55 protein-coding genes, 1 pseudogene and 2 riboswitches (1 of these 58 running past the window's edge) are annotated in these 57,671 nt (G+C 39.3%); of the genes and pseudogenes, 20 read left to right on the top strand and 36 right to left on the bottom strand.

Annotation, left to right across the window (positions count from 1 at the left end; genetic code table 11):
* The 5 genes from KI363_RS02720 to KI363_RS02700 all read right to left on the bottom strand — a co-directional run.
* Positions 1-343: the start of a MurR/RpiR family transcriptional regulator gene (locus KI363_RS02720; RefSeq protein WP_246516725.1), read on the bottom strand. Its footprint begins 518 nt before the window's first position; the window shows 343 of its 861 coding nt (coding positions 1-343); it begins with the start codon at positions 341-343; its stop codon lies off the left edge, out of view.
* 27 nt (positions 344-370) lie between these two features.
* Entirely contained in the window at positions 371-1,063 is a 693-nt protein-coding gene (locus KI363_RS02715; RefSeq protein WP_212965424.1) for an N-acetylmannosamine-6-phosphate 2-epimerase, read from the bottom strand.
* 145 nt (positions 1,064-1,208) lie between these two features.
* On the bottom strand, positions 1,209-2,795 hold the full coding sequence (locus KI363_RS02710; RefSeq protein WP_212965423.1) for an extracellular solute-binding protein: 1,587 nt from the start codon (positions 2,793-2,795) through the stop codon (positions 1,209-1,211).
* Between the two features lie 81 nt (positions 2,796-2,876).
* Positions 2,877-3,755 (bottom strand): carbohydrate ABC transporter permease, encoded by an 879-nt coding sequence (locus KI363_RS02705; protein ID WP_158321984.1) that lies wholly within the window; start codon positions 3,753-3,755, stop codon positions 2,877-2,879.
* Between the two features lie 20 nt (positions 3,756-3,775).
* Positions 3,776-4,681: an ABC transporter permease gene (locus tag KI363_RS02700; RefSeq protein WP_158322049.1), complete on the bottom strand. Its 906-nt coding sequence runs from the start codon at positions 4,679-4,681 to the stop codon at positions 3,776-3,778.
* A 430-nt stretch (positions 4,682-5,111) separates the two neighbouring features.
* Here KI363_RS02700 and KI363_RS02695 point away from each other — a divergent pair, with 430 nt between their 5' ends.
* The gene (locus KI363_RS02695; RefSeq protein ID WP_158321983.1) at positions 5,112-6,215 is read left to right on the top strand and encodes an SGNH/GDSL hydrolase family protein; all 1,104 of its coding nucleotides are present in this window, start codon (positions 5,112-5,114) and stop codon (positions 6,213-6,215) included.
* 319 nt (positions 6,216-6,534) lie between these two features.
* Here KI363_RS02695 and KI363_RS02690 read toward each other — a convergent pair whose 3' ends face one another.
* The 4 genes from KI363_RS02690 to KI363_RS02675 all read right to left on the bottom strand — a co-directional run bounded on the left by KI363_RS02690 (position 6,535) and on the right by KI363_RS02675 (position 10,245).
* Entirely contained in the window at positions 6,535-7,170 is a 636-nt protein-coding gene (locus KI363_RS02690) for an ABC transporter permease (protein ID WP_158321982.1), read from the bottom strand.
* The gene (locus KI363_RS02685) at positions 7,170-8,297 is read right to left on the bottom strand and encodes an ABC transporter ATP-binding protein (RefSeq protein ID WP_212965422.1); all 1,128 of its coding nucleotides are present in this window, start codon (positions 8,295-8,297) and stop codon (positions 7,170-7,172) included. Before KI363_RS02685 ends, KI363_RS02690 begins: the two co-directional genes overlap by 1 nt.
* A gap of 55 nt (positions 8,298-8,352) precedes the next feature.
* Positions 8,353-9,261, bottom strand: a complete 909-nt coding sequence (locus tag KI363_RS02680) for an ABC transporter substrate-binding protein (protein WP_212965421.1) — start codon at positions 9,259-9,261, stop codon at positions 8,353-8,355.
* 75 nt (positions 9,262-9,336) lie between these two features.
* The gene (locus KI363_RS02675; RefSeq protein ID WP_212965419.1) at positions 9,337-10,245 is read right to left on the bottom strand and encodes a glycine betaine ABC transporter substrate-binding protein; all 909 of its coding nucleotides are present in this window, start codon (positions 10,243-10,245) and stop codon (positions 9,337-9,339) included.
* 726 nt (positions 10,246-10,971) lie between these two features.
* Here KI363_RS02675 and KI363_RS02670 point away from each other — a divergent pair.
* The 5 genes from KI363_RS02670 to KI363_RS02650 all read left to right on the top strand — a co-directional run bounded on the left by KI363_RS02670 (position 10,972) and on the right by KI363_RS02650 (position 15,385).
* Complete coding sequence (locus KI363_RS02670; protein ID WP_212965417.1) at positions 10,972-11,898, top strand: aldo/keto reductase; 927 nt, start codon at positions 10,972-10,974, stop codon at positions 11,896-11,898.
* Between the two features lie 283 nt (positions 11,899-12,181).
* Positions 12,182-12,880 carry a Crp/Fnr family transcriptional regulator gene (locus KI363_RS02665; RefSeq protein WP_212965415.1) on the top strand — a complete coding sequence of 233 codons (699 nt, stop codon included), beginning with the start codon at positions 12,182-12,184 and terminating at the stop codon, positions 12,878-12,880.
* Between the two features lie 195 nt (positions 12,881-13,075).
* A complete protein-coding gene (locus tag KI363_RS02660; RefSeq protein ID WP_158321976.1) occupies positions 13,076-13,198 on the top strand; it encodes a cytochrome C oxidase subunit II in 123 nt (40 codons plus the stop codon).
* Positions 13,199-13,262: 64 nt separating this feature from the next.
* Positions 13,263-13,736 (top strand): cytochrome c oxidase subunit II, encoded by a 474-nt coding sequence (locus KI363_RS02655; protein ID WP_212965413.1) that lies wholly within the window; start codon positions 13,263-13,265, stop codon positions 13,734-13,736.
* Positions 13,733-15,385: a b(o/a)3-type cytochrome-c oxidase subunit 1 gene (locus KI363_RS02650; protein ID WP_212965411.1), complete on the top strand. Its 1,653-nt coding sequence runs from the start codon at positions 13,733-13,735 to the stop codon at positions 15,383-15,385. Before KI363_RS02655 ends, KI363_RS02650 begins: the two co-directional genes overlap by 4 nt.
* A 169-nt stretch (positions 15,386-15,554) precedes the next feature.
* Here KI363_RS02650 and KI363_RS02645 read toward each other — a convergent pair whose 3' ends face one another.
* Complete coding sequence (locus tag KI363_RS02645) at positions 15,555-16,208, bottom strand: restriction endonuclease (RefSeq protein ID WP_212965409.1); 654 nt, start codon at positions 16,206-16,208, stop codon at positions 15,555-15,557.
* 185 nt (positions 16,209-16,393) lie between these two features.
* On the opposite strand from KI363_RS02645, the gene KI363_RS02640 reads away from it, so the two are divergent.
* The 5 genes from KI363_RS02640 to KI363_RS02620 all read left to right on the top strand — a co-directional run bounded on the left by KI363_RS02640 (position 16,394) and on the right by KI363_RS02620 (position 21,748).
* The gene (locus KI363_RS02640; protein WP_212965407.1) at positions 16,394-17,233 is read left to right on the top strand and encodes an alpha/beta fold hydrolase; all 840 of its coding nucleotides are present in this window, start codon (positions 16,394-16,396) and stop codon (positions 17,231-17,233) included.
* 257 nt (positions 17,234-17,490) lie between these two features.
* Positions 17,491-18,462 (top strand): LacI family DNA-binding transcriptional regulator, encoded by a 972-nt coding sequence (locus tag KI363_RS02635; protein ID WP_306345145.1) that lies wholly within the window; start codon positions 17,491-17,493, stop codon positions 18,460-18,462.
* Positions 18,463-18,667: 205 nt separating this feature from the next.
* A complete protein-coding gene (locus KI363_RS02630) occupies positions 18,668-19,921 on the top strand; it encodes a sugar ABC transporter substrate-binding protein (protein ID WP_246516723.1) in 1,254 nt (417 codons plus the stop codon).
* Between the two features lie 115 nt (positions 19,922-20,036).
* The gene (locus KI363_RS02625; RefSeq protein ID WP_212965405.1) at positions 20,037-20,912 is read left to right on the top strand and encodes a carbohydrate ABC transporter permease; all 876 of its coding nucleotides are present in this window, start codon (positions 20,037-20,039) and stop codon (positions 20,910-20,912) included.
* Positions 20,912-21,748: a carbohydrate ABC transporter permease gene (locus tag KI363_RS02620; RefSeq protein ID WP_158323491.1), complete on the top strand. Its 837-nt coding sequence runs from the start codon at positions 20,912-20,914 to the stop codon at positions 21,746-21,748. The genes KI363_RS02625 and KI363_RS02620 overlap by 1 nt, the downstream gene beginning before the upstream one ends.
* Before the next feature lie 233 nt (positions 21,749-21,981).
* On the opposite strand, the gene KI363_RS02615 is transcribed toward KI363_RS02620, so the two are convergent.
* From KI363_RS02615 to KI363_RS02605, 3 genes are all read right to left on the bottom strand, one after another.
* Positions 21,982-22,800 (bottom strand): histidinol-phosphatase, encoded by an 819-nt coding sequence (locus KI363_RS02615; RefSeq protein ID WP_158323492.1) that lies wholly within the window; start codon positions 22,798-22,800, stop codon positions 21,982-21,984.
* 75 nt (positions 22,801-22,875) lie between these two features.
* Complete coding sequence (gene ade / locus KI363_RS02610) at positions 22,876-24,666, bottom strand: adenine deaminase (RefSeq protein WP_212965403.1); 1,791 nt, start codon at positions 24,664-24,666, stop codon at positions 22,876-22,878.
* Positions 24,667-24,808: 142 nt separating this feature from the next.
* Positions 24,809-26,110, bottom strand: a complete 1,302-nt coding sequence (locus KI363_RS02605; RefSeq protein WP_158323494.1) for an NCS2 family permease — start codon at positions 26,108-26,110, stop codon at positions 24,809-24,811.
* Between the two features lie 138 nt (positions 26,111-26,248).
* A riboswitch (purine riboswitch) is annotated at positions 26,249-26,350 on the bottom strand.
* A 182-nt stretch (positions 26,351-26,532) separates the two neighbouring features.
* Between KI363_RS02605 and KI363_RS02600 the strand changes: the two genes are divergently transcribed.
* Positions 26,533-27,768 (top strand): MFS transporter, encoded by a 1,236-nt coding sequence (locus KI363_RS02600; protein WP_373306710.1) that lies wholly within the window; start codon positions 26,533-26,535, stop codon positions 27,766-27,768.
* An 84-nt stretch (positions 27,769-27,852) separates the two neighbouring features.
* Here KI363_RS02600 and KI363_RS02595 read toward each other — a convergent pair whose 3' ends face one another.
* The 7 genes from KI363_RS02595 to KI363_RS02565 form a co-directional block, all read right to left on the bottom strand.
* Positions 27,853-28,629, bottom strand: a complete 777-nt coding sequence (locus KI363_RS02595; protein ID WP_212965399.1) for an ABC transporter permease — start codon at positions 28,627-28,629, stop codon at positions 27,853-27,855.
* Positions 28,626-29,513 carry an ABC transporter ATP-binding protein gene (locus KI363_RS02590; RefSeq protein ID WP_212965397.1) on the bottom strand — a complete coding sequence of 296 codons (888 nt, stop codon included), beginning with the start codon at positions 29,511-29,513 and terminating at the stop codon, positions 28,626-28,628. Before KI363_RS02590 ends, KI363_RS02595 begins: the two co-directional genes overlap by 4 nt.
* A 12-nt stretch (positions 29,514-29,525) precedes the next feature.
* Complete coding sequence (locus KI363_RS02585; RefSeq protein WP_158323498.1) at positions 29,526-29,714, bottom strand: PLD nuclease N-terminal domain-containing protein; 189 nt, start codon at positions 29,712-29,714, stop codon at positions 29,526-29,528.
* Between the two features lies 1 nt (position 29,715).
* Positions 29,716-29,922, bottom strand: coding sequence for a transcriptional regulator (locus KI363_RS02580; RefSeq protein WP_158323499.1), 207 nt, complete (start codon positions 29,920-29,922; stop codon positions 29,716-29,718).
* The gene (locus tag KI363_RS02575; protein ID WP_158323500.1) at positions 29,912-30,247 is read right to left on the bottom strand and encodes a YxlC family protein; all 336 of its coding nucleotides are present in this window, start codon (positions 30,245-30,247) and stop codon (positions 29,912-29,914) included. The genes KI363_RS02580 and KI363_RS02575 overlap by 11 nt, the downstream gene beginning before the upstream one ends.
* On the bottom strand, positions 30,248-30,778 hold the full coding sequence (sigY, locus tag KI363_RS02570; RefSeq protein ID WP_158323501.1) for an RNA polymerase sigma factor SigY: 531 nt from the start codon (positions 30,776-30,778) through the stop codon (positions 30,248-30,250).
* Positions 30,779-30,995: 217 nt separating this feature from the next.
* The gene (locus KI363_RS02565; protein ID WP_158323502.1) at positions 30,996-31,202 is read right to left on the bottom strand and encodes a hypothetical protein; all 207 of its coding nucleotides are present in this window, start codon (positions 31,200-31,202) and stop codon (positions 30,996-30,998) included.
* A 126-nt stretch (positions 31,203-31,328) separates the two neighbouring features.
* On the opposite strand from KI363_RS02565, the gene KI363_RS02560 reads away from it, so the two are divergent.
* Complete coding sequence (locus KI363_RS02560; RefSeq protein WP_212965493.1) at positions 31,329-32,126, top strand: carbon-nitrogen family hydrolase; 798 nt, start codon at positions 31,329-31,331, stop codon at positions 32,124-32,126.
* A 29-nt stretch (positions 32,127-32,155) separates the two neighbouring features.
* Here KI363_RS02560 and KI363_RS02555 read toward each other — a convergent pair whose 3' ends face one another.
* The 4 genes from KI363_RS02555 to KI363_RS02540 all read right to left on the bottom strand — a co-directional run bounded on the left by KI363_RS02555 (position 32,156) and on the right by KI363_RS02540 (position 36,947).
* Positions 32,156-32,641: a hypothetical protein gene (locus KI363_RS02555; protein ID WP_158323503.1), complete on the bottom strand. Its 486-nt coding sequence runs from the start codon at positions 32,639-32,641 to the stop codon at positions 32,156-32,158.
* A complete protein-coding gene (locus KI363_RS02550; protein ID WP_212965389.1) occupies positions 32,641-33,429 on the bottom strand; it encodes a DUF3100 domain-containing protein in 789 nt (262 codons plus the stop codon). The genes KI363_RS02555 and KI363_RS02550 overlap by 1 nt, the downstream gene beginning before the upstream one ends.
* A gap of 15 nt (positions 33,430-33,444) precedes the next feature.
* Positions 33,445-34,698 carry a M20/M25/M40 family metallo-hydrolase gene (locus tag KI363_RS02545; RefSeq protein ID WP_212965386.1) on the bottom strand — a complete coding sequence of 418 codons (1,254 nt, stop codon included), beginning with the start codon at positions 34,696-34,698 and terminating at the stop codon, positions 33,445-33,447.
* A gap of 152 nt (positions 34,699-34,850) precedes the next feature.
* Entirely contained in the window at positions 34,851-36,947 is a 2,097-nt protein-coding gene (locus KI363_RS02540) for a metallophosphoesterase (protein ID WP_212965377.1), read from the bottom strand.
* A gap of 221 nt (positions 36,948-37,168) precedes the next feature.
* Between KI363_RS02540 and KI363_RS02535 the strand changes: the two genes are divergently transcribed.
* Positions 37,169-37,633: a YndM family protein gene (locus KI363_RS02535; protein WP_158323507.1), complete on the top strand. Its 465-nt coding sequence runs from the start codon at positions 37,169-37,171 to the stop codon at positions 37,631-37,633.
* Between the two features lie 164 nt (positions 37,634-37,797).
* On the opposite strand, the gene hprK is transcribed toward KI363_RS02535, so the two are convergent.
* The 7 genes and pseudogenes from hprK to KI363_RS02500 form a co-directional block, all read right to left on the bottom strand.
* Positions 37,798-38,709, bottom strand: coding sequence for an HPr(Ser) kinase/phosphatase (gene hprK / locus KI363_RS02530; protein ID WP_158323508.1), 912 nt, complete (start codon positions 38,707-38,709; stop codon positions 37,798-37,800).
* Positions 38,710-38,990: 281 nt separating this feature from the next.
* Positions 38,991-40,142: a GNAT family N-acetyltransferase gene (locus KI363_RS02525; protein WP_212965375.1), complete on the bottom strand. Its 1,152-nt coding sequence runs from the start codon at positions 40,140-40,142 to the stop codon at positions 38,991-38,993.
* Positions 40,143-40,194: 52 nt separating this feature from the next.
* A complete protein-coding gene (locus KI363_RS02520) occupies positions 40,195-40,905 on the bottom strand; it encodes a sulfite exporter TauE/SafE family protein (RefSeq protein WP_158323510.1) in 711 nt (236 codons plus the stop codon).
* A gap of 145 nt (positions 40,906-41,050) precedes the next feature.
* Positions 41,051-41,653, bottom strand: coding sequence for a class I SAM-dependent methyltransferase (locus KI363_RS02515; RefSeq protein WP_158323511.1), 603 nt, complete (start codon positions 41,651-41,653; stop codon positions 41,051-41,053).
* A gap of 15 nt (positions 41,654-41,668) precedes the next feature.
* A complete protein-coding gene (locus tag KI363_RS02510) occupies positions 41,669-42,832 on the bottom strand; it encodes a DUF6688 domain-containing protein (protein WP_158323512.1) in 1,164 nt (387 codons plus the stop codon).
* 271 nt (positions 42,833-43,103) lie between these two features.
* Positions 43,104-44,072 (bottom strand): annotated as a pseudogene (gene mgtE / locus KI363_RS02505) (magnesium transporter); the annotation flags it as partial.
* A gap of 272 nt (positions 44,073-44,344) precedes the next feature.
* Positions 44,345-44,510: riboswitch (M-box (ykoK) riboswitch) on the bottom strand.
* Positions 44,511-44,612: 102 nt separating this feature from the next.
* Positions 44,613-45,587, bottom strand: coding sequence for a D-alanyl-D-alanine carboxypeptidase family protein (locus KI363_RS02500; RefSeq protein WP_158323514.1), 975 nt, complete (start codon positions 45,585-45,587; stop codon positions 44,613-44,615).
* A 386-nt stretch (positions 45,588-45,973) separates the two neighbouring features.
* Here KI363_RS02500 and KI363_RS02495 point away from each other — a divergent pair, with 386 nt between their 5' ends.
* From KI363_RS02495 to KI363_RS02475, 5 genes are all read left to right on the top strand, one after another.
* Complete coding sequence (locus KI363_RS02495; RefSeq protein ID WP_158323515.1) at positions 45,974-47,506, top strand: glycoside hydrolase family 10-like protein; 1,533 nt, start codon at positions 45,974-45,976, stop codon at positions 47,504-47,506.
* 149 nt (positions 47,507-47,655) lie between these two features.
* A complete protein-coding gene (locus tag KI363_RS02490) occupies positions 47,656-48,084 on the top strand; it encodes a GNAT family N-acetyltransferase (RefSeq protein WP_212965371.1) in 429 nt (142 codons plus the stop codon).
* A 148-nt stretch (positions 48,085-48,232) separates the two neighbouring features.
* Positions 48,233-48,928 (top strand): response regulator transcription factor, encoded by a 696-nt coding sequence (locus KI363_RS02485; RefSeq protein ID WP_158323517.1) that lies wholly within the window; start codon positions 48,233-48,235, stop codon positions 48,926-48,928.
* Positions 48,921-50,027 (top strand): sensor histidine kinase, encoded by a 1,107-nt coding sequence (locus tag KI363_RS02480; protein ID WP_212965369.1) that lies wholly within the window; start codon positions 48,921-48,923, stop codon positions 50,025-50,027. Before KI363_RS02485 ends, KI363_RS02480 begins: the two co-directional genes overlap by 8 nt.
* A gap of 169 nt (positions 50,028-50,196) precedes the next feature.
* Complete coding sequence (locus KI363_RS02475; RefSeq protein WP_158323518.1) at positions 50,197-51,048, top strand: M15 family metallopeptidase; 852 nt, start codon at positions 50,197-50,199, stop codon at positions 51,046-51,048.
* Between the two features lie 223 nt (positions 51,049-51,271).
* Here the strand turns inward: KI363_RS02475 and KI363_RS02470 are convergent, their stop codons facing one another.
* The 3 genes from KI363_RS02470 to KI363_RS02460 all read right to left on the bottom strand — a co-directional run bounded on the left by KI363_RS02470 (position 51,272) and on the right by KI363_RS02460 (position 54,116).
* Positions 51,272-52,033, bottom strand: coding sequence for an SDR family oxidoreductase (locus KI363_RS02470; RefSeq protein WP_158323519.1), 762 nt, complete (start codon positions 52,031-52,033; stop codon positions 51,272-51,274).
* A 78-nt stretch (positions 52,034-52,111) separates the two neighbouring features.
* Positions 52,112-52,747, bottom strand: a complete 636-nt coding sequence (folE, locus tag KI363_RS02465; RefSeq protein ID WP_158323520.1) for a GTP cyclohydrolase I FolE — start codon at positions 52,745-52,747, stop codon at positions 52,112-52,114.
* Between the two features lie 160 nt (positions 52,748-52,907).
* A complete protein-coding gene (locus KI363_RS02460; RefSeq protein ID WP_246516722.1) occupies positions 52,908-54,116 on the bottom strand; it encodes an MFS transporter in 1,209 nt (402 codons plus the stop codon).
* Between the two features lie 427 nt (positions 54,117-54,543).
* Between KI363_RS02460 and KI363_RS02455 the strand changes: the two genes are divergently transcribed.
* Positions 54,544-56,529 (top strand): methyl-accepting chemotaxis protein, encoded by a 1,986-nt coding sequence (locus tag KI363_RS02455; protein ID WP_158323521.1) that lies wholly within the window; start codon positions 54,544-54,546, stop codon positions 56,527-56,529.
* Between the two features lie 184 nt (positions 56,530-56,713).
* Here the strand turns inward: KI363_RS02455 and KI363_RS02450 are convergent, their stop codons facing one another.
* Positions 56,714-57,283, bottom strand: a complete 570-nt coding sequence (locus KI363_RS02450) for a hypothetical protein (protein ID WP_158323522.1) — start codon at positions 57,281-57,283, stop codon at positions 56,714-56,716.
* A 159-nt stretch (positions 57,284-57,442) separates the two neighbouring features.
* On the bottom strand, positions 57,443-57,671 hold a 229-nt coding region (locus tag KI363_RS02445), incomplete at its 5' end, for a hypothetical protein (RefSeq protein ID WP_212965367.1).

Here is a 57,671-nt window from a genome sequence, read left to right as displayed (position 1 = left end):
TTTGGATGGTTGTCATATTTTCAGCGGTTATCTTTTGAGCCAATGTCTCTAAACTATCCGATTCTGTAATTTCGCCAAATTCCTGGCTATTGGTATCCACCTTATTCTGGGCAACTGCGAGTTTAAAATCTTGATAACCTCTATATCCCAATTTTCTACAAAAGCGAATGACTGTTGTCTCTCCAACATCGGCATACTCGGCTAAATCGGATACAGACCAGTACACCGATTCATTCATGTGGGTCTTTAGCACATCTGCTACTTTCTGTTCTGATTTTGTTAAAGAATTGTAGATACTTGTAATCATGACTTCTGGGTGAATAGATTGGGGTGTTTTATTCAAGGTAATCTCTCTTTCTATATGTTTTGTTTATGTCTGTTTAATCGCTTGGGCAAAGTCTGCAGTAATGAGCTGTGGCCTTGTAATAGCGGATCCAACCACAACGGCATATGCACCTAGTCGAAGAGCTCTTGCTGCTTCCTCAGGAGTCTTAATATTTCCTTCCGCTATAATCGGAGTACCCTTTAATTCAATCGCAAGTGATTCAAGCAACGGAAAATCAGGAATTTCCCGATCTTTTGTATAATCCGTATAACTAGATAACGTAGTAGATATCAAATCGACCCCACACTCACTAGCATAAATCCCTTCTTCAAAGGTGGAGATATCCCCCATGATCAGACAGTCGCTTTTCTTTCTAATATACTGAATTAATTCTTTCAGCTCAATATGATCAGGGCGCGTTTGTTGGGTTGCATCTAATGCAATGATATTTGCCCCAACATCTATTAAGGCCTGAACTTCCTTATAAGTAGGCGTAATATAAACAGGGGAATCGGAATAATGCTGTTTAATCAAGCCAATGATAGGCAATTGTGTCGCCTGTTTGATCGCTTGAATATCGGGTACTGTATTGGCCCTAATCGCTACCGCTCCACCCATTTTGGCGGCAATCGCCATTCTCGCCATAAACTCTGAACCATATAAAGGCTCTCCGGGAAGAGCTTGACATGAAACGATGAGCTTTCCCTTAATCTTCTGTAGTAGTTCTATTCTATTCATAAATATTTCCCTCCCGGAACTCTCTGCCTTAGTAATGAAAGAAGCTGTAAAGTTTATTCCTCTACAGCTTATAATTATACAGTACTCTTATTGAATCTTAAGGATTTTTCCATGAAGTTACTTAGCAAATAGATGAGAATTCATCTTATTCCCAAATTCCTTCTCGGCTGTTCTCCTTGATTGCTTCGTTATACTCGTCAATTACTTCTTGACCGCCTTTACTCAAATACTCCTCTACCATTTTGTTCCAATCGGAAATGGGCATATCTCCGCCAATCATTTTTGATTGAGCATTGGTTAAGATTTGCGAAAGATCTGCTCCCTTATTCATATCTGTCTCGGAAATAAGGCCTGCTGTCGGATCAGCGTAATGTTGAATCCCTTCATGCATTTCAGAATACTTCTTAACCAGATCAATTAGCTGAGGCGTTTTATAAGAATTCCAATCTTCTGCTGCTGCAGGTGTTTCCGGCCATCCACGTGCATCAATCAAATAGGACTTCGGTTGATTATTCTTGTCAATTGTCTTTGCTTTGCCATCCTCCATCTCATACCCTTTTCCCTCGAGACCATTTAACCAATCGAAATCTTCATTATCCGGATTTCTTTCCTCCCAAGGAATAAATTGCTTACCTAATCGAAGAATCTCCAGCATTTTTTCAATTTTGGCTGTATCTCCTTCATTCGCTTTAGAAAAAGCAACTAGACCAAGATAACCGATCTCAAATGGATAGCCTTCCGAGCCATCAGGTGCTTTAAATGGAGGAATTGGCACCACTTCAGCCTCTGGATTGATTTCGACCAAAGTTTCCATATTGGCGTCTGACATACCATATTGAGTTCCATAATATATTCCCGCTTTTCCAGAATAAAATTCTTTATTTGTATCATCATGACTCATTAAAGCAAAATCTGGTGTAACCGCCCCGTCTGCATATAGGTCATGAAGCATTTCCACAATTTCTTTACGTTCCTCTGAAATAAGACCCGGGATATACTGTCCTTCATCGTTCTTATGATACCAAGATCCGCTGTAATAAGCACCGAAAGAATAATCTGGGCTTAAACCTGATCCGAGCACTAATCCGTAAGTATCCTTCTTTCCATTTCCGTCTGGATCATCATTCGTGAATGCCAAAGCCACCTCTTTTAATTCCTCAAAATTAGTTGGAACTTCTAATCCTAAATTGTCTAACCAATCCTTACGAATCATTGGTGTCAATGTGTAAGCCGGATAATAGGTTGGTATGCCATAAACCTTCCCATCTACCTTCATTGCTTCCCAAACGTGAGTCGGAATATAGTCTTTGTATTCAAGATCATCAATATAATCATCCAGTGGCATAAAGGCCCCTTGCTTTGCAAATTTATAATAATTTAATCGTGTAGGTCCTTGTGAACGAAAAGCAATCATATCAGGAATATCACCAGACGCCATGACTGCCGATAGCTTTTCATTATATTCACTTTCGGGCACAAACTGCATATCATAATTTATATTTAACTTGTCATTAAGCATTTTTAGGCCCTCGCCGTCCTTTGCGGGAGGTTCGCTCCAGGTATAGCCGATTGCCTTAATTTGATGAGTTTCATTTTGTTCACTTTGGCCGTTGTCTTTACTTTTTTGACCGCCGTCCGCATTGGTGCCCCCTTTATCAGAGGAACAGCCAATAGCAAAAAATAACAAACTAGCTATAGTCGTAAACATGAATAAATATTTCATCCTACGCATTTTTTGACCCCATTTCAAATTTTATTTCCAATTGAGCTTGCAAATGACCGTGAGGCGAACCGTCGCATAAACTCTTACCATCTAACCTTTGATAGATCCCAACATCACCCCCTTAGCAAAATGCTTTTGTAAGAATGGGTAGACGACTAAAATCGGTAACGTTGCCAGTAAAATAGCTGCCATTTGTACGGTATCAGGTGGTGGTTGCAGTTCTGTTAACATCTGGCTCGTGCCTAATGCCGCATCAGGCTTATTGACGATCACAATTTGACGTAAGACAACCTGTACTGGCCATTTTGCCGGATCATTTAAATAGAGAATGCCAGTGAAATAGGTATTCCAATGGCTCACCGCATAAAACAATCCGAAAGCGGCTAAAGCCGGCTTGGACAATGGAAGAATAATGCGACGATAAATTTGCAGATATGTGGCCCCATCCAAAATGGCCGCCTCATTTAATTCTTCTGGTATACTCTTAAAAAATTGCCTCATCACGATTAAATTAAATGGACTAATCGCAACAGGGAGGATTAATGCCCAGAGTGAATCGAGTAACTTTGTTTCTTTCACCACTAGATAAGTAGGGATCATCCCGGCGCTGAATAGAAAGCTAAATAAGACCATGAACATGAAAAATCGTTGTCCAATAATAGGTCTTGAAAGAGAAAAAGCCATAGTAGAGGTAAATAATAAGTTCACAAGAGTACCTATAACCGTCACAAAGATGGTCACGACAATGGACCGCAGAAACGAATCAGAACTTAAAATATATCGATAAGCATCTGTTACCCATTCTTTCGGCCATAGCAACAAATCACTTTGCATGACATCTTTCATTGAAGAAAAAGACACAACAAAGATGTAAAACATCGGAAATAACATGGTTGCCGCGATTAAAGCCAAGACAACGGCGTTAACAATTTCAAATATTCGCTCTCCTTTTGTTCTATGAATCTTCATTTATAACACTCCTGTACCGGTTAATATAAAGAATCTTCTCCGAATCTCTTTGCGATCGTATTGGCCAACACAACCAGTATTAAGCCTACTACTCCTTTAAACAAACCGACAGCTGTGGAGAAACTAAAATCAGCTTGTTGAATTCCTTTAAAATAAACAAATGTATCTAACACATTCCCAATCTCCATATTAAAGGAATTTAACATGAGGAAGATTTGTTCAAATCCACTATCCATGACATTTCCAATCCTCAATATGAGTAAAATAATAATGACATTTCGTATTGCTGGTAAGGTTACATGCCAAATCCTTCTCCAACGACTAGCCCCATCCATTATTGCTGCTTCATAAAGTTCGGGACTAACACCGGCCACGGCAGCCAGTAAAATAATCGTGCTCCAACCCGATTCCTTCCAAATCACTTCAAGAATAACCAATGGCCTAAAAAAGCCTGGATCTGATAAAAAACTAAACGGACCGATCCCAAAGAGTTCCTGAATAAGACTATTTACGAGACCATTACTTTTTAAGAAGATAAATACAATACTTATGACAACTACCCATGAAAGAAAATGTGGCAAATAGACAATCGACTGAATCACTCGCTTATAGGCTTGATTTCGAACTTCATTTAGCATTAATGCAATAACTATCGGCACGGGAAATACGAATAAAATTTGTAGAAAAGATAAGGCTAATGTATTCCAAATTACCCTTAAAACTTCATCGTCTGCAAAGATGGTTTTAAAATGCTTAAGCCCTACCCAATCACTCTCAAGAAAACCGACAAAAGGATTAAAATCTTTAAAGGCTAAAACAATCCCAAACATCGGGGCATACTTGTAAACGATAAAATAAAGCAACCCCGGCAACAAAAGAAGGAGTAAATGACGATCTTTCCATAATCGAAGTCTAAATTGTTTCATTTTACTTATATTTCTTTGTATCGGTACGTCAGGTACGATTTCATTTTTCATTGCAATAGAATCCCCCTTCTCTATAAATTGAGATCACTGTGGTTCCCTATAAATGATTAAAGAGTACTGTCTTTCTCTCATTCCCCTATGGAAAAACAACAAAGGATTTTGTAAGCGATTTCTAAATTTCATTAAAAAATAAGGTGGAACGTTCCTCCTTTTTTATTATTATTTATGGAATTTATCTCCATTTTACCATCTTTCTGTTTTTTGTAAAGTGCCTATTTTCAAAATCACCACTTCTCCCTCTTTAGAATACCTCCTTCCTCTTTCATTAAAATATCAGCTATTGTTTCAATCCTATAAGAAGAGCAGGAGTTTTCCAGTCCACACAGAATATTTTAAACAACGTCATTTTTACACGAATAGAGGGAGATAAATGAGCAGAAATAAACCGCTTATTCAAGTCGAAAAATTAGACAAACACATGAAAGCCAATACAGTAACTGGGGATTCCCTACAATGGCATAATCCGAAACAGTCTCCATTTGAGATTAATGGTTTCGCTTGGTTTAAGGAGGAAGAAATATTTCGGAGATTACCATTGCAGCCTAAATACGAAGTGACGGAGGCTGTCGATATTTTAGCTAATTGTACAGCTGGGGGCCAGGTACGCTTTCGGACCAATTCCAAAAAGTTAGCAGTAAAGGTTAGATTACAAGGAAAAGCCAATATGTTTCATATGCCAGCCACTGGACAATGTGGATTTGACTGTTATATAGGAGAACCAGGGGAACAACGTTTTGCAGGAGTGACAAAATATGATCATACTCAAGAGCAATATGAAGTAACCTTATTCGAAAGGCAAGAAGAGGACTCAGTTCTGATTACTTTAAATTTCCCGCTCTATCAAGGGGTGAAGGAATTGTGGATTGGCCTTCAAGCTGGATCAGCCATCCAACCTCCCCCACCATATCCAAGTGAAAAGAGATTGATTTTTTACGGAACCTCCATTCTTCAAGGGGGCTGTGCCTCTCGACCAGGTATGGCGTATACCAATATATTAAGTAGGACATTGAACAGAGAGATTATTAATCTCGGATTCTCAGGAAATGGCAAGGGAGAAGCCAATATGGCTAAACTCATTCGGGAAATAGAGGACCCCGCTTGCCTTGTATTGGATTATGAGCCAAACTGTGTCAGTACGGCTTTATATAAAGAAACTTTGCCAAGGTTTATCCAACTTTATCGGGAGGTTCATGCAGAGGTCCCTATTTTGGTGATTTCCAAATATCCATATGCCCATGAAATTGTGAACCCAGCCTTACGGGAAGATCGATTAGAGCGCCTTTCCTTCCAAAAGCAACTGATTCAGCAATTACAAGAAGCGGGCGATCAGCGGCTTTATTTTTATGATGGAACCGACCTTTTAGGTGAAAATGGCCATGAAAAAACGGTCGATGGCTCCCATGCCACTGACTTAGGTTTTATGAGCATAGCGGAGAAACTGACCCCGATCTTACAAAAAATCGTAAGCAAGTAGCTATGGAAGTTTGAGAACACTAAAGCTCCGCTATATAGCCTAACTTCAGGATCCACCAACAATCCAATATGACCGATTTTGTGATGCCTCACCATTTTGGGCTCTATAGAACTGGTTATATGACCGATCCAAAGTGTTCCCGAGCAAAACGGGCATATAGAGCGCCGCTATGTGACCAGTTCAGGGAACTTTTCCTAACTTTGAGTATTTATAACGATGAACATACTATTTACTATCCATGCGGATTCAGAACATTTTGCTGCAGCCTTATTAAGAACAAAATAAGCAGGACCCCTTTACTGGGGACCTGCCTGCTTCATTATGATTTCAACCCTTTTGGTGTCACCTTGTCTTCCAGCTTTTTCAAGAGGAAATCAAAGACGATCGCTAGAATAGCTGCTGGGATGGCTCCAGATAAAATGAGGTTTTTATCCATTACATTCAATCCGCGGATAATTAAATCACCTAGACCCCCTGCCCCAATAAAGGTTGCTAAGGCTGCTACCCCAATCGTTAATACTGTCGCTGTCCGAATCCCCGCCATCAAAATGGGCAAGGTCAATGGCAGCTCTACCATAAATAAAATCTGCCTGGATGTCATTCCCATTCCTTTTCCGGCATCAACCAAGGACTTATCGACACCGATAATCCCGGTATAAGTGTTTCTAAGGATTGGTAGAAGGGCATATAGCGTTAGGGCAATAACAGCAGGGACTTTGCCGATTCCGAATAATGGGAGCATGAAGCCTAGCAATGCTAAGCTGGGAACGGTTTGAATAACGGCCGCTATCCCTATCACAAACTCAGCCACCTTTTTATTTCTTGTCAAGACAATGCCGAGTGGCACAGCGATGGCGATGGCAATAATCATCGCAACCCCAGCCAAAAATAGATGTTCTTGAAAGGCAACCCAGATGGCATCTTTTCTTTTAATAAATGTTTCGATTAGTTCCATCAGTCATCCCCTCCATTTCCGTTCATATCGGCTAGACCACGTATCATACTTGATCTTGTGACAAGTCCAACCAACTTCCCATCATCTACCACCGGAATAGCACTCGAATGACTCTCGGTAAATATTTCCGCTACATCTGTTAGAATCGCATCAGACGTTAATGTTTTGACATCTGACTTCATAATATCGGAGACAATTAAATCTTCATTACGATAATTTTCTTTTAAAGATTCAAGTGTTGCCACCCCATAAAATTGTTTGTCTTTACCCGTTATAAATAAATTATCCACTCGTTTTTCTCTCATTATATGAAGAGCGGAAGCAAGTCCTCGTTTTGGTGAAGCAGTCACAACTTCTGTATACATCATATCACCTGCTGTCGGCAACGTGATTCCTTGGTTTAGGCGTTCTTCTCCAATAAATCCTTTGACAAAATCATTGGCTGGACGTCTCAGGATTCTTTCTGGGGTATCTACTTGAACAACTTCTCCATCTTTCATAATAACAATTCGATTGGCAATTTTAATTGCCTCATCCATATCATGTGTTACAAAGACAATCGTCTTTTGAATTTCTTCTTGAAGATTAATAATATCGTCTTGAAGCTGCTCACGACTAATCGGATCCAATGCACTAAATGGCTCATCCATCAATATGATATCCGGTTCCGCCGCTAAAGCCCGAATGACACCGATCCTCTGTTGCTGTCCGCCACTTAATTCAGAGGGATAGCGTTTTTTAAAGGTAGAGGGATCTAAGCCAACAAGATCTAATAATTCATCCACTCGTTTTTTCGTTTTTTCCACATCTGCCTTTTTCAACTTCGGCACAAGGGAGATGTTTTGCTCAATCGTCATATGGGGGAACAAACCAATCTGCTGAATCACATAGCCAATATTTCTGCGTAATTCAACTGGATCAGCTTTCGCAGTATCTTCTCCGTTAATCAATATTTTGCCCGCAGAAGGCTCCGTTAACCGATTGATCATTCTCATTGTAGTCGTTTTTCCACAACCACTCGGTCCAATTAATGTGACCAGTTCTCCCTTTTCAACCTCTAAATTAATATTTTTAATTGCCACAAAGCCATCTTTATATTGCTTTTTTACATTTTCAAATTTTATCATAGGAGTCCTCCTCTTCTGTTCTACCGATTTTCGGTACTTAACTCGCATTATTTAATTAATCGATCAATCCTTCTTCTTCTAAAAATTCAAGCGCCACATCTTCTGGCTCTTTATTCTCTAGATTGACTTGAACGTTTAATTCCTGCATACGCTCATCATCTAAAACATCACTTAATTCGTTTAATGTATCTTCCAATCCTGGATTGGCATCCAGAACCGCTTGGCGAATAACCGGAGCCGCATAATAAGGTGGGAAAAAGTTTTTATCATCTTCTAAGATTGTTAAATCATACTGCTTAATCCTTGGATCTGTAGAAGTGCCAGCAATTACATCAATTTCGCCGTCCCTGGCCGGCTCATACATTAAATCGGAATCAATATTTACTTGTTTTGCGAAATCAGTACCGTACTCCTCCACGAACGCGTCATAGCCATCATCTCTTTCAAAAAACTCTGGATCTGCTCCAAAAGATAGCTCAGAGGCGTGTTCCGCTAGATCAGAAAACGTCTTGATCCCTAATTCTTCTGCCAATTCCTTCCGTACGGCTAATGCATACGTATTATTAAAACCCAGTGAATCTAACCAAGTAATATTAAATTCGTCCTCATAACCCTTTTTCGTTTCATCATAGATTTGATCTGGGCTCATACCTGGCACATATTCTTCATTTAAGACATTCAAATAACCAGTTCCTGTGTATTCCACATATAGGTCCACTTCACCCTGTTTCATCGCTTCATGGATGACAAAGACCCCGCCCAAAGCCCCCTTTACTTCCACATCTAGATCTGTGTTGGCCTTAAGATATTCTGCCAATATATGGGTCATAATAAGCTGCTCAGTAAATTCCTTCCCTGTAACAACAATCTTTCCCGATTTAGCCTGATCGCCGCCGCTATTACCACAAGCGGCCAACATAAATAATAGAATACTGATCAGCGAAATCGCTGCGAGCTTTTTCATATCATAAATCCTCCTGGTGTTTTTCTATTTTTGAAAAAGTCGTGCACTTACTGGTACACAACTCACACTATTTAATTAATCGATCAGTCCTTCTTCTTTTAAAAATTCAACCGCTACATCTTCTGGTTCCTTATTCTCCAGATTAACTCGACCATTTAGTTCCTGCATACGCTCATCATCCAAGGTATTGGCTAATTTATTTAATGTTTCTTCTAGATCAGGATTAGCGTCCAACACTGCTTGGCGAATAACAGGTGCAGCATAATAAGGAGGGAAGAAACTCTTATCGTCCTCTAAGATCACTAAATTATATTGAGTAATTCTTGCGTCTGTTGAAAAGGCGGTAATAACATCAATCTCAGCGTCTTTTGCTGCCACATACATTAAATCTGGATCAATATTAACTTGTTTTGCAAATTCTAAATCATACTCTTCCACCAATGCATCATAGCCATCTCCTCTTTCAAAAAACTCGGGATCTGACCCGAAAGTTAATTCAGAGGCGTGTTCCTGTAAATCAGAGTAGGTTTCAAGTCCCAACTCTTCAGCCAACTCCGATCTTACAGCCAAAGCATAAGTGTTATTAAACCCTAGTGGCTCCAACCAGGTTGCATTAAATTCTTCCTCATACCCTTTTTTCGTTTCATCATATACTTCATCTGGACTCATGCCTGCTTTATATTCCTCATCCAACACATTTAAATAACCAGTCCCCGTATATTCAACGTATAGATCAAGATCGCCTTTTTTCATTGCTTCTTGAATGACAAAGACTCCTCCAAGAGCATCTTTTATTTCAACATCTAAATCAGTATTCGCTTTAAGGAATTCAGCATACATATGAGTCATAATGATTTGCTCCGTATATTCCTTTCCAGATACAACAATTTTTCCTGCTTCCGCTTTGTCACCCCCGCCATTGCCACAAGCAGCCAAAATAAGTAATAAAATGCTCAACATCGAAATTGATACTAACCTTTTCATACCATAAAACCTCCATAATATTTTTTATCTCTTAAAAATCTACATTAATCATCTCTTTATGCTATTATCTCATTTTTCAGTATTTTCTTTTGATGATTATATTGCATCCCCTGCTTAGAAGCGAAATATCGGTTTCCTGCAAGCAACAACCGATTGTGAAGTAAATCACAAGAATTGTTAAACTATTCTTTTCTTGATTTTTTACCATTGTTTAAGGAATTCAACAGAATTTCAGTCTATTATCCCGAGCGTTGGATGGCTTGAAGGATTTTCATTAATAGAAGTGGACGAACGGAGTATAGCGTTCTAAAAATCCTAGCGTTTACATCATCTTGTTTCCCTCAGTCATTAAAGATATTTATTTTAGCTCAAGTTATCCTCATATTTTTAACAGGCGCAAACAAAGATACATCTAATGGAAGTATCGTCTTTTATTATATAGTTTTACGGAAGGATCTACAATTCCCTTAATACGGCTTATCGCTCTATTATACTCCAATACTTGGATTGAGCCGATATCATTAGTTAGGTTCCTCATAAGTTCGACCATATCCTTCATAATACGAACAAATACTTGAACACTATTTTTAATACCCGATATTTAAAAACATAAACATTGACCGCTTGCATCCTAATCGGTATTGTATGATTATGGAAAAGGGGAGACTTTTCAATCAGTGGAGATTACTACCCGTTAAAGCGGGAAAAAGTAGAGGAGGAGAAAAGTTGAAATACTTTCCAATTAAAAACACAAGCTTAAACGTTTCCAACATTGTGATGGGGAATATGCGTATCAATGAACTGACTAAAGTTGAGATTGAACATTTGGTTCGCACAGCTATGGAAGAAGGTATTAATTTCTTCGATCATGCGGATATTTATGGTGGGGGCGAATGTGAATCCCTTTTCGCTGATGCCATCCAAATGAACGCAAGTATCAGAGATAAAATGATTTTACAAAGTAAATGTGGCATTAACACGAAAGATAATTATTATGATTTTTCTAAAGAGCATATCATCAAATCTGTAGAGGGAATCTTAAAAAGACTGAAAACCGATTACTTAGATCTCTTACTGCTCCATCGCCCTGATCCTCTAATGGAACCCGAGGAAGTGGCGGAAGCTTTTGATGAATTACATAATAGTGGAAAGGTCCGCTATTTTGGAGTATCAAATCATAACCCAATGCAAATAGAATTACTACAAAAATATGTATCTCATAAATTAGTTGTCAACCAATTACAGCTGAGTGTGGCTCAGGCGGCATTAATTGATTCTGGTATTGCTTTGAACATGCCTGTCGATCAATCGATCAATCGTGACAGCAGCATCTTAGAGTATTGTCGTTTAAAAGATATCACGATTCAAGCGTGGTCTCCTTATCAACAAGGATTCTTTGAAGGGCCTTTTCTTGGGGATTTAGAAAAATTCCCGAAATTAAATCAAGTGATCGATGAATTAGCTGAAAAATATGGTGTCACCAATACGGCGATTGCATCCGCTTGGATTACACGCCATCCGGCTAATATTCAAGTTGTCCTTGGAACGACTACCCCGCAGCGGATAAAAGATGCCTGTGCTGGTTCTGAAATCAACTTAACAAGAAAAGAATGGTACGACCTTTATAAAGCAGCTGGCCATACCGTTCCATAAGTTTTACACTCTCTTCCCTCGTATGTAAGGGGAGAGTTTTTTGTCGTGCAATCCCACGCAAAGCATTCTCCACCTTAGCATGATAAACTACTTCCCCAATTCCGGGCACGATTCACACCCAACCGGAGTTTCAACCAATTAAAAATTCTTATGATCACGCAAACAATTATCAAGGAAGTGCACTTCCCCTCCCCACTTTTGAAAACTCCTATAAAGTCGCTTGTCCTAGGTGTATAATAAAGAAAAGATGACTCACTTCGAATATTCAAAGGTGGTGTTCACCATGTTAAGTTCGGCACAACTTTGCTCTCCCTCATTAATCCATATGCTCCATTCCATCGTCCATCAAGAAAAAGATTTAGGAAAAGGAGAATATGTATTCCAAGAAGGGGATCAGGCTGACTTTCTTTTTATCATAAAGTCAGGTAAGGTTCAGATTGGCAAAGTCACACCAGATGGACGGGAGATAACCTTTCGAATTTGTAAACCGGAGGATTTTATTTGCGAGGTCCCACTCTTCTGCGATCCCACGCCCTTTACGGTCTATGCAAAGATGCTAGAAGCTGGGATCATTCATATCATTTCAAAAGAGGATTTGGAAGAACAACTTATTCTTCAACCCCATTTGAGCATTGAAATGTTGAAATTAATGAATATACAAAACCAGCAAAATCAATCTAAATTTCGGGACTTAGTTTTACATGGAAAAAAAGGGGCGTTATACTCTACTCTTATTCGCCTAACAAATAGCTATGGCGTTGAGCAGGAGGATGGCATTCTAATTGACCTCTCCCTGACGAATCAAGAGCTCGCTAACTTTTGCGGGATGACGCGTGAGGTTGTCAATCGTTTGTTAAACGAGTTAAAAAAGGAAAATGTATTAGCGATGGTCGATGGGCGCATGATGATTTATGATCTTTCTCTTTTAAAACGAGAAATACATTGTGAAAATTGCCCGCTTGAGATTTGTAATATTTTTTAATTACCATCCAGCATTAATTCTATAAAGGCTTTTAATATTCTAGTCCGACAATCAAGAATTCTTGATTGCCGGACTTTTTTTGTCTATTTCTTGAAATCTCTCTTCCTAACGGGGTTTTGTGACTTTTCTCACAGACTAAGCGTACCTTCTACAACTACATTTAGACTATACGATCATGAGTGGAGGTAAGGATAAATGAATAAAAAAAATAGCCATTCGGGACCTGATTTAAAAGGCACACTCATCAGTGTGTTTGTCGTCGGAATTATTATTTGTGTGATGTGGTTTGCCGTTTATGGATTGTATGTTTCCAGATAAAGGTAAAATCTAGTTCCCTGAAGTTAATGAACTTCTTAAAAATGAATTAAAGGTAGGTGTAATCATGCATTTGCATAAGTATGAAAAAGTTTGGCTCATTTTTGGTATCCTTTCGCTTATTGTTTTTTTAAGCATTGTCGGCGTCACCGCATTTGCACACGGTCATACGCCTGCAGGTGGAATGGATGTCATCGACCCTGAAAAAGTGGATGAAACGGCTCCATTTAATGAACCCGGTGTGAAACAGATTGATAAGGATACGTATGAAGTGGTGATTGTGGCTCAAGCCTTTGGCTATAACCCTGCTAAAATAAGTGTTCCTGTCGGGAAGGAAATTATTTTCACCTCAACAAGTAAGGATGTTGTTCATAGTTTTACGATTGAAGAAACAAAAGTCAATATGATGGTGGTGCCCGGACGCATTACACATAAAAGTTACACTTTTGACAAACCTGGAAATTATTTAGTGATCTGTAATGAGTATTGCGGAACAGGACATCATTTTATGCAGACAGAGATTGAGGTGTATGAACCATGATCGGAATTCAAGATCGAAAACTTGCTTTATCTAACATTATTGTCGCTTATATCGCTTTTATCATTGGAACATTTTGTGGTCTCTTACAAGTTTTCGTTCGTAATGATGCATTAGATTTGCCAACTTGGCTAGATTATTATCAAATTCTCACAGCGCACGGCGTATTATTAGCACTTATCTATACAACATTTTTTATTTTTGCTTTTCTTATTTCCGGTATGAGTAAGTCATTAGGGAACTTTGGACCAAAGGTTCGTCGTACTCTATGGATAGGATTTGCTGTAACAACGATCGGAACCATCCTTGCGACGGCACTCATTATTTCGGGCAAAGCTTCCGTGCTTTATACCTTCTATGCCCCATTAAAAGCAAGTGGTTGGTTTTATATTGGGCTTGCTCTTTGGGTCATTGGAACTTGGATTAGTTCTTTCGCTTTGATTGGCCACTATAGCGCTTGGAAAAGAAAACATAAAGGAGAATTAAGTCCATTATTCGCCTTTATGACGATTACAACTATTATCCTTTGGCTTATCGCTTGTCTAGGGGTCGTTGCGACCGTTGTATTTCAATATATTCCCTGGGCATTTGGCTGGGTGGGTACAATTAATGTAGAACTCAGCCGTTCGTTGTTTTGGTATTTTGGCCATCCGCTCGTCTATTTCTGGCTATTACCTGCATACATGGCGTGGTATGTCATTGTACCGAAATTATTAGGAACGAAAGTATTCAGTGATTCTTTAGCTCGTTTAGCGTTTGTACTTTTTATTCTATTTTCATTTCCAGTTGGATTTCATCACCAGTTAACAGAGCCGGGAATCTCGAGCTTTTGGAAGTTTCTCCAAGTTGTTTTAACATTTATGGTGATTATTCCATCACTCATGACGGCATTCTCGATCTTCGCCACCTTTGAAATATCAGGAAGGAAAAAAGGCGGCTCAGGTCTATTTGGATGGTTCACAAAGTTGCCATGGAAGGATGTCCGTTTTACGTCCATCTTTATCGCCATGCTATTCTTTATCCCAGGGGGCGCTGGTGGAATTATTAATGCCAGCTTTCAATTAAATGAGCTTGTTCATAATACACTTTGGATTGTCGGACACTTCCATATTACTGTTGGAGCTCCGGTTGCCATGACCTTTATGGGAATAACATTTTGGTTGATCCCTTATTTAACGGGACGCAAACTAACCAGGTCTATTCAAAAGCTCGCTTTTATCCAAATTATTACTTGGTCTGTCGGAATGTTATTAATGTCCACTGCTCAGCATATTCTCGGATTATTTGGAGCTCCGCGGAGAACAGCCTATGCCGGTTATAACGGACACCAAGTAGCCATGCAATGGTTTGATGGCATTCTCTCCAATCATGTCACAATGGCGATTGGCGGAACGATCTTATTCTTATCAGCTATGTTACTCGTTTATATTGTTTGTAACTTAATGTTTTTTGCGCCTCTCGCCAAAAAGCCTGTCGAGATGACTGAGTTTCCGATGGCAGAAAATGATACTACTAACACACCGAAATTTTTGGAGAACTGGTGGTTATGGATTGGCATTGCTATTTTATTAATCGTAATGGCGTACGCCTTCGCACTTGCCGAGATGATTCAGCACTCACCTCCAGGCTCCAAAGGACAAATCACTTGGTAGGAGATGAGAAAAAATGTTTATGGCAACAATTGGTTTATTATTAGTAGCCACAGTTATGACCATTATGACTGTAGAATTAAATTCTCCAGACGAGGAATAATTTTTAAAAAGAGGATGTTCAAAAAGAGTCTCTCAATAGGGACTCTTTTCTAGCTTTATACGGAGGCTATTAAGGTCCTTCTTCCATTTCAGCCTGATATAAATTCGGGAGTACTTTTTTTATTTCTTCCTCGTTGCTTTGCAATGCTTCCATCCACAATTCAACTAGCCTTCTTCCGTTAATTAATTCTATATCTAGGTCTTCCGCGTACTCCTTCGCAGTATCTGTAAAGGCAGATGTTGTAATGACATATCCGCCAACGGCTTGCTTTTTTACCATATTTGAATGGATTAATGCAATTGGTTCAAAACCAACATCGTCCTTCCAACACTTCACTTGACCAAGAAATAAGCCTTCTTCTGTTTTATGTTTAAAATCAACCCCAAAATCTCGTCTCGACGGAAGGACATCTGTTTCTCCTCCCTTTGCTTTCTCAAAAATATCGGCCACAAAGTCTTCGAAAATGAGGGGGTCCTCTTTAATAAATTTCTTAGTATAATGAGAGCCAGCTTCCCCATCTTGTTCGTCACCTTCGGAGGATATCTCTTCCTCATGCTTAAATCTTAGATATAGTCCCATGGCCAATGTCCATTTTACCTCTTCACTTGAATGTAATTGATGATTTATTAAATCCAATTCATATTTATTTCTCCGCTTAGCACGTTGAAAATGAATATACGCAGCCAATAAAAGGACCGCGATGGCAACTTCTACATACACCATTTTGGCAATACCTCCCTACAACAGTTATCACCGTTTTGGGGCATCCTTATTCTTGAGCTCTTTCTTAAGGAAGAGCGATCAACGCTTGTAACATTATTGAAATATTTTTAAACAAAATACAACAATTGAATAACATTTAACACAAAATATGGTAAAATAAGAGTATAATCTTTAGGGGGAGTTTAATGAAAAGGAAATATTCAATTGGTATATTTTTTATTTTAATACTAATCATTGGACTTTTTATTTCACGTCCAAAGTTAATAGATGAAAGAAGTCATGTTGCGGCATCACCCGCTATTGTTCCGACACTATTTCTCCATGGCTATAAAGGAAGTGAGCGGTCTTTTTCAACAATGTTGGAGAGAATGGACCAACAACAGTGGGGAACAAAAACACTCGTATGTTTTGTGAATAAAAAGGGACGCGTTTCATTCAAAGGTTCTATCACTGAGAATGTTGAAAATCCATTTATTCAAGTCATTTTTGAAAATAATCGTGCCAAATTAAGCGATCAAACGAAGTGGCTACAAGAGGTGATGAAGCAACTAAAGGATCGTTATCATATTCAAGAAATCAATCTTGTGGGCCATTCAATGGGTGGGCTTGCTTTGACCAATTATTTGCAAACAACGGTGGATGAAGATCTTTATCCTAAAGCCCTCAAGCTTGTAACAATCGGAAGTCCTTTTGGGGGAATTGATCGAGAGGATTATTTTAACGTGAATTATGGTGATGCATTGATTGATCTCCATCCCAATTCCGCTGCGCTTCAGCAACTTTTGAAAAATAAAAGCGCCTTTCCCTCTGATGTATCGGTCCTCTCGATTGCAGGTGTTATGAACAATCCATTGGCTGGAGATGGGCTCGTCTCATTGGAGAGTGCGCTGTTCAATCAATACCTAGTAAATCGTGATCAATATACAGAAAATGTAATTACAGATTTAGCTGCGACCCATTCTGGTTTACACGAGATGGAATCAGTGGATCAACTCATTGCCGAATTTTTATGGGGAAATAAATGACAATAATAATTAACATTTAGCGATGACCTCGGTTTCTCACCTAGGTCATCCTTTTTTGAATGCAAAACTTTCCTTCTGTTTTTTGATAATGAAAAATATCTCCATATTGTTAACCTAAAAGCCCCGTAAACATAAGTCCCCATGCCGCCAAGAATTGCAGATCATATTGGAGACAGTTTGTATAATTCTTGATTTTAAAGTAAAATGTTTATAAAATTTAAGTAAATTTTATAAAAGAATACGAAAGAGGATATGGGGTGAGGGTTTTGGTTGGTTTAAAAGATATAGCGAAGGCCGCGGGTGTTTCTGTTTCCACTGTCTCTAATGTGATCAATGGACGGAAAAATGTCGGAAAAGAAACGAAAGAGCGGATTTTACAATTGTGTGAAGAGATGGGTTACCGGCCAAATATTATAGGAAAGAGCCTTAAAACAGGCCAGACAAATACGATTGTATTCATCTTTAGTAATTTTGAGAGAAGTTTCTATTTAAAAATTATCAACGGGATAAACGATTATTTGGCAGAGAATGGATTTGATTTAATTGTCTGTACGACTAATTCTAGTAAAAATTTTGTACGCAGTAATTTTACGAGAGGAGCGATTGTTTTAGATAAAAAGATGACGGATGAATTCCTCGTTTCGATTGCCAAGCCAGTCTATCCAATTGTTGTCATGGATCGGTTGATTGAAAATGAATATATTAAGAGCGTGGTCACAGAAAACTATAGTGTTATGAGTGAGCTGGTTCAGGCACTTGTTGACAAGGGATTTCGGAATTTTGGTTATATTGGCGGCTATGAAGATTCGCTAGATCACCGAGAACGGTATCAGGCATTTATAGATACATTAACCCACAATAATATCTCCTTCCAAAGGACAAATTATTATCACGGGGATTTTTCTGAAGAAAGCGGGTATCGCGCCGCCAATATTTTTATATTGAGCAATAGCCTTCCGGAGATTTTGGTTTGTGCTAATGATAACATGGCGATAGGAGCTTTAAAGGCTTTGCAGGAAAACAAATATGAAGTACCAAAAGATATTTCCGTCACCGGATTCGATGACAGCAGGGACGCAGAAAATTTTGGTTTAACAACTGTTACGATTCCTAGATATGAAAGTGGCTATTTAGCAGCAAAAGAGTTGGTCGAAATGATCAATGGAACAAGTAATAATGAAAACTTTAAAATCACAGCAAAAATAAATTGGAGAGATTCAGTAAAATAAACTTTAAAATAGTAAAATGATAAAAAGAATAGAACAACTCCCCATCCAAAGTAAAAAACGTCTGATATGCTTATCATACTACCTAAAAATGTAATAAAGCGCTATCCCCGCCATTTTTTGAAAAAAGTAATTCTTGACAACCTTATCAAAACTAAGTATTTTATAAGTATAATGTTTTACTAGAAATTAAAAAGGGGTTGAGAATGTGAAGAAAACGAATAAAACGTTTTCCCTTATGATGGTGGTTCTTCTCATAGCGGCATTCGCATTGGCAGGCTGTGGATCAGTAAAAGATAAAAATAATTCAGGTGGAAAAGGGAAATCATCTGCACCTACACTTACGATTTTCAACAGTAAGGTAGAAATCGTTGATCAATTGGAAGCGCTGACGGAGGAATACACAGAAGAAACTGGAGTAAAAGTTGAAGTCTGGGGTGCTGCTGGTGATAAATACGCTCAACAATTGCAATCAAAGCTTACCAGCAACCAAGGTCCATCCATTTTCAGTGTAAAGGTTTCTGAAGCTGAAAAGTTAAAATCTTATCTTTATGATATGAGTAATGAAGATTACGTGAAAAGTATTGCGCCCAATATGGAATTGAAAGTGGACGATAAAATCGTAGGTGTTCCTTATGGTGTTGAAGGATACGGCCTAATTTATAACAAAAATATGGTGAATCCTAAAGATGTAACAGACTATGACTCTTTTGTTCATACACTAGAAAAGTTTAAATCAGAAGACATCAATGGATTGGGGATGTCTGAAGAAGATTACTTCTTAATTGGTCATATTCTCAACACTCCTTTTGCCTTACAAGATGATCCTATCGCTTTTATTGATAAGCTAAATAAAGGTGAAGTGAAGATGGCTGATACGAAGGAATTCCAAGACTTCGCAAAGTTCATGGAAGCAATTAAAGCGAATACTAAGAATCCGTTAGAGGTTACGTATGATGGCGTCATTGGTGACTTTGCGACTGACAAAACGGCAATGATCCACCAAGGGAACTGGGCGTACGGAATGTTTGAAGACTATGATTTAGATTTTGAAATGGGTATGATGCCATTCCCACTTGAAGGAAATGATAAATTGGCGGTCGGCGTTGGGAATAACTGGGCGATTAATGGCTCGGCAGATGAAGATGAAAACAAAGCAGCAAATGATTTCCTGAATTGGATGTTCACAAGTGAAACAGGACAACGCTATATTGTCGAAGAATTTGGATTTATCCCAGCTATGACAAATATTGAAGCAAAGGATCTTGATCCATTATCTCAAATTGTGCTAGAGGCTTCGAATAGTGGCCAAACCATTCCTTGGGCATTTAATTATTTCCCGGCTAACTCAATTACAAATGATCTTTCGCCTGCCGCCCAAGAGTTTTTCCTTTCAAAAGATATGACAGGCCAGCAACTTCTTGAAAAACTAGATGCTGCATGGGCAAACAGTGTAAAGTAAATTAGATTAGGTAATTCTTTTTAGACAAAGCCCTTCACAAATGTAATGAATACATTAAGTGATGGGCCTTTGTTTTGATCGTTATATTTATAAGAACTAGAAAGAAGGGATTGGCTTGAGTAAACGAAAGGATAAGCTTTGGTTTGCATTATTTACAGTACCGTTATTGTTTGTTTTTACAACGGTTGTGATTGTTCCATTTATTATCGGAATTTATTACTCATTTTTTGAATGGGATGGTATTCCGTCTAATCCCAAAGTATTTGTTGGATTAGATAATTTCATCCAATTATTTGGTGATACACGCTTTCTTTCTTCTGCATGGAAGACAATCGAATTTACTGTATTGGCTCTATTCGCTGTCAATATATTAGGTCTAGCCTTCGCATTATTGGTTACAACAAAATTACGGACTGCCAAGGCAGCACGGACAATGTTCTTTATGCCAAATTTAATCGGTGGATTAATTCTGGGGTATATTTGGCAATTTATATTTACAGATGCTTTTAAAACAATCGGTGAATCTACGGGTATGGGAAAGATCTTTTTCAATTGGCTGCTTGATTCGAACTATGCCCTTTTTGCACTTGTCGCCGTCTTCACATGGCAAATGGCGGGATATACGATGATTATTTATCTTGCCGGCATCCAAGGTATTCCCTCTGAACTACTTGAAGCCGCAAAGGTAGACGGAGCCAATGCTTGGCAAAGGATCACGAAGGTCATTTTCCCACTCTTAATGCCTTCCTTTACCATTTGTTTATTCTTAACTCTTGGTAATGCATTTAAAATTTATGATGTGAATCTTTCGTTAACAAACGGTGGACCGGTGAATGCCACTGAATTATTCGCAATGAATATTTTCAATGAAATCTTTGGCTATAGTCATTATGGTTATGGTCAGGCAAAAGCCATTTTGTTCTTTATTGTTGTAGGTGCCATCACGTTGACACAAGTCTACATTACGAAAAAACGTGAGGTGGAAATGTAATGAATAGAGTAAGTAAAATTATATCAGAAATATTACTTTTCCTTCTGGCACTTGTTTTTTTATCCCCTGTTTACATTATGCTTGTGAACTCATTTAAAAACCGGGAAGAACTCTATAGTAATGCACTTGCATTGCCTTCGGAATTTAGTTTTCAATATTATAGTACAGCCATGGACAAAATGAACTTTTTACTTGCCTTTAAAAACTCTCTATTCGTTACAGTCGTTTCTATTATTTTTATTGTTATTTTATCTTCCATGACAGCCTGGATGTTGGTCAGGACAAATAATAAGCTAAGTAATATTATCTTTATGATCCTTGTAGCAACAATGCTGATCCCTTTCCAAACTTTAATGATGCCGTTAATGCAATTTATGCATGGAATTGGGGAAACGCTTGGAATTCCCATGCTTAATACGCATGGAGGTTTAATCTATATGAACATTGGTTTCCATGCAGGGATGTCCGTTTTCCTATACCACGGATTTATTAAGTCGATTCCGATTTCTTTGGAAGAGGCGGCAACGATTGATGGAGCCTCTAAATTTGGTATCTTTTGGAGAATTATTTTTCCAATGTTAAAACCGATAACCGTTACGGTTATGATATTGGGCGTAATCAGCATTTGGAATGATTATTTACTACCTTCCTTGACACTGTCTGATAAAGGCTTGAGAACGATTCCGTTATCAACATTCTATTTCTTTGGTGAATTTACAATTCAATGGAATCTTGCCATGGCAGGTTTGACAATGACCATTATTCCGATCGTCATTTTCTACGCCTTCTCGCAAAAATATATTATTAAAGGCATTGGCGAAGGAGCAATAAAGTAATAATGAAGCTTGATTATGGCAACAATGACTTAATAGTTTAAATAAAAACAGTGAGGCTTTATTACTTGCCCCACTGTTTTTTATAGGATAAGAGATTTTGGCTAATGCTGGATCTAGCTCCAGCGCCTAGCCCCTCGAGGTCAAATAACCCTGAACCTATGAAGGGAAAGATCGCCCTTCATAGGTTCAGGAACATTTGCTTGTCGGGGCTGAGCAAGGCGCTTGCGCTTTTCTTATAAACTTGTTAACAAGATGGACTTTTGGCGAAAATAAGCCCATTCTTTAAATCCAATATCTTTAAGATGTTGACGAACAGCTTCAAAATCATCACCAACCCTTTCAGGGTCATGGGCATCAGAACCAAATGTCACCTTTGCACCATAATGAAGGGCCATTTCTAATATTTCATCGGAAGGATACCAACCACCACAATCTTTCATTTTCCCCGATGTATTAATTTCAATTGCTACATTATTTTCAGCAATGACTTTTAGTGCACGCTCAACCGCAGGCGTTTCAATCGCGGAAAATGCAGGATAAAATCCTTTCATCGCGTCAATGTGGCCAAGAATTTGAAATAGTCCACTCCTTGCCGACTGTTCTATTAAACGATAGTAAGCTTCCTTTGTTTGAACTCTTTCTTGTTCAGTAAGATGATCCCACCGAGTTTTATCAAAAATCGAAGTTCGGTTAACATGGTGGACAGAGCCAATAATATAATCGAATGGATATTGTTGATATTGGTTACGATAAAGATTGATATGATCCGGAAAAAAGTCAGATTCCACTCCCAATAGCACGTCTATTTTCCCTTTGTATTCTTCCCGTAAACGAAGAATTTCACCTACATAATCAGGAAAACTACTTTTCGCCATTGCAATACCTGGATGGAGTTGATCGTGTTCGCTTGTAAAATATGGCGAATGATCGGAAATCCCAATCATATTGAAGCCACGTTCAATCGCAGCCTCAATGTAATCTCTAATTTCCCCTTTGGCATGTCCACAACGATCATGATGAGTATGAAAATCAAACTTTAAATTAGAATTCATCCCTTTCACCCCTTCCTGACCTATTATAACACCGTCGTAACGATTAGCCCGAAACATTTAATACTAAGCGTGAAATTATATTTTCTCCGTGATTTCTACATCAATCATTTTAAATTCTCCTACATCCACTAATCCACGATTGGAAATCCGTACATCAGGTATGACTGGTAGAGCAATGAGAGAAAAGGTCATAAATGGGGCATGAATCGGACATCCTATAGCTTCCCAAGCCATTTCAAGCTGTTTGACCTCTTTCACAACCGTCTCCAATGGTTGATCAGACATAAGTCCAGCTATCGGCATACGCACTTTCGCCAATATTTGTCCATTTTCCACGACAATCATCCCACCACCGATTTTGGCTAACTCATTTGCGGCAAAAGCCATGTCTTCTGGATTTGTTCCCATCACAAGCAGATTATGGCTATCATGAGCAACCGTTGAGGCAACAGCTCCTTGCTTTAACTTAAATCCGTGCGCAAAACCGAGTGAAATTTGCCCTGTTTGATGGTGGCGTTCAATACATGCTAGCTGCAGAACGTCCTGCTTAAGATCTGGTTGGATGATACCATCTTTAACCGCTAATGTGGCTGTCATTTTCTCAGTACGGGCACTATTCTCAATGACATTGATGACATTTACCTTCGTTTCCTCGGCAGATCCTTTACTCCTTAATTGAAAGTCTGTTGCTGTTAGTGCCGCTTTTAAATGAATAGAATTCCGAATATGCTCTGGGTAGATGAAGATCGGGAATTCCTTTACCAATTGCTGATCTTGATAGATCACTTCTCCGTCAGCAATGACTGTGGTTGGTTCCAGCTCTCGAATATCTTCGATTAATAAAATATCCGCCATTTTCCCCGGTGCAATCGAGCCTAGATCGCGATCCATTTTATAATAACGAGCAACATTAATCGTTCCCATCTGAATTGCGGTAACGGGATCTACTCCTTCTTCAATTGCGCGCCGAACAACATGGTTAAGATGGCCTTTTTCAACAAGCGTTTGTGGGTAGACATCGTCTGTTACTAAACTAATATTAGCTGTTTGAACATGATCCTCGGTTACAACCTTGATCACTTCTTTTACATCTTGCCATGCTGAACCTTCTCGTATCATTAAATGCATTCCAAGCCGTAACTTTTCTAAGCCTTGTTCTTTTGTCACTGTTTCATGACATGAATCCACCCCTGAGCCAATATAGGCTTGTAACATCCTTGGATCTTCTGCTGGAAAATGCCCGGTCACTATTTTATTTGCCTTAATGGTTTCTGCAATTTCCCCGTTCATAAGTGAATCTCCATAAACAACTCCCGGGAAATTCATAACCTCTCCCAGACCTGCAACATTTTCCCACTGCATCCCCGCTTGAATATCCTCTACACTGAGGGTTGCTCCTCCGTCCTCGAAGTCAGTCGTTGCAGGCACACATGAAGGAAAGGTTGTAAATACTTTCAAAGGAAGCTGCTGTCCTTCTTCGTGCATCAATCGTACGCCCTCTTGACCAAAGACGTTGGCAATTTCATGCGGATCCATAAAGATAGAAGTCGTTCCTTTGGCAAGTCCTGCCTTCGAAAATTCCGTTACTGAAAGCATGGTGCTCTCCACATGCATATGACCATCAATAAATCCCGGAACCAAGTATTTTCCGTTAGCATTAATCACTTGTGTGCTTTCACCAATTGTATGGTCGGCCTTCCCAACATAGGCAACCCTTCCCTCAACAACTGCAACATCCATATTTTCCAATAGCTCCCCTGTAAAAACATTGACCAATATACCATTGGTGATGACAAGGTCTGCTTTCTTCTCACCTCTTGCCACTTTTGAGAGTTGCTGACTAACTTCATATAATTTCTTTCGCATGATGAAATCCCCTTTCTTTTTGGCAATCGTACAAATCTGCTTCAATTACGGAGGCCAATTCCTTATTTTTAAAAAAGAAAAAGCGAGGAATGCTCATTTTTCGTGCACTCCCGCTAATCGATATATTGAACCTATAACTCTATTAAGCTGCCCATCCAAGATAAACAACAAATACGACAAACAGCACATACATAATCGGATGAACTTCTTTAAATTTCCCTTTGAACACCATTGTTAAGGGGTAAAAGATGAATCCTAAAGCAATCCCAGTAGAAATACTATAAGTCAAAGGCATTGTAATAACCGTCATAAAGGCAGGTATCGCAAACTCAAAATCTTTCCAACGAATCTCTGCTAAAGAGGAAGCCATTAGAATGCCCACGATGATCAAAGCAGGTGCCGTTACTTCTGAGGTGACAACACTTAGCAATGGTGAAAAGAACAGAGCTAGGATAAAAAATCCTGCTGTGACAACGGACGTAAAACCCGTTCTACCGCCAGCGGCCACCCCTGAGGTTGATTCCACAAAGGAAGTTGTGGTCGATGTACCTAAAACAGCTCCAATCATCGTAGCGACAGAATCAGCAGATAATGCTTTTCCAGCTCGTGGCAGTTTTCCATCTTGTAATAACCCCGCTTGTCTAGCAACTGCCATTAACGTACCTGCCGTATCAAAGAAATCAACAAACAATAATGTAAAGATGACCACAAGCATATGAGGAGTAAAAAGATCGCCAAAATGACTAAACATGACACCAAAAGTCGGTTCTAAACTAGGAATAGTAGAGACTATTCCAGATGGTAATGGAATTTGTTTAAAAATAATTCCTGCAATGGCTGTGACAATCATTCCATAAAAGATGGCCCCTTTAAATCCGCGTATCATGAAAAAGGCTGTAATCACAATACCGAAAATGGTTAATAATGTACCAGGAGCCGTAATATCTCCTAGAGCAACTACCGTTGTCCCAGGATCAGCATCGACGACAATGCCGGCATTTTGAAAACCAATAAAGGTAATAAACAAACCAATTCCCGCGGCAACAGCCAACTTAAGCTGCTCAGGAATCGCGTTAATAATCGTTTCACGTATTTTGGTTAAAGTAAGGATAAAAAAGATTAATCCAGAGATGAAGGTTCCTGCCAAAGCTGTTTGCCATGGGATTCCCATCCCGATCACAACGGTATAAGCAAAGAACGCATTGATTCCCATACCTGGAGCAAGTGCGACAGGATACTTAGCCCATAGACCCATAATTAAACAGGCGATTGCGGAAGATAAGGCTGTTGCGACATAAACAGCTCCTTGATCCATTCCAGCTTCACCTAGTACGGATGGATTGACAAATAAGATATAAGCCATTGCAAGGAATGTTGTTAAACCAGCAACAGATTCTTGACGATAACTTGTATTCCATTCTTTAAATTTAAAATATCGATCCATCTTTTTTCCCCCTGTAGCTCATATGAACGCAAAAAACCTGGATAATTTATCTACCCAGGTTACAACCAACAATGATGAGAGAAAATGGCCATTTTCCATTCTAATAAGCAGGATGAAAGACTTGTCATCGTCTTATGGCACGATCTATCGTCATTTTGTAGTCGGGTAATTTACGGTTACCTGGTAGAAACGCTTGAGCCATATTCTCAAGCATATACATTCAATGAACTTTTATTAAATTAAAATGATTACAGCTCTATTTATAGCACAAAGTCCCTACAATCGTCAAGACAAAACACGAATATTGTTATTTTTTTTAGGGTTATTGTTCGTTAATTGACTCAGTTCATTAGATATTCACAACTTTTATCTGATCATTGACTTTTTGATAGGATATTTTCTAGTGAAGTGGTAAACTTTTTATCATATCCTCTAGCCTCCTCTTGACTAGGAGGACAAATCAATCGAAAACTGGTGGTGAGCACCATATGGAAACCAAAAAGGCTTTACCAGTCCTTTTTGCCGTTATGTTTTTTGTTATGGTAGGATTTGGTATTATTATCCCGGTCTTACCCTTTTATGCTGAGGAATTAGGGGCCACCCCTACACAATTAGGTCTATTGATGGCTGTCTATTCTCTTATGCAATTGTTATTTTCACCAATCTGGGGAAGAGTTTCCGATCGGATCGGCCGTAAACCCGTGATGATGATCGGGATTTTCGGACTCGCCATTTCTTTCTTTTTAATGGCTTTTGCTAGCCAATTATGGATGTTATTCGCCGCAAGAATCATTGGAGGGTTACTTTCATCTGCAAATATGCCAACGGTGACAGCCTATGTAGCTGATATCACGTCACCTGAAGATCGTGGAAAAGGGATGGGAGTCGTAGGAGCCTCTGTGGGGCTAGGCTTTATCCTTGGACCTGCAATAGGCGGGATTTTTTCGGAGTCAAATTTAAGTACACCTTTTATACTGTCGGGGGTTTCTTCTATCATCACATTCTTCCTTGTTCTATTCATCCTCAAGGAATCACTTCCAGCTGAAAAAAGGGGAGAAGAAACAGGGAAAAAGGAATCTATGTTTAAAGCATTAAATGGCCCGATTTCGATTCTCTTTATTCTGCAATTGTTTGTTTCTTTATCCATGGCTGGCCTTGAAGCCACTTTTGCCTATTTTGCTGCGAAAAGAGCAGGATTAGGCACTGTACAACTTGGTTATTTGTTTATGATTATGGGTCTTGCGGGGGCGATCGTCCAAGGAGGATTAGTAGGTAGGTTAACGAAGAAATATGGGGAAGGAGCCGTGATTCAACTCGGTATTATCATCTCTGCGATTGGCTTCGGACTTATTTTACTAATCGACAGCTTTACAACCGCCGCTATTTATTTAACGATTTTCGGAATTGGGAATGGCGTGATTCGTCCAAGTGTATCCGCGCTTTTAACCAAAACCTCAACTACAGGTCATGGCAATACAACAGGCTTATTATCCTCCTTCGATTCCATCGGCCGGATCGTAGGACCGCCATTAGGTGGTTGGCTCTTTAAAACAGCAACTGGGTTACCATATATTTCTGGATTGATTTTATCCATTATCGCGTTAATTCTATATCAAGCCTATAAAGTTGCTATTTCGAAAAAGACTATAGGAGTATAAAGTTTTTTCGGATAGTCAAAGATCACCCCTATACTTGTAAAAGATACAGGCACAACAATCCTAACGATCCGTTGTGCCTGTTCTTTAGTAACGTTCATAACGTTTAAACGAATAAACCGTGAATAAAAACAAACCAATTAGCAGCAAAAGGCTTGTGAAAATCATAAGCGTTAGTGAATCTTGCCATACGCCTGTTAGTAAATAGTCGCTCGCCTGACTTTGAGCATTAGCGGGACTCCATTTCATATATTTTGGAAAAAGAGAGCTACCAAGTGATAAGACCGCTAACACAACGACACTTACCCCTGCAATTCCCCCTACATTTGTCAGAAGGGTTCCGGCAAGTATTGTGACAGTTAGAACAAATAGAATCCATATACTATAAATAAAAAGACTTCCTAAAAATGCCTTTATTCCCACTTGTTCAAACAGCAAATTCGTATAATAATAGCAAAGACTATAGCCTAGCGTGAAGGAAAATAAGAGGATAATCGCATTGGCCACCCATTTACTTGCAATGTATTGAAAAGCTTGAACAGGACGAACCATCACAAGTGACAGAGCTCCGCTGTTTCTTTCATGAGCGATGCTGCCCATTACACTTAGAACGAAGATGGCTGTCCCGATGATTCCTAACTGGCCAAGTGTACCAGCAAGCACTTCTCCTCCAGTTGGAACAGGGATCTCAATGACCGTTCCCTCCGGTAAATTTCCGGCCATATCTAAAATTTCCGGCATATAATATTGACTAATAGGTTGCGAGATCGCTAATAGGCTAATCACAATTGGAAGCCAAATCCATTTTTTATCCCGCCACGCTTCTACCCATTCCTTCTGCATTAACGTTAGGAAGACACTCATTGGTTTACCACCTCCATATACGCCTCTTCTAATGAATAGCTTTTTTGTTCAAAGCGAACAATGGTGAATCGATCTTTCAGGCAATCCGCTAAAAGAAGATTTCGTCCCTCGTCATGGTTAAACGTGATTTCCGCGGCATAGGGAGATAAAAATCGGAGATCGCGAATATAGCTTTTACTAGGAAGCCATTCTGTTAGTTTTTCCGCGACTTCTAGGGCAAATGTTTCGGTTTGCTGCGTATGCCTTAAATCTACTAAAGAACCGGACCATTTCATGCGCCCGTCCTTCAACATCACAATATGATCACATACCTGTTCAGCGTCATGAAGAACATGGGTTGAAAATAAGATCGCCATGCTTTTCTTCAATTCTTGCATAATCTCTAATACATCACGGCGTCCTTCAGGATCTAAAGCAGAGACAGGCTCATCTAAAATCAGTAACTTTGGTTCATGGATCATCGCTTGCGCTAATCCTAATCGTTGTTTCATCCCACCGGAAAAGCCGCCAATCCGCTTGCCTTTCGCCTTTTCCAATCCAACAAACGCCAACATTTCCTCACTATTTTGTTGTCGTTTCTTTTTTGCAAGTCCGGAAAGTTTCCCGACGAAATGTAGATACTCTATAGCTGTCATCCATGGGGGAAAAGCGGGATATTGTGGCAAATAGCCTAATTCAAGGCGATTGATGTCAGGTTTCCCTAAAAATTGAATCGTGCCTGTTGTCGGTCGTAAAAGTCCAGACAACATATTTAAAGTCGTTGTTTTTCCCGAACCATTTGGTCCTAAAAGAGCGACACATTGGTTATTTGCAATGGTAAAGGATAAACCCTCTACGGCCAGTTGATTCTTATACTTTTTCGTAAGTTGATGAACAGTAAGCAATGTCGTCTCCCCCTATTGTCTTTTTCTACCAATAATAAAATAAAGGACAGGTCCAATTAAGTTTATACAAACAATAATAAGGATCCATAACCATTTTGGACCATTTGTTTCTTCTTCCTTTACACAACTTACAAGCGCAACCGTCATCAAAATAAGCTGCAAACCAAAGATTGGCGCAATCATTTCCCAAGAAATGCTCATATTACTCTTCCTCCATTTGTTTTTTTCGAAACGGACGTACCACAAAGAAATAATAAAATATCGTAGGGAATGGAAATTGCAGCAACCCCAAGATTCCCCAGACCCAAGCATAAGCCCCTTTTTTCTTCGCATCGATAAATAAAAGAATGCTCTGGATAAGTAAGATTGGCGAAACAAGCAAGAGGGTGATTAACTTTTCAGTGTCCATGTTCTGTCACCCCGTCCTGTTTCTTACTTCGCTTTCTTTCGGCTATCAAGATGACCGGTATGGCACCAATCGCTAAACCCTGTACCCAGATAAAAATAGGAGTGAGCTTAAATGCCAGCACGCTATAAGAAGTGAGTATGAATAAGGCCGTGACGAGAAAAGTAAGCAATTCTCGGCGAAAGGCGCGCTTGCGCTTTATTTTAAATTCCTGAAGCACCTGTACCATATGTGCCTGTTCAGGAACTTTTGCTTCAAACGGCTTTTCTAGCTTTTCTAAGTCTTGTTTAAATTGAGAAAGCCACTCTTGCTCTTGGGAATCTTTCATTCACGACCACTCCTTCCGAATTTTCTTCATACCATGATGGACTCGTGTTTTGACTGTACCTTCTTTTAAACCAAGCATATGAGCAATTTCTTTATAGGTGTAACCATAAAAATGTCGTAAAAGAATCGGTGTCCGTATGGTTGGATCCAATAAAGCAAATTGCGCCATATATTCCGTCCATTCAAAACCATTTATCGTTACATTCCATTGCATTTTTCTAATAACCTCAGCTTGTAATTTCTCCTGTCTTCTTCGCTCTCTCTTTCTTTTTCGTTGATGATCGATGAATAATCTTGACGCGATAGAAATAAACCAAGTTGATAACTTCGATTCACCTTTAAAACTAGAAAAATGAATATAGGCCTTCAGCATCGTCTCTTGCATCAAATCTTCTGCCAAATCGGGGTCAAGACTTACTTTCACTAAATATTTATAAACAAATTGATAATGCGCTTGAAAAAGTTGAGTGAAGGCTTCATCACTCCCCTTTATTGCCGCTCTGATCAATTGCTTTTCTTCTCTCTCATTCAATAGAAGCCCATCCCCCTTTCGGCCGTTCTAAAAGATTAGACGTTCCGGATTGTTAAACCGTTCATTTTTTATATAAGTTTTTTTATAAAGGGAGGTATTTCCCCATTGATGCTTATTAGCCATTGTACTATTTTTATTATCCGTTGCTTGTTTTCAATGGAATTCAAACAACTTTTGCTTTATAAAAAAACTCTTCGCACACGCAAAGAGTTTTCCATTAGAATAAATTCAATTGTGGTGCCACCACATTCCAAACAATACGATGACATTCTTCTATAAGAGCATTGCGACGCTTTTCATACAGAGCGTCTATTCCCGCGGAACATTCTTGTGATCTTGATTGAGCGGCCGCCGCGGCGTGTTGAGCATCCGGAAGCAAACTAGCAAAATGATAATCTTGAATCAAGTTGATTGCCTCAATCATGTCGGCATTTCCTACAGCAAAGCCGACTAGCCTTTGATCCGGACTTTTTGAACACCCTCTTAAAGTTGCAATTCTGAGCCAAATCTTATAGTCTTTAAGTCAAATTGTCTAGGGGTGTGATGTATGATGAAGATTGGATGCATTCAATTGGATGTCGCCTTCTCTGATCCGGAAAGGAATTTCTCCCAAGTGGAAAAGTGGGTTCGAGCAGCAGCGGCAAAAGGTGTGGAACTTGTTGTTTTGCCTGAAACGTGGAATACAGGCTTTGATTTACCTCGTCTCGAAGAACTAGCAGATCAAGATGGTACACAAACCAAAGACCTTCTATCCAAGCTTTCCAAGGAACTGAACATTCACATCGTTGGCGGATCGGTCGCTACGAAAAAAAATGAGCAATTTTATAATACGATGTATGTATATACCAATCAAGGTGAGTTAGTAAGTGAATATGATAAAGCCCATCTCTTTCAATTAATGGATGAGCATCTATATTTGCAAGCTGGTGATACCATGAATCGCTTTTCGCTAGATGATATCGAGGCGGGCGGCGTCATTTGTTATGACATTCGTTTCCCAGAATGGTTAAGAGCTCATGCTTTAGCGGGCGCTAAAGTCTTATTCGTCCCTGCTCAATGGCCAAAACAGCGTGTAGATCATTGGAAGGTATTACTACAAGCACGGGCGATTGAAAATCAATGTTTTGTCATTGCTGTGAATCGCCGTGGAAACGATCCGAATAATGAATTTAACGGCCATTCAATGATTATTGAACCATGGGGAAATGTTCTTTGGACAGGTGAAGAGGATGAAGAGCTTGCGGTGATTGATGTTGATTTTTCAATTGTCGATGAAATAAGAGAACGAATTCCTGTATATGAAGATAGACGACCAGAATTATATAAGGGTCTTGCCCCACTGCGATAAGACGTTAACGCAGTGAGGCAAGGCCTCCTTTATTTTCCCGATAAAAATAGACCAAACTGAGCAAGCAGAGCACTCCCCACATAAGTCCCTGTAAAAACGAAAACGGCCACAATCGCGACCTTCCAGGATGTTTTCCGCAAGTCGACAAGCCGATCGGCTACTGAAATACCCGCGAAGGTCAAAATCGGCGTGGTGATGGATAAGAAATCGACCGCGGCAATGGCTTGTACAAAGAAGTCTGAAACCAAACAAAGAACCAAGGAAACGATTGACACCCAGCCAAGAATAGGGAAATCACGGATTACTTTTACAGGTACCTTCTGCATAACGTCTGAGATCAGAATTCCAATCATCGAAAAGGCCCAAAGTACAACCAATCCGGCAATCGTCATCATCGTGATTGGTGTCGATTCAGGATTTTTCAATAGTTTAATTTCTTGAGTAAATAGAATCAAAGCCACACTAAGCAATAGGACGAGACTAAACTTTACATACTTATTCGACAATTTTTCCATTATTTCTCACCTCTGATGAAGAGTCCATACATGAACTTTTGCAGTGGTGCTGCTAGAAACACCATTGTGAAGGTTCCTAGGAAACTCGTTAATAGTTGACTAGCAGAAGCATAAGCTCGAATCGTCTCCCCTAGTTCCGGCATACGTGCTACTAATGTCGAGGAAGCGGCCGTCATCATACTTCCCGAACCAACTCCTGACGCCATAGCGAGCGCTTCAACCCGGAAGCCTAGATCTAATAGAATAGGTGCAAAGATACTAAAGAAGATCGCACCAAATAATGTGCCAATAATATAGAGGGAAAGCACCCCTCTTCCTTCTGGCGATTCCAACGTATATTTTTCGGAAATATAAGCAAGCTCCCCTTCTCGTCCGATTCCAAGTGTCGCGCCAATCGCCTCTCGTCTTAATCCAATTAACAGGGCAATCGGGAGACCTAACACAACCGTACCCAGATTCCCAAATTCTTGAATTAAAAATACCCAGCCAATACTTAAAATTTCTTTTAACTTAGGCGCAACATCTGCGCCATATCTTGCCATTAAAGGCAACATAATAAAAATTAAATACGTACTCGCAAAATTCACATTTTCTTTACTATAAATTTTCTTTATAATGCCTTTTCTGAAAATTTGAATCCCTAAAATCATTGTGATCATAATCGCAAAAACAAGTGGCAAAAAGCCGATATTAAACTTCCCAATTGGAATAGACTGGAAACCAATCCCTTCTGCAATCGCAATTACGACCAATACAAAAATCAGTAAAAACAGAAAATTTCTCTTCATGATGCCACTCCCCTGTTAGTCTACAATCGTTTGAATTAATGCTTCATATTCCGCAAATGAGCGCTTATATAACTGATTTTTGTCCACTTTCCCATTCATATAAATAAAAACTTGTGATAAAAACTCAGGGAAAATTTCAAATAGAAATTCTTGATCAATATCGATAAAGTCGTCCCCGTGAATCGTCCCCGTAAAGCCGCTATGGCCGATTTGAATACAGGGAATCATAAAGGATAAATCGCCAATATCTCCTCCTGCACTGATTGCGTTGTTATCAAGGAGAACATCAATTTTCTCATTTTTTTCAAATGTTTCTCTTACAAACTCAGAGAGATAACGATGCTGTTTGAAAGGTAAATAGCCCATTTGCGTTTGAATGTCCACTTCTCCTTGGAGGGCGATCGCACTTCCCTTTGCTGCATCGTCTAATTTTATAGCTGCTTCTTTAATATATTCAACAGATTGCGCCCGCAAATCGGTCCCAACGACGATCCGATTTGGAATCACGTTTGTCGACATATCGGATTCCATTACAATCGGATTAATCCGCACCATTTCCCGTTCATTCATTTGCTGCCTCGCTAAACCAACCGCCACATTAAACAGCGTTGACATGCTATAAGCATTTTTCGAAGAGAATGGATCAAAGCCCGCATGGGTTGCCTTTCCCTTAAATTCATAATATTTATAAAGGAAACCGGCTAATGCCGTATTAATATCAATCGTTCTTTTGTCAAACTCTCCACCGATAGCATGAACACAAACGGCACAATCAATATCATCAAACACGCCAAGTCGCATCGCTTCCGGTTTCCCGCCATAATAGGAGATGGTTCCATTTTTCAAAAGCTCGTCCCGATAACGAAGATCCAAATATTCCTCTGCCGGCACAAAAACGAATACAAGTTCATAATCAAAGTTTTCATAGACCTTTGACTGATATAAATACTTATAAAGGGCTAACGCAATCGCTATTTGCGTATAATGGCCACAATTATGAGCAGCACCTGTATCAGGATCTGCGTTTCGATGAGTCGGCGCATAGACAGCATCTAATTCCGCTATAAAAGCAATTTTTAGATCCTTTCCTTCTCCTAGGCTAGTACGAAATCCTGTTGTACTAAACTCTTCTAAGGTTAGTTCAGGATTAATCTTTTTTAAAAAACTTACGATTGTTTCTTTTGTTTTAAATTCTTTATATCCCAATTCAGGGTTATTAAAAATTCTCTCTGCTATTTGCTTAATTTCCTCATACTGTGTATTAAACATCTAGATGACCTCCTTGGATGACTCCCCTATTATATACCAAAAACACGAATAAATAAATATAAATATGCGATAACATTCGTATATAGATTTCCACTCCACAAAAAAATAGTCATTTCTTTTTAAATGTTCGATTAAATCTTCTTGAATGAAAATCAATTATCGACCACTTCCAATTGAATTGTTGCCTGTTGGTCTCCTATTCGCACTCTTATGCTTGTAGCACCGATTGATACGGCTTCTACTTGACCACTCGAATCGACCTTGGCTACATTTTCATTGCCTGTTTCCCAGCTCTTAGGAATAGCCGGGTATTGTGTGAAATCCGTCCCTGTTGCTTCAGGGCTCATTATTTGAAGTTTCACTGTATCCCCTACATGCAAACGGAGGATTCCATCTTTTACTCTTTCATGAACTAAGTACATTGTTTGTTCGTAAGGAATAAATCGGTAATTCACTTTATCCTTATCAAGTGTTACAATGCCTTGCCCTAGAATATTGCCCTTTTCGGGTCCCACATAACCCTTCGAAGCGCCGTTTCCGGTAATAATATAGTCTACTCCATTCAGTGTCCATTGCCGAAGAACGTGGAGGTGTCCGAATAAAACCATTATAGACACGGAAGGCTGTCTCTCTTTATACCGGCTCAAAATTTTCTCTAATTTCCTTGCATCTTTTTCTTCCATTTGATGGGCCGTTCCAAAATCATCCCTTGTTGGTACGTGAGTTACAATGATTACATTCTGTTTTTGCTGATCATTCAGTAATCTTTGCAAATAATGAAATTGAGTGGAATCCGATGCTGTGATACTTTGATCAAAGGCTGAATTTAAAAATACAAATAAAGTATCTCCATACTCCATGTGATAAGTTGGGGAACCAAACATATCCCTATACAAATCTAAAGTCCCTTGGAATGCTTCGTGATTACCAGGTGTCGTAAAAATGGGAATCTTCTTCTCCATATTAGAAAAAATGATCGATAAGCTTTTATATTCTGCTTGCAACGACTGATCTACCATATCCCCCATTTGAATGATAAAGGCAGGTTCTTTTTCCGCACTCAACTGAAAAGCCTTCATACCACAGTCAAAGGAATGTGTATCAGGAATAATAAAAATTTCCTGTTTTCCTACGGGTTCTGGCAAAGTTTGCACGCGAAACTTTCGCTTTAGTGGCACCGTCGAGTTACCTGCACAATCCTGTGCGGTGATCTGTAGAATATGCTCACCACTCACCAATTTATTTAAAGGCAGCGCATAACCCCACCCCGTGTCGATGTCAAAATAAACCTCTAATTTTTCCCCATTTAACAAAACTTCAATGGAGTCAGGGTTCACCCCTGATTTTTGATCCATTAAGTGAAAAGTGATGCGTGGCGTTCCTGTTCTTTCCACCACCGTTTCCGTTGGAGTAACCTTTGAAAAGATGGGAGGATCTAAATCGGGACTTAAATCGATCGTATAGGTTTTATCCACACATGGTAAGGAGCGGTTTCCCGCATGATCCATTGCTTCCACATGGACATGATAAACGCCTGTCTGAACCTTTTCAAATAAGTATTCAATTTGTTGATTCTCTGGATCATATGTAAAGTCTACCTTCTCACCATTCACTGTCATCCAGATCGATTTTGGGTCTACTCCTGTTTGCACATCCACTACTTTAGCTAAAAAAGTAAAATGGTCTTTGTAAATCACTGGACATCTTGGACTGATATCATAAAATTCAGGTCCTACCAGATCTTCTGAATCCTCATAGACAAAACGAATATGATCCACATAAATGCAACCCGTATAATGGGTATCACCCTGCAGTTCCTTATTTTTCTCTACTGCATAAATCTGTTCCAGCTGCAAAGGTAAGGTCCATTGAGAATCAATGGGTGTATCAACATATTTCCAACCCTTCCAGTTGATATTCTCATTCGTTAAATTCACCCATTTACGTTCGCCATTCCCATCTAACAATGTTGCTCGTAACCACGGCGAATATCCATCCCCCAAAACCCAAACACCAAGCTTTTTAGGCATTCTCTCCGTTATCAATCCCTCTTTAAAACGAATATACATCGCACCATTTCCAGATTGCCAGCCACCAAAATGGTAAAAAAGCTTTAAACTATATCGGCCAAATCTGGCCTGCTCTGTACTTAATGAGAGATCATAGCTTGAAACAAATTGATGATTTGTTAGATACCGACTTCTATCTCCATGTTCAAAGTCATCTAGTATTTTTGCCTTTTCACACAACTGCATTTCACTCCGTTTTATAGAAAGGATTAGATTGAAATATTAAGCATGACAGTATTATCTTGAAAGTACAACTACCGGAACTATTTTAAATTTTAACATAGTTTTAGATGTATTTTATAGTCGGGACATTATTCTGGTAAATTTGAAGCACCATCTTGTTAACCTGGTGAATAAAAGAGGCCATTTTTGTAAAAATAACATGAAAGGAGTTGATAAATATGGACCATCTAAAGGCAATTACCATTAAGTTTTTGGCTAGCCTGGCCCTTTTATATATGATTTTGGGGATGTTGTATGGAATGTCTTTTGGGAATGTGTTCCTCATTACCTTGACATTAGGAGTAGTATCTTATCTCATTGGGGATTTGCTTATTTTGCCCAGAACGAATAATAGTATTGCCACTGCAGCAGATTTCGGACTTTCCTTGTTTGTGATATGGATCATGAGTATGGCCTTAACAACAGGTGGAAATTTATTTATGATGTCTCTTATAGCCGCTGTGGGCACCACCATCTTTGAATACTTTTTCCATAAACTGATGGCTACTGAAGTAATAGGTGAAGAAGAAACTCAGGCCCACCCCTCTCCAAGAAATATGCAATACCAAACAGAGGCCTCTGAAGAGCTTAATGAGCTTGATGATGAGCTTGATGAAAATGACCAAGACATCGAGAAAGAGTAACCAAAACTTTTGCAGGGACAGTCAATGTCCCTGCAAGTTAGCATTTTTTTCCGGACGGGAATAGGCTCCTTCTTTACATGGGTTTCTCTTCCTGAGCACGGCGAATGGGAGACACAAACCCGGTAAATTATGTCTTTCATGACGATCTAATGCATAAGGAAGCATTAATTCTCTGGATCAATTCTTTGGATAAATTCCTCTGCCGCACTGTAGCCTTGCTGCATTAAATACCAGTTGTTCGCAGCAGCCTCAATTAATCCCGCTACATCACGTCCAGGTTGCAGCTGAATTTCTACATGTGGGACGCGAACCCCCATATATTCCTTAAATTTATGATCGACCTCTAGTTCATTGTTTAATGCATTGCCTTTCCACTTTGTTAATTCTATGTCCAAAGAAATTCTTGTTTCATCTTGAAACGCCCTTCTTCCATATAAGCGAACCACATTTAATAAACCAATACTACGTAACGCCAAAAATTCCCGATTCGTTACATTATGGGTACCTAACAAAGTTTGGGGGCTTAGTTTTTTCAGCACGACAATATCATCTGCAATCAAACGATGTCCTCTTCCAATTAAAGTATGAGCCGTTTCGCTTTTGCCAACGCCAGATTTTCCACGTAGTAAAATCCCCATTCCCGAGACATTGAGACAAACACCATGAATCGCAATTTCCTCTGCCAGCGTTTTAGTTAAAAAACTATCAATTTTGGCAACAAATTCTGGTGCGCTTTCAGAGGTACGTAACAAAGGAATCCCTTCTTGATCACAAAAGCGCTTTAAATATTTTAATCCCTCCAGTTGATCTGTCACAATAAAACAAGGAGGATGATATTTCACCACATTGCCAATCCGTTGCTTTCTTTCCTCTTGGGACAGACTATGTAGGTAGGTCACTTCTTTTTCACTTAATATTTGTACTTGTTCCATTGGGAAAAAGTCAAAAAACCCAATAAATTCTAAGCCTGGACAATGTGTTTTCGGCTTTGTAACAGGCCGCTTTAGCTGACTCGCTCCCGCTAAAACTTCTAACGAAAATTTTTGAACCAAATGTTCAACCACTATTGATTCCACCTTGAATGACACTCTCCGTCCCTTTACTTTCAACTATATGAGATTGAATATTATTACCCATAATAACATGAAACCGTTCTATATTCTGTGACTATGCTGTGTCAATTGGAAGAACATGATGTTGGTCTTTTTTTAAGGATCGAGTGAAAGGATAAACAATGATGAACAGCTACATGCGCGCCGTCCTGGCGGCAGACTCAAACCGCGACGTCCTGTCGCTTCGTCTGCACTAAGTACATCCTTGTACGACGCAACGCTGTTCTGACCCACATCCTGTTGGCCTAAAAGAAATCTGGGAAGTAAGTGCTTTGGTTTGGAATTATGCTTTCTAACTGGGCAAGTTCAGCCTGATTACCTTGTATAGCTTCTACTTCTGCCAGCTCTTTGACTGTTTTATACCCAAGCATAAGGGCGGATAATTGATTGATCGTTAATTCAATCACCTTTTCCTCATTACTATCGGCCACCACTTTCCGTACCCCATCTTCGGTTAGCTCAAAAATGCCATGATTCCATGGTGCAACCGGATCTTTTACCCGCAATTTTATTGGTGTGTGAACATTAGCCGACCAAGCAAACTGTTGTAAATACTGCTCGACATCCACTATTCTCGCCATGAAATAAGGAAATACCTCCATCTGCACACGAGGATTTTTCATAATATAAGGCAATGGTTCGGAAAGGGAAGTCGATATTTCCACCTTTTCTACCATGGAATCATGTTGTCCGATAAATGCCCATAATCCTTTCCTAGCTTCATGGCTAAGAGGCATAAATTCGGCGACCTTCATTTTACTTTCTTTAACGGAATACAGCAGATATCCTTCTGGTTTTCCATTAGGAGAATAATAAATAGCTGGGGTCCATGATTGCAAACGATCGCGCCACCATGTTTGTTCACGAACAAGCATCCCTGAATACGCTTGAGCATATGTTTCATAAATAATCTGCAGATCTGGATGATGTGCCCCTTTATGGAGTCGAACGATCTTACCTTCACTTTCTGGAATCGATAAATCGGCTCTCAATATCGTCATATTACGAGTATCTGAGAAAATCTCCCAGCCAAATTTTCGATAGAAATCAATCGAAAAAGGATGGAGATAGGACAATAGCTGGCCCTTTTCCTTCATCACTTCCAAAGCGGTCGTCATCAATCCCCGAATATGGCCTTTTCTGCGATATTCGGGATAGGAAGACACACTCGCAATTCCCCCCATCGGGATACGCTTGCCGTGTTGGTAGACCTCAAAAGGAAGAATATGTAATTTCGATGCTAACTTCCCCTCTTCAAAAATACCGAGAATATGCTGTGTCTCCATCTTTTTCTTTTGCTTCTCCAATTCCTCCGCTGAAAGTTCATATTGAAAAGCATACATTGATAAATGGGCTGCCTCTTCATAATTCTCAGATGATAGTTTTACAATATTCATTTATAATCTCTCCTTACGATGTAATGAATGGCTATAGGATTTCACGCTACCTTTAACGATCTATAAGCAAATAAATGCCTGTAAATAACAAAATAATATAGGTGAAAATGCGAAAATAGTGTTGGTTGATCCAACGGTATAAAAGTTGTCCAAAAAACAAACCGATAAATACAAGCGGTAAAGCCCATCCACTCGAAATCCAAATCGTTTGATTCGTGCCGACGAAAATCACTTGAATCAGTAAACTAATAAGATAGATAAAGAGATAAAAGGCTAAGGTCGTCCCCCTTAATTTTTCCTTCTCAGTATCGGTTCCCGAAAAATAAAGTAAAAGAGGCGGACCCGGCATGCCAATACTTGTCGTTAAAGTGCCCGATAAACCGCCTGCGATAAAATCTCTAGGCTTTGTTTGTGCAATACGAAGCTTCATAATCAAAAGCAAGGTTAAAAGTAAAATGATTATGCTAACGCCCAACTTTAACCTGGGAATATCGACAAATAAAAATATTAGCAATCCTATAGGGAGGCCTGCAACACTTCCAAACACAAATCTTTTTAAAACTTGAAAATCGATATCCTTTCGAATCTTTCTTATTAATGCACACGAAATGACAAGCGATAAAATCAAATTAATTTGGATGGCCTCCATCGGAGAGAAGAGCAAGAGTAAAAATGGTGTAGCCAAAATCGAAAAGCCAAACCCCGTACTAGTTTGTAAAATAGAGGCAAATAAAATTATAATGACAAAAAGGAAAATATCCAAAAAAACACCTATTTCTTAATACGAATATCTTTATTTTACCATAGTGAGGTGAAGGCTTAAATAGTCTCAGACTTGAATTCCGTACGTAGTTTTCCCTTTTAGAAGAGGTGTGCAAGTTGCAAAAAAAGAGGGGACTCCCCCTTTTTCACAACCGATAAATCACAAAGCGCTCGTTCTCATTCTGTTCATACCAATCCGCCACTCTTATTTCCTGCAAAATGTCAAATGGTGTATGAGTATCCAAAAACGCAAGATAGTCTGATGATGGATAATACAGAATAAGATCGACAGAACGTGGATGTTGTTTCAGTGATGTAAGGATCTGCCCTACGACTTTTTTAAAAATATGGACAGCAAACGGATTAAAAAAATAAAAACGGTGATCTCGCGAATCCACCTTATAGGCTTCTGCTGGACAACATTTAAATTGAATATCAACGGGATTCCCGCCATTTTTCTCTCGATAACGTAATAAATTGGTCTCCGCTTCATCACACCGCTTCTTATTCACCTCAATACCTGTACCCGATAGCCCGAAGCGATGATGTAGATAAAATAAAAGCCGACCTTTTCCACAACCATAATCAACAAGACGATCTTTATTGGTCCATTCATATTTATGAAAAAGTGCGTCTAGCGCTTGATAAGGTGTTGCCTCATAAGGGTGATATTGGGCTAAATGGAACGACCAATCCTGCGTACCAGTCGTCTCAATACCAAGCAAGTGATCATACTCATGTTCGTTCACAATAAAACTCCTCATTTATTTTTTGGGAAATATTCGATTTCGATAGCCGCTATATTGGATATGAATGCGATTTTCAGGCTTAGCATCCACTGTATAGAGAATGATTAAGAAAAGCCATTCAAGTGGCTTCATCAGCAAATAAACGAGATCAGCCGACCATTTTGTTCGAATATGTTTACTAAGGGGATAGCCATATGTATCATACATTCGGCGAATATTTTTATGGATTGTTGGTATATATTCCTCTAATAAATGTTCAAAGGCGTTCGCAATCAACAATTGCCGATTCACCACAATTCTTGAACCATGACGAATCCCCATTCGGACAGGCCTTACCAAGCCTGGATGTCCCGTTACGGAAACTGTACATAAATAATGCCCATCTCCCGGTACCATTTCTGGAGGTGGAACTGGAATTTGCGAAAGCCGGAAACTACTTGTCTCCAAAAATGCTTGGATAGAACTATCTGGACGTTGTCCGAATAACACTAAAACAAGTTGAATTACTAAAAATACTGGGAAGAGAAAAAGAGCCCATAACCGAGGGATTTTTCGGTAGTGATCAGAAATACGAGACAGAAAGGCTGTAAAAGCATTGGAATGTTCAATTCCTTGTTCCTCCTGAGCCTCTAAGAAAGAATGCATCGACTCATTCAGTCGTGCAATATAGAAGAAGCTTAATGATACCAAGCCAATTTGCAGCAAGATAATCCCTAGTGATTCAAATAGATCTGTGTATAAAAATCCAGTATGCAGTAAGTATACGATTGTCAATAAGATCAATATGATTAATAAAACACAGTGGATGGTGTACAGAACAGGTGATAGATTTACCTTCTTAGTAGATAATAACCAGTATGAAACCATACTCAAACAAAGAAATACAAATAAAGTAAACACATGATGTCCGGAAAGGGATGCATATCCTTCCAGGGATACGCCATTTTGTTCATATACCCTTAAAGGCTCCCCGCCTTGCACACCTTGACTATCAAAGACAAGACCTAGAGTCAGGATGCAAAAGATCCCGATAAAACTTAGTCCTTCTAATATTTTGGCTCTGGCCCTTATATCTTCACTCATCTTAGCAACTGACCTCGGGAAAAAACTATGCACCATTCTGGCAAACGCATAGATTGGCATAGCTATAATGCATAAAATGATAACCCAAAACCACATGGCTCCCAACTCCCTATGCTAATAGTCTTTTTGCATCTTGTCGTACCAGTCCTTCAGCTGAATCCTACTATATTTCATTCGCTTATAATGGCGTCTCTATCATAATTCGTTTTATAAAAATTGAATCCTAGCATTAGCTTTTTTGACCTAATTGCGCGACTCTCAAGATGAATCGCGCAACTTTAGCTCCCCAATGCGCAACTTCACATCCTTATTGCGGAACTTTGGATCTTCATTGCGCCATAGCAGATTGCATAACTTTGATCTGATTTCACATAATTCGTGTGATAAACATGGTCGCAATCCCAAAGTAAATCAGCAAAGATAAAATGTCATTAATGGTTGTAATCAGCGGACCTGAGGCAACAGCTGGATCTGCTTTACACTTATAAAGAATAAGCGGAATAATCGTTCCGGCAAGCGTCCCGATAATCAGCGTAGCCAAAAGTGAAATACCGACAACAAATCCAAGCATCATACTTCCTCTCCATACATAAGCGATAATCGCAATAATGATGGCACAAGTGAGCCCAATAATGATGCCGACCAATAACTCTCTCCATAAAAGTTTCGCAGCTTTTTTTAGATCCAGTTTTTCGGATACAAGTCCACGAACAACCACCGCCAATGATTGTGTACCTGTATTTCCAGTCATCCCCGCAATCATCGGCATGAAAAAGGCAAGTGCCACCACTGCTTCCAATGTTTCTTCAAAACTTTCAATGATTCCCCCAGAAATCAGTCCAATGAATAATAATAAGATCAGCCATGGAAGCCTTTTGCCAGCTGCTACGAGCGGACGGGTATGAAAATCAATTTCCTTGCCAGATGCTGTAAGCTTCCCGATATCTTCATCTGCCTCCTGATGAATGACATCAATAATATCTTCTACATGAATAATCCCCATCAATTGTTTCCATTTATTCACGACGGGAATCGAAACAAGATCTTTATCTCGGAAAACTTTGGCTGCTTCTTCTTGGTCCAAATCTGCTGGAAAATAAACAAGATCCTTTTTCATAATATCCGCAAGCCCCTCCGTATCGCTTGCGGCTAATAATTCACGTACCGATAATACACCTGTTAACTGTTGATCGACATCAACCATATAGACATAATGAATATTTCTTTTTCCTTGTACCTGTTCTCTTAAATGAAGAATAGCTTGCTCTACTGTACATGATTCCTGCAAAGCAACGTATCCTTGTTTCATTAATGTTCCCGTTGTTTCATGTTCATAAATGCTATGATTCATGGTGAGTACCTCCTTCTAAAGATGATCTCCCCAAGGCGAGGGGACTTTGATTTCAATTTTTATGCATAAACTACCTTCAGGGGGTTCACTCATCCCCATCACCTCCTTCATCTTAGACACGAAATCCTCACATTTCTTAAAAAACAAAAAACATCCCTCTCCACAAAGAAGGATGTTCAGCTTGAGGCCTGCACGATGCCGATCACGCAAGTGTTACCGCATGAAGCACGTATAAAGCCTGTGTTCATTTGATAGTGAATAAACCTCCTTCGCAGAGCTTTAGCACTATGTGACATAGGATTATGATCCAGCTACATTAAAAACCACCTTAAGTCGATAGTTTCTGTTGACCCATTGGAGTCTTTCGACATTTCTGGGCAGCAGCATATCTCCACATAGGAGCCTCACCTAGCGAGGAATTCCGTATAAAATTATCTATTTCCAGTGTAGTAGCCATATTCAGGATTGTCAAACCTTCTAGAATATCTTATTGATCATGAGCTAGATTTGTTCATAATCAAATCATCATGTACCCATTAAGGAAAAAGCAGCATCATACAGTTTTATTGTTTCCGTAAATCGCGCTGTGATCGAATCAGTTCCCATCACAACAGAAATAAGTCTTGTCCCGTCCCGTTCTACTGTTCCAATAAAGCAATAACCCGCTTCATCTGTAAAACCTGTTTTCAATCCATCCACACCAGCATATTCAAGACTAGAGCCAACCCCAGGGAGCATTAGATTGGTATTCCCATATGTATCCGTACTGAAATTCAATGTAGGTTTCTCCGCTGTTTCCAGGATTTCTGGATATTTAATAAGCAAACGCTGGGCTAAACGTGCAAGGTCTTGAGCAGACATCTGATTATCCTCATTGACTCCTCCTGTTGATCGGTATTTCCCTAAATCACGGTTGTTTAATCCAGAACTATTCACAAAATGGCTTTGCTCCAATCCTAACTGACCAGCTCTTTCGTTCATAAGTTTCACAAATGCCCCTTCATCCCCCGCTACCGTTTCAGCCAAAGCAATTGCTGCATCATTAGCAGAATGAATAGCCATCGCTTCAAATAATTCACGGACCGTATAGGTTTGGCCTTGCTGTAAAGAAACCGACGCTAAGCCTGGAGACTCGGAAATCATTCGTACATACTCACTTGGGGTAACAGCTTGATCCCAACTTATTGCTTGACTCTCAATCGCTTCGAGGACAAGTAGCTCTGTCATGATTTTCGACATACTCGCCGGAGGCAAGGCAAGATCCTTATTTTTCTCATACAACACATGGCCAGTATCCGCATCAAGCAAAATAACAGACTTTGCTTGAATCGGTAATTCTGGTAGAGTGATCCTCTCCGGTAAACGTTTCTCTAAATCACTTCTTTCTACGATTGAAAAGGGAGTCGAGATTCTCTCTTTTGCTGAGCCATCCTGCTGAAAGAATAGAAACCCCATTCCCCCGATGATTACTACACCTATCCATATCATAAATCGCTTCATTTATATTCTCCTTGTTTTACGGTGATCCTATTTTTATAGAAAAGTAGCCTCATTTAAACATTCCTTTATATTAACATCTCTTAATTGATAAAAAAACCTCTCCCACACTTTAGGTAAAATTCAAATTTTTCCCTTACTTGGAACTTTAAAAACTTTGTCGTAAGAGCAATATGAATAATTTCACAACTTTTCACGGTCGAGTGGCAACCTTCCTAACCACCTTTTTCATATAAAAATAATTTTCATACGACTATTTATTTTACAAGTCTCATAGATATAAAAAGAGCCTTCGATGGACAAGCATTTCCTTGAATCATTCGTACAAGAGACACTCTTCATTGATTCTGTCAAAATGGGCTAAAAAATTAAAGAAGGGTAGGAAGATAATGACGTACTTGAAAGTGATTTTGGTAGGGATTCCACTAAGTGTTTTATTATTCGCTAGTTTCAGTCCGGCTCAGGCAGCCAATCCGGCTCCAAAGGAAGAGATGCGAGCCTCCTGGATTTCGACTGTTACTAATATTGATATGAAACCGGGAATGACAGAAGCGGAGTACACTGCATGGGCGCAATCAACGATTCAAACGCTCGAAAAGAAAAACTTTAATACGGTGATTTTTCAGGTGAAGCCGACCTCAGATGCCTTATACCCTTCAAAACTCGCACCATGGTCTACTTATATTACAGGAAAAAAACAGGGAACAGACCCAGGTTTTGACCCCTTGCAAATTATGTTAGATACGGCCCATGAGCATGGGTTGGAATTACACGCATGGATCAATCCCTATCGTGTGACGATGGTGAGCCAAGGATTGGAAGATTTGGCAAGTAACAATATCGCCATCCAGCATCCTGAATGGGTTGTGAAACATGGCGGGCAATACTATTTAGATCCCGGGCTTCCTGGTGTACAAGCCTATTTAGTCGATGCCGTCAAAGAATTAGTAGCAAACTATGATGTGGATGCGGTGCATATGGATGATTACTTTTATCCGGGAGTCGAATTTTCTGATCAAGAAACGTATGAAAAGTATGGGAGTGAGTTTACCGATATTGGAGACTGGCGTAGGCATAATGTGAGTCAGCTTGTGGAAGACATCAATCAAAATATTAAAGCGATCAAACCTTGGGTACAATTCGGTATTTCTCCATCTGGAATTTGGCGGAATCAAGCAGATGACCCTACTGGTAGTGCAACGAATGGCAATGCTCATTATGATCAATTATTTGCCGATTCTCGTCAATGGATTCAAGAAGGTTCGATTGATTATATCACTCCACAAATCTATTGGTCGCGACAATTAGCTGTCGCCAGCTACTCGGTTCTATTAGACTGGTGGAGTAAACAAGTAGAAACACAAGCCTTTGTTCATCCTGTTTATCTCTATATTGGCATGGCTGATTATAAAGTGAATAATAACTTTGATACCGCTTGGGAGAATCCTCGTGAACTTCCCGAGCAAATTCTCGACAATCGTGCGAACAAGATTGCAAAGGGGCAAATGCATTTTACATTAAGAGATATTTTAAAAAATGCACTTGGCTATGCTGACATTGTGGAGGAAGAGATTTATACAGCAAAATCCTTAACACCTGCCACCCCCTGGAATGGAAGCAACGTACCGAAAAAGCCGATCAATGTTGATGTGGACAAGCAAGGGAATTCTGTTAAAATTATGATCAATAATAAAAAAAGAACAGATGCGAAAAAATATGTCATCTATCGATTTGAAGGGAATCAAACGGTGGATTATCAAAATCCAGAAAATATTGTTGGCGTCACCTATGATCAAAATGGCACAGCTACCTTCGTGGATCTGGATATTGACCCTGGCAAAAGGTATACGTATGGCGTTACATCCATTTCCCATACGGGTGTAGAGAGTAAAGATGCCAAAGAGAAAAAGACAAAGAAATAATCGGGGCGCCATCCACATCTAAATTTTTTAAATAGATCGCACATTTTGCTGATCAGAACTTTGGGAGGAAGTTTTACAGGTGGATCGTATCCATAATTTACTAGCGGATATCTTCGCAATGATAGATTACAAAAGGAAAGGTGTAGCCAATGACAGTAGAGATCAGGTTAGCCACTGTAAGCGATGCTGAGGAACTTTCCATTCTTAATCAGGAATTTAATGGTGGCGCTAGAAGGCCCATCCTAAAAATTTCAGAAAGCCTTGTGAAAAGCAATGAATTAGTGGCAGTAGCAGTTAGGGATGACAGATTAGTAGGATTTGCCTGTGCACAGATCTTTTCCTCCTTTTGTTATGAAGAACCACAAGGAGAAATAACCGAAATGTATGTAAAAGAACTAGCTAGACGAAAAGGCATCGCCACTTCTTTGCTGGCGTTTTTAGAGGAAAACTTTCGTGCCTGCGGAGTGAAAGAAGTAAAAATTTTAACAGGCGCGAAGAATATAGGAGCGCAAACAACGTATACAAAATCCAATTATACAAAACAAAATGAAACGGTTCTTTTTAAAAAGCTAGATTAATACCCGCTCTACGCTTGGTCCATGAGATCAAGCGTTTTTCCTGTTTATATTGCATTTGAGCCTGATAGGAAAACAACTTATAATAGAGTTCAACCATTCCTCGGAAATGGCTTGAGATGTATGTAAGTGAATATACAGGAGTTGGATAATGATGAAGCCCTCTATTTTAATTGCAGATGACGAACGAGAAATTGCTGATTTGCTTGAGATCCATTTACAAAAAGAAGGTTATCAAGTCAATAAAGCAGTTGATGGACAAGAAGCTCTGCAAATGATCCGATCACATCCCATTGATTTAGTGATTTTAGATATCATGATGCCAAATTTAGACGGATTTGAAACAGCTTTGCAAATACGTGCGGAGTATCAGATGCCGATTATTTTTTTGAGCGCGAAATCCTCAGATTTTGATAAAATTCAAGGTTTAATGATCGGAGCAGATGATTATTTAACAAAGCCTTTTAATCCAATGGAATTGTTGGCACGTGTGAATGCCCAATTGCGGCGGTATATGAAATTTAATCAACCGAGGACAAATGATATTTCCATTATTGAAACAAATGGGCTAAAAATAGATCCTGACCAACGCTCCGTCACACTCTATGATCAAAACATTGAACTTACTCCAAAAGAATTTGATATTTTATATTTATTGGCAAGCCACCCCAAAAAAGTTTTCAGTACGGAGAAAATTTTCCAACTCATTTGGGGCGAAGCCTATTATGAAAGTGGGAATACAGTAATGGTTCATATTCGTACATTACGAAAAAAACTTGGTGAAGATAAACGGAAAAACTTGTTTATTAAAACAGTTTGGGGCGTTGGGTATGCGTTTAATGGCTAAAATGCTCCATAGTTTTCGTGCAAAAATGCTCTTATTATTCGGCATAAGTATGCTCTTGTCTGGTTTGATTACCTATATACTCTATAAGGGACTCCAATTTTATTATCATACAATGGTTTTTATGGGCGATCCTTTGGCACGAGTACGAAAATTAGTTGCTACTATCGGCGATGTCAATGCTTTTTTATGTATCTTTGTACCCCTTTCGATTCTATTTTTCTTTCTACTGACGAAACCCTATTCAAATTACTTTAAGGAAATTTCGAAAGGCATCCATCAACTCGCTAACGGGGATTTCACCACTCATGTCGTGATTTCAACTAATGATGAATTTAAAGTGATTGCTGAGGATTTAAATCAAGCAAGCTCCAAGCTACAAGAAGCTGTGAAGCGGGGCGATTTTGCCGAAAGTAGTAAAGATCAATTAGTTGTCAATTTAGCCCATGATCTTCGTACACCGCTCACATCTGTTTTAGGTTATTTAGACTTAATGCTTCGAGACGAAAACTTAACAAAAGCCCAAGTCAGACACTATACAACCATTGCCTTTACGAAATCGCAACGTTTAGAAAAACTGATTGATGAACTATTTGAAATCACAAGAATGAATTATGGAATGCTGACACTTGAGAAAACCCCCTTGGATATGAGTGAGCTCCTTGAACAATTGAAGGAGGAATTGTATCCTCTGTTTGAAAAAAATCATCTGATTGCCAGAAGTGACAATCAATCCCCCTTACCCATTCTCGGGGACGGGGACCTATTAGCTCGGGTGTTTGAAAATTTATTAGTCAATGCTATACGCTATGGAACAGATGGACAATACGTCGACCTCCATGGTTTTGTCGATTCACAAGATGTGGTTGTACAGGTAGTCAATTACGGAAATCAAATCCCAGCAAAAGAGATTCCCCATCTGTTTGACATGTTTTATAGTGGCGACCAGGCACGGACGTTTCAAGATGGAGGAACTGGACTTGGCTTATTTATCGCCAAAAATATTATTGAGCAACATGGAGGCACGATCACAGTAAAAAGCTCGGTTATTCGGACACAATTTGAAGTGCGACTACCACTTCAGAAGAGCACGAATAGCTAAATCCAAACATTTTAAGAAAAATTTAAGAATTACCCCCCTCTTAATTTAAGATTTTTTTCCTATCCTTTTAGAAAAGGGACAGCCTTTCCCCGCATCTGTGGTAATACCACTACTGTGCACATGGCTGTACCTTTAACTGTAGCTAGAGGCTAATAGGAGGAAATAATAGATGAAGAAATGGGGAGTTTTTTTATGTATCATTATTGGTTTAGGTCTGGCAATCCCGAAGATCCAACCACTTTTTCAAAAAAAGATAGATATTCAAAATTTACCTCAAACAGGGGAGCATTTTGAAGAAATGGAGGTCCCACCAGGACAAATGCATCATGGCAACCTTGTATTGGTCAATCATGAATACCCTGTCCACCAGGAGCAAATCAGCTCCGACATTGTTTCATTATCTGAAAATAGCCAATTGGTAGTGGGTTTTAAATTACTAGATCAGTCCATTCAGCTGTCAGAGTCTGTGACCAAGGAGTTTGCGCGAATGGTAAATGCTGCAGAAAAAGAAGGCGTCCAGCATTTCATGATCAATAGTGGCTATCGAGACTTTGCAGAACAGGCGATTTTATATGACGAAATGGGCGCTGATTATGCTCTCCCAGCGGGTTATAGTGAGCATAACTTAGGCATTTCCCTTGATGTTGGATCAACAGAAGGAAAAATGGAGAATGCATCTGAAGGAAAATGGATAGAAAAAAATGCTTGGAAATATGGATTTATTTTACGCTATCCTAAAGATAAGGTGGCAATCACTGGCATTCAATATGAACCGTGGCATATTCGCTATGTTGGGTTACCTCATAGTGCCATCATGCATAAGAAAAATTTTGCTTTAGAGGAATATTTGGATTTCCTAAAAGCGGAGGAATCCCTATCCGTTCAGTATAATGGCAAGAGCTACCAGGTAACCTATTTCCCGATTACTGAGGAGCAAACGATTCAAGTTCCAATTAATCAAAAATATGAACTTTCAGGGAATAACATGGATGGTGTGATTGTATCGATTTATCCAGACTAACCTACTCTTTAGGGAGAAAAGTAATCCAAAAAGCGCTAGATATTACAGGAAAAACAATAACTTCGAATACATTAAAAGCAAATAAATCTCCTCCCATCACGAATCAAGCAAAAAAGAGAAATCCGCACAAAGAAAAGGTCTAAGACTAACTTCCTTAGACCTTCTTCCAAACAGATTTATATTTTTTCCGCAGGTCAGAACAGTCGAATCCATCCCGAGTCTCCTAATTTCGATGACGATGAATCACTTCTACTCCACCAGTAGCAGATAACACACTCCCGGTAATCATATCAGAGTCTTCCTCACAAATAAATTCAATTAATCTAGCAATATCCTCACCCGTTCCTGAACGGCCAACAGGTGTCTCTTGATCTTTTATTTGTCTTGCTGTTTCAATATTTGCTTCCTTCATGTCACCTGTAATGTCTCCGGGACAAATCATATTTGCTGTAATTCCGGATCCTGCTTCCTCTATGGCAATCGACTTTGTTAATGAAACGAGACCTACTTTCGCTGCACTATAGGCAGACCGGTAAATCCAACCAGGGCTTTGTTCTGCATCTTGGAAGCCATACATCACCATTCTGCCAAATTGTTGCTGCCTCATAATCGGAATGACAAGTTTGGAAAAGTGGAACACCGAACTTAAATTTCCTTCGATCATTTCATACCATTCATGGTCTTCGTAATCGGCTAATTTTTTGCGTTCGAAGATATAGGGACCCGCATTGTGAATCAGATAATCAATGCGGCCAAACTGATTCATGGTTGTTTCCACCATTCGGACAATATCGGCTTTTCTTGTGATATCGCCTTGGACAAATAAGATTCGGTCTTCATACCCTTTCCATTCTTCACGCAATTGTTCAACCCTTGCTTTATCACTCCGATAATTCACTGTTACAGAGCAGCCTTTTTCTAAAAAGCGCTCCGTTACTTTTCTTCCAATCCCCTTAGAGCCTGCTGTAATCATTGCGTGTTTCAACGAATCCACCCCAAACTCACATTTTTACTGAATTCATATGCTGCCCATGCAAGGTTTTATTCTCCAAATGAAAATGATTTAACCAAGAAGAGACATGAACTCCTTCCGCAAATCAGGATTCTCAGAAAAAACTCCCCTTGTGGCCGTTGTTACCGTCATGGCATCTGACTTTTTAACACCGCGTCCACACATGCACATATGTTTTGCTTCAATCACAACCATCGCACCTTGTGGCTGAAGGACTTCCTCCATTGCATCCACAATTTGGTTAGATAACCTTTCCTGAACTTGGAAACGTTTAGCATAACCATCTACCATACGAGCGATTTTCGATAAACCCGTAATTTTTTCACTTGGAATATAGGCAATATGAGCGACTCCAAAAAAAGGCGCAAAATGGTGTTCACACATAGAATGGAATTCAATATCCTTTACCATGATTAACCCTTCATGCTCCACATCAAAGACCTTTTCCAAATGATGTTTCGGGTCTTCACGATTGCCTTCTGTATACTCAAGAAAGGCCTTCAACACTCGATAAGGGGTTTCTTCTAGCCCTTCTCGATCCGGGTCATCTCCACAAATCTCAATTAAGTCTCGAATAGCTTCCATATAATTCTCAGATTTTTGTACTATTTTCTCAATCCCTGGTTCGTTACCAAAACGATCTATTAAGTGTTGAACAATGATTCTTTTTTTATCCGTTGTCGACATTGTAGGATACCTCATTTCTATCGCACATAACGAAAATGTTATGGATATTTTATAATAAATATTATTTAAGATTGATTTTACATATACATTTTAGCATAGTGATATAAGAACGAAAAGTCAATTTTCTTTCTGGTTGTTGGAAATGTCAGGGGCTTTTCTTCTAGACAACATCGACATCCGCTTGACTTAATGTTCTTCTACGTTTCTTGTTGACCAATAAATGAATGGAGAAATAAATCACTAGTAACACCGCGATCATGATAGTAGCGACTCCATACATCGAATGATAGCCAATGATCCCTGCAGTACGCCCTAAAGCAAAGGCACCGATCGCTTGCCCTAAATCCATAAAGCTTAGAGACATAGCATTCGCTGTGGCTTTCTTATCTGCAGAAACCTGACTCACGGCCCAGGCTTGGAAAGTTGGTTGCATTACCCCATAGGCAAATCCATAAAAGATTCCTGCAAAGATTAAAGTATAAATATTTCCTGTCTTCGCAAGTAGAATCAACCCAATAATCGCTGCAAAGCTAGCCGGATATATGAGATACTTATGACCAAAGCGGTCAAAGATTATTCCGGAGAATGGGCGAGTCACTACAAGCATGATCGCAATAAACAAGAAGAAGATAGAAGTTTGCCCGCCTAGACCTGACACTGCTCCTAGACCATCAAGAAAATTAACAACACCGGCAAACGTAATATAAAACAACATAACGAGAAAACAAGGTAAAAATGCTTTCCGATCAAAAGCCGCTTGCATAATAGATGTCTTAGGCTCATCATTCGCTTTTATAGGGATGGGCGAGCTTTTGAGCCAATAGCTACCAAGCCATACGAACACTAACATAAGAAATGAAAATTCTAACACAAATTTGAATGAGAACGAGTGAATCATCGAAATGGCCAACATAGGTCCTAATGTGGAACCAATACTTGTCGACATGCCAAAATAGCCAATCCCCTCTCCAAGCCGGGACGAGGGAATTAAATTGGTTGCCAACGTGGCCAACAAGGTTGTGATAAAGCCAAAGCCGATTCCTTGCATCACGCGTAACAGAATCAATAACCCAAGAGACGTTGTAAAATAGCTTAACGCCACAACAACAACGGTAAACAGAATCGAACTTAATAACCATTTCTTCATATTAATTCTAGGGATGATCACGCCAATAAAGGGGCGAGATAAAACCGCAGCAAGCATAAAAGACGTTGTCATTAGCCCACCACTTGCTGGATCTTGCGTTATGTTCGCCACATAAATGGGAAATCCACCTAATAAAGATTGCATACTAAGAAAAAAGATGATCGTCATACTGATCACTAATATATATTGCTTTGTCCATAGCCCTTCCTTCAGTTTCTCCAAACAGATCCTTCTTTCTAATATAAAATCACCAGTTTCATCTGGTGTTTACTTTTCCTACTCCTATTTGCGCAATGAAAAAAACTTCTGCCCTGATGAAAGAAGTTTTGTTACCATGACTATTTTAGAAAAACGCAAACGCCCGTTTAGCGACGTACAAATTATGAACGGCTAGATTATGGATCAAAGGCTAAATACGCGCCGTCCTGGCGCAACGCCTTTGTGACCAACATCCTGTTGGCCTCAATATCTCTATTATAATCCAATCATCCGGATAAGGAAAATGGAAATTATTTTAAATTGATAATCTTTAATGTCTGTAAACCATTTCATTGATAAATCTATTTTAAAAAGTCACAAACGTGTCGATATATTACATTGTTCGGATTGATTTTCGTAAAATCCTAATTGTAAAATGGAGGAATTTTTTATGGCAAAAAGTAAACGGAATCGCATGACGTTTAAAATACGTGATAAGTTAGCAATAGCTTTTGCATTGGTTTTATTAATCCCCAGTCTGACTATAGCCATTACGGCCTATACTAGTTCCAAAAATAATATCGAAAAACATATCTTAGACACGGCTCAAGATAATGTCGATACTGCAAGCCAAACGGTTGATCAGTTTATACAGAAACAAATGGAAAACGTCGATTATTTAGCCAATTCGTTTGTTGCAGGAGAAATAATTTCCGACGATCACGCTCAAACTAGACAAGTACTTGACAAATTTCAAGCCTCAACAGGGGATGTGGAACAAACTTATATAGGGACAGAAACTGGAAAATTCATGAATGCCCCCACGACTTTCAAAAATCCTCCAGATTATGACCCACGGGAACGACCATGGTATCAACAAGCGATGGAACACCCAACAGAGGTAATCATTACTGAACCATATATTTCTAAGTCATCCAATCAAATGGTTGTAACATTAGCCAAGTCAACCGCAGATGGCAAAGGGGTTGCAGCTGTAAATTTAAAGCTGGAAAGTCTGACAGAAATGATCGCTTCGATTAAAATTGGAAAAAATGGCTACTTAGCACTAGTAGATACAACCAACCATTATATTAGCCACCCCTATATTGAGGCTGGGGAAGAGACAACTGAAGGCTTTTTCAAGAAAATACAGGAAGAAGAATCTGGAAATTTTTTCTATACAACTAAAAAGGACAAGAGAAATTTAGCTTTTACAACAAGTGAAGTAACAGGCTGGAAAATCATCGGTACAATGTACCAGGATGAGGTAAATCAAGCTGTCCAACCGATATTTAGAACGACAGTATTGGTCATTCTCATTTCGGTCATATTGTCTGCTATTGCCATTGTCTTTATCATTCGTTCAATCAATAAACCCATTAAAACATTAGTTACAGCAGCTACTGAGATTAGCCACGGCAATTTAAGTGAAAACCTAGTTTTAAAAAGTGGCGATGAATTAGGACAATTAGCTCAGGCATTTAATGAAATGCGCATCCACCTGCATAACGTCATATCTCAAGTTCGGGAGCAATCAAGTAATCTTGCGGCTGCATCTGAACAATTAAATGCAAGTACAGAGCAAAATACATTGGCAACCGAACAGATTTCTGCTTCCATTCAAGAAGTGGCCGCTGGGGTTGAAAGTCAATCCAATCGTATAGATCAAAGTTCGAAAATGGCGGGTGATGTATCCCAATCTATTTCCCATATCGCCAAAGGTTCAGATGAGGTCGCTCATTCCGTTACCCAAACAAGGCCGATTATTGAAGCCGGAAAACAAGATATTGAAACATCGATTGGACAAATGCGATTCATTCAAAATACAGTGAGTGAATTATCAACGAGTGTGAAACTGCTTGATAGCCGCTCCCAAGAAATTAGCCAAATTGTTAATGTGATTACAGATATTGCGGAACAAACCAATTTACTAGCATTAAATGCGGCCATTGAAGCTGCTCGAGCCGGAGAACACGGGAAAGGCTTTGCGGTTGTTGCTTCCGAGGTTAAAAAGCTAGCGGAACAGTCTGGAAACTCAACCGAGGAAATTCGAAAACTCATAAGCAATATCCAACAGGAAATTCAACAAACTGTCGGCATGATGGAATCCGGAACAAATGAAGTAGACAAAGGGATCCAAGTTGTGGAGAACGCCCATACATCTTTTACAACCATCACCGAGTATGTTCAAAAAATGACAGAACAAATCGAACAAATCACAACGAATATTCAACAAGTAGCCACTGGAACAGAGCAATTCAGCCACACATTTAAGGAAGTGGCCTCTGTAGCAGACACTACTGCTGCTGAAGCTCAAAACATGTCGGCCTCTACAGAGGAACAATTAGCATCCATGGAAGAAATTAGAGGATCGTCGACTGCTTTAGCGGAAATGGCTGAAGAGTTGCACGAGCTTGTACAGCAATTTAAATTATAGTTTTTCGCATAGCGTATAAAGTGCTTGGCACACCCCGAAATTTGTCTTATGGGGACGAGTGCCTGGCACTTCTTTTTAAGTCATAAACGATTTGCATGAGTGTATAGCCAAGCGGCTGATAGGCAACGTATGAGTGGGGAGAAAAGTGAGATCTCTATGAAAACTTAAGTATCGATCGAGATTCTTATTTTTTTCCCCTCCTCTTCTTGCTTTGTTCTATTTCTTGTTGATATTGTTCCTCTATTTTCGAAGTAGCTGGGAGAAAAGGCTCCTTATTATGATCAATCCGCTTACCATATCGAATCATTTCATAAATAATCATTCCATTATTAGGCATCCCATTAAACGTAATCATAGGAAAAGAGTCTAAAAGAATATAATAAACGGCATAAAAAATAAAACGCTGCCAGAAATTATGGTAAGCTGATAAAAAACCGTTAACTAATAAGGCATTAATGAGCAGCGCAAGGAAGAGATTTACGAATATAGGACCAGCGTATATACAAACGTACGCAAATTTACTATGTTTTTTTATAGAATCATAGGAAAACCAACTATATAGATGGTAATATTTGCGCACATCAAAAATGCCTATCCTCAAAACTCGGGGACCTGTTCCAATCGTCAAGCGTGGATTCTTCACTCCAAATATTCCACTCACAATTAAATACCCTGCTTCTCTAAGAAAAACAACAATAGGTAAGATAATAAATGCAGAAATCACAACACCGATTAGATCCGAAAGTCCAAACATGATGAAAAGATCCTTTCTGCAGGATAATCGATTTAGTTTTATCTATTTATTACCCGCTAATAGGAAAATAAACCTTGTCCACGGGTGAACCCTCCCCCACCAAATCAAAGATTTGGTGGGAGCTTTCCTTGACTTAAATACAGCTTACGTCACGCATGTTTAGTTGCCATTGGCACTAAGCGCCTGATGTAAGTTAATGAATGAAGCCAAAGTAAGCCGAGTTCTAGCTGACAGTTCAGGAACCTTTGCCTCAACTGCCAAGGGGATGTCTAAAAAGTCCCTAAAATAAATCAGGTGGAGAGAAACGATTTGTTTTTCTCCACCTGATTTTGTGTTTTTATGGTTTTTCCCTGAAAATAGTAGGCGAGTGCCTGCCACTTTCAGGAGA

It is taken from the genome of Lederbergia ruris, from assembly GCF_018332955.1.
GTDB lineage: Bacteria > Bacillota > Bacilli > Bacillales > Bacillaceae_C > Lederbergia > Lederbergia ruris.
Note: the sequence above shows the minus strand (reverse complement) of the source record. Positions and strands in the feature narration are given on the sequence as shown.

What these genes read in the sequence shown, in the direction of transcription:
- KI363_RS02490 (WP_212965371.1), top strand. Translation starts at nt 47,656, where the DNA reads ATGACAGTAGAGATCAGGTTAGCCACTGTAAGCGATGCTGAGGAACTT.
- KI363_RS02675 (WP_212965419.1), bottom strand. Translation starts at nt 10,245, where the DNA reads ATGAAAAGGTTAGTATCAATTTCGATGTTGAGCATTTTATTACTTATT.
- folE (WP_158323520.1), bottom strand. Translation starts at nt 52,747, where the DNA reads ATGTCGACAACGGATAAAAAAAGAATCATTGTTCAACACTTAATAGAT.
- KI363_RS02660 (WP_158321976.1), top strand. Translation starts at nt 13,076, where the DNA reads ATGAATAAAAAAAATAGCCATTCGGGACCTGATTTAAAAGGCACACTC.
- KI363_RS02685 (WP_212965422.1), bottom strand. Translation starts at nt 8,297, where the DNA reads ATGATAAAATTTGAAAATGTAAAAAAGCAATATAAAGATGGCTTTGTG.
- KI363_RS02645 (WP_212965409.1), bottom strand. Translation starts at nt 16,208, where the DNA reads ATGGTGTATGTAGAAGTTGCCATCGCGGTCCTTTTATTGGCTGCGTAT.
- KI363_RS02480 (WP_212965369.1), top strand. Translation starts at nt 48,921, where the DNA reads ATGGCTAAAATGCTCCATAGTTTTCGTGCAAAAATGCTCTTATTATTC.
- KI363_RS02495 (WP_158323515.1), top strand. Translation starts at nt 45,974, where the DNA reads ATGACGTACTTGAAAGTGATTTTGGTAGGGATTCCACTAAGTGTTTTA.
- KI363_RS02690 (WP_158321982.1), bottom strand. Translation starts at nt 7,170, where the DNA reads ATGGAACTAATCGAAACATTTATTAAAAGAAAAGATGCCATCTGGGTT.
- KI363_RS02450 (WP_158323522.1), bottom strand. Translation starts at nt 57,283, where the DNA reads ATGTTTGGACTTTCGGATCTAATCGGTGTTGTGATTTCTGCATTTATT.
- KI363_RS02595 (WP_212965399.1), bottom strand. Translation starts at nt 28,629, where the DNA reads ATGAGTGTCTTCCTAACGTTAATGCAGAAGGAATGGGTAGAAGCGTGG.
- KI363_RS02585 (WP_158323498.1), bottom strand. Translation starts at nt 29,714, where the DNA reads ATGAGCATTTCTTGGGAAATGATTGCGCCAATCTTTGGTTTGCAGCTT.
- KI363_RS02535 (WP_158323507.1), top strand. Translation starts at nt 37,169, where the DNA reads ATGGACCATCTAAAGGCAATTACCATTAAGTTTTTGGCTAGCCTGGCC.
- KI363_RS02640 (WP_212965407.1), top strand. Translation starts at nt 16,394, where the DNA reads ATGAAAAGGAAATATTCAATTGGTATATTTTTTATTTTAATACTAATC.
- KI363_RS02525 (WP_212965375.1), bottom strand. Translation starts at nt 40,142, where the DNA reads ATGAATATTGTAAAACTATCATCTGAGAATTATGAAGAGGCAGCCCAT.
- KI363_RS02705 (WP_158321984.1), bottom strand. Translation starts at nt 3,755, where the DNA reads ATGAAGATTCATAGAACAAAAGGAGAGCGAATATTTGAAATTGTTAAC.
- KI363_RS02550 (WP_212965389.1), bottom strand. Translation starts at nt 33,429, where the DNA reads ATGAAGAGAAATTTTCTGTTTTTACTGATTTTTGTATTGGTCGTAATT.
- KI363_RS02615 (WP_158323492.1), bottom strand. Translation starts at nt 22,800, where the DNA reads ATGAATTCTAATTTAAAGTTTGATTTTCATACTCATCATGATCGTTGT.
- KI363_RS02545 (WP_212965386.1), bottom strand. Translation starts at nt 34,698, where the DNA reads ATGTTTAATACACAGTATGAGGAAATTAAGCAAATAGCAGAGAGAATT.
- KI363_RS02680 (WP_212965421.1), bottom strand. Translation starts at nt 9,261, where the DNA reads ATGAAAAAGCTCGCAGCGATTTCGCTGATCAGTATTCTATTATTTATG.
- KI363_RS02715 (WP_212965424.1), bottom strand. Translation starts at nt 1,063, where the DNA reads ATGAATAGAATAGAACTACTACAGAAGATTAAGGGAAAGCTCATCGTT.
- KI363_RS02710 (WP_212965423.1), bottom strand. Translation starts at nt 2,795, where the DNA reads ATGCGTAGGATGAAATATTTATTCATGTTTACGACTATAGCTAGTTTG.
- KI363_RS02650 (WP_212965411.1), top strand. Translation starts at nt 13,733, where the DNA reads ATGATCGGAATTCAAGATCGAAAACTTGCTTTATCTAACATTATTGTC.
- KI363_RS02455 (WP_158323521.1), top strand. Translation starts at nt 54,544, where the DNA reads ATGGCAAAAAGTAAACGGAATCGCATGACGTTTAAAATACGTGATAAG.
- KI363_RS02555 (WP_158323503.1), bottom strand. Translation starts at nt 32,641, where the DNA reads ATGGAAAAATTGTCGAATAAGTATGTAAAGTTTAGTCTCGTCCTATTG.
- KI363_RS02605 (WP_158323494.1), bottom strand. Translation starts at nt 26,110, where the DNA reads ATGGATCGATATTTTAAATTTAAAGAATGGAATACAAGTTATCGTCAA.
- KI363_RS02575 (WP_158323500.1), bottom strand. Translation starts at nt 30,247, where the DNA reads ATGAAAGATTCCCAAGAGCAAGAGTGGCTTTCTCAATTTAAACAAGAC.
- KI363_RS02695 (WP_158321983.1), top strand. Translation starts at nt 5,112, where the DNA reads ATGAGCAGAAATAAACCGCTTATTCAAGTCGAAAAATTAGACAAACAC.
- KI363_RS02565 (WP_158323502.1), bottom strand. Translation starts at nt 31,202, where the DNA reads ATGATTGAGGCAATCAACTTGATTCAAGATTATCATTTTGCTAGTTTG.
- KI363_RS02700 (WP_158322049.1), bottom strand. Translation starts at nt 4,681, where the DNA reads ATGAAACAATTTAGACTTCGATTATGGAAAGATCGTCATTTACTCCTT.
- KI363_RS02510 (WP_158323512.1), bottom strand. Translation starts at nt 42,832, where the DNA reads ATGTGGTTTTGGGTTATCATTTTATGCATTATAGCTATGCCAATCTAT.
- KI363_RS02620 (WP_158323491.1), top strand. Translation starts at nt 20,912, where the DNA reads ATGAATAGAGTAAGTAAAATTATATCAGAAATATTACTTTTCCTTCTG.
- KI363_RS02655 (WP_212965413.1), top strand. Translation starts at nt 13,263, where the DNA reads ATGCATTTGCATAAGTATGAAAAAGTTTGGCTCATTTTTGGTATCCTT.
- KI363_RS02475 (WP_158323518.1), top strand. Translation starts at nt 50,197, where the DNA reads ATGAAGAAATGGGGAGTTTTTTTATGTATCATTATTGGTTTAGGTCTG.
- KI363_RS02500 (WP_158323514.1), bottom strand. Translation starts at nt 45,587, where the DNA reads ATGAAGCGATTTATGATATGGATAGGTGTAGTAATCATCGGGGGAATG.
- KI363_RS02560 (WP_212965493.1), top strand. Translation starts at nt 31,329, where the DNA reads ATGAAGATTGGATGCATTCAATTGGATGTCGCCTTCTCTGATCCGGAA.
- ade (WP_212965403.1), bottom strand. Translation starts at nt 24,666, where the DNA reads ATGCGAAAGAAATTATATGAAGTTAGTCAGCAACTCTCAAAAGTGGCA.
- KI363_RS02485 (WP_158323517.1), top strand. Translation starts at nt 48,233, where the DNA reads ATGATGAAGCCCTCTATTTTAATTGCAGATGACGAACGAGAAATTGCT.
- KI363_RS02665 (WP_212965415.1), top strand. Translation starts at nt 12,182, where the DNA reads ATGTTAAGTTCGGCACAACTTTGCTCTCCCTCATTAATCCATATGCTC.
- KI363_RS02580 (WP_158323499.1), bottom strand. Translation starts at nt 29,922, where the DNA reads ATGGACACTGAAAAGTTAATCACCCTCTTGCTTGTTTCGCCAATCTTA.